This window comes from Tumebacillus avium, from assembly GCF_002162355.1.
Lineage (GTDB): Bacteria > Bacillota > Bacilli > Tumebacillales > Tumebacillaceae > Tumebacillus_A > Tumebacillus_A avium.
The window spans coordinates 2,248,115-2,305,785 of record NZ_CP021434.1; the positions used below are offsets into that span (position 1 = coordinate 2,248,115).

At 55.5% G+C, this 57,671-nt stretch carries 52 protein-coding genes, 1 tRNA gene and 1 other RNA gene (2 of these 54 running past the window's edge); 38 read left to right on the plus strand and 16 right to left on the minus strand.

Annotated features, from left to right (window positions below; all coding sequences use genetic code 11):
- On the minus strand, positions 1 to 7 hold the 5' end (the start) of the coding sequence (locus CBW65_RS10810; protein ID WP_087456817.1) for an ABC transporter permease subunit. The gene continues 1,022 nt to the left of window position 1, outside the view; 7 of the gene's 1,029 nt are visible here — the first part of the coding sequence; the start codon lies at positions 5 to 7; its stop codon lies off the left edge, out of view.
- A 182-nt stretch (positions 8 to 189) separates the two neighbouring features.
- On the opposite strand from CBW65_RS10810, the gene CBW65_RS10815 reads away from it, so the two are divergent.
- Complete coding sequence (locus CBW65_RS10815) at positions 190 to 2,151, plus strand: ABC transporter substrate-binding protein (RefSeq protein WP_087456818.1); 1,962 nt, start codon at positions 190 to 192, stop codon at positions 2,149 to 2,151.
- A 49-nt stretch (positions 2,152 to 2,200) separates the two neighbouring features.
- Here CBW65_RS10815 and CBW65_RS10820 read toward each other — a convergent pair whose 3' ends face one another.
- The 3 genes from CBW65_RS10820 to CBW65_RS10830 all read right to left on the minus strand — a co-directional run bounded on the left by CBW65_RS10820 (position 2,201) and on the right by CBW65_RS10830 (position 3,861).
- Positions 2,201 to 2,650: a hypothetical protein gene (locus CBW65_RS10820; protein WP_087456819.1), complete on the minus strand. Its 450-nt coding sequence runs from the start codon at positions 2,648 to 2,650 to the stop codon at positions 2,201 to 2,203.
- Between the two features lie 102 nt (positions 2,651 to 2,752).
- Positions 2,753 to 3,343 carry a DUF3501 family protein gene (locus CBW65_RS10825; RefSeq protein ID WP_087456820.1) on the minus strand — a complete coding sequence of 197 codons (591 nt, stop codon included), beginning with the start codon at positions 3,341 to 3,343 and terminating at the stop codon, positions 2,753 to 2,755.
- A gap of 86 nt (positions 3,344 to 3,429) precedes the next feature.
- Positions 3,430 to 3,861 (minus strand): rubrerythrin family protein, encoded by a 432-nt coding sequence (locus CBW65_RS10830; RefSeq protein ID WP_087456821.1) that lies wholly within the window; start codon positions 3,859 to 3,861, stop codon positions 3,430 to 3,432.
- A 119-nt stretch (positions 3,862 to 3,980) separates the two neighbouring features.
- Between CBW65_RS10830 and CBW65_RS10835 the strand changes: the two genes are divergently transcribed.
- The 10 genes from CBW65_RS10835 to CBW65_RS10880 all read left to right on the plus strand — a co-directional run bounded on the left by CBW65_RS10835 (position 3,981) and on the right by CBW65_RS10880 (position 16,063).
- Complete coding sequence (locus CBW65_RS10835; RefSeq protein WP_087456822.1) at positions 3,981 to 4,946, plus strand: ribose-phosphate diphosphokinase; 966 nt, start codon at positions 3,981 to 3,983, stop codon at positions 4,944 to 4,946.
- A 42-nt stretch (positions 4,947 to 4,988) separates the two neighbouring features.
- A complete protein-coding gene (locus CBW65_RS10840) occupies positions 4,989 to 6,719 on the plus strand; it encodes a tetratricopeptide repeat protein (RefSeq protein ID WP_198299806.1) in 1,731 nt (576 codons plus the stop codon).
- Positions 6,720 to 6,857: 138 nt separating this feature from the next.
- Positions 6,858 to 7,802, plus strand: a complete 945-nt coding sequence (trxB, locus tag CBW65_RS10845; protein WP_087456824.1) for a thioredoxin-disulfide reductase — start codon at positions 6,858 to 6,860, stop codon at positions 7,800 to 7,802.
- Positions 7,803 to 7,817: 15 nt separating this feature from the next.
- A complete protein-coding gene (gene selB / locus CBW65_RS10850) occupies positions 7,818 to 9,719 on the plus strand; it encodes a selenocysteine-specific translation elongation factor (protein WP_087456825.1) in 1,902 nt (633 codons plus the stop codon).
- Between the two features lie 223 nt (positions 9,720 to 9,942).
- Entirely contained in the window at positions 9,943 to 10,419 is a 477-nt protein-coding gene (locus CBW65_RS10855; protein WP_232463480.1) for an NUDIX hydrolase, read from the plus strand.
- Between the two features lie 164 nt (positions 10,420 to 10,583).
- Complete coding sequence (locus tag CBW65_RS10860) at positions 10,584 to 12,638, plus strand: methyl-accepting chemotaxis protein (RefSeq protein WP_087456826.1); 2,055 nt, start codon at positions 10,584 to 10,586, stop codon at positions 12,636 to 12,638.
- Positions 12,639 to 12,775: 137 nt separating this feature from the next.
- A complete protein-coding gene (gene rapZ, locus CBW65_RS10865) occupies positions 12,776 to 13,645 on the plus strand; it encodes an RNase adapter RapZ (protein ID WP_087456827.1) in 870 nt (289 codons plus the stop codon).
- A 6-nt stretch (positions 13,646 to 13,651) separates the two neighbouring features.
- Complete coding sequence (yvcK, locus tag CBW65_RS10870; RefSeq protein WP_198299807.1) at positions 13,652 to 14,818, plus strand: YvcK family protein; 1,167 nt, start codon at positions 13,652 to 13,654, stop codon at positions 14,816 to 14,818.
- A 21-nt stretch (positions 14,819 to 14,839) separates the two neighbouring features.
- Positions 14,840 to 15,784 (plus strand): DNA-binding protein WhiA, encoded by a 945-nt coding sequence (whiA, locus tag CBW65_RS10875; protein ID WP_087456828.1) that lies wholly within the window; start codon positions 14,840 to 14,842, stop codon positions 15,782 to 15,784.
- A gap of 21 nt (positions 15,785 to 15,805) precedes the next feature.
- Positions 15,806 to 16,063, plus strand: coding sequence for an HPr family phosphocarrier protein (locus tag CBW65_RS10880; protein WP_087456829.1), 258 nt, complete (start codon positions 15,806 to 15,808; stop codon positions 16,061 to 16,063).
- A gap of 45 nt (positions 16,064 to 16,108) precedes the next feature.
- Here the strand turns inward: CBW65_RS10880 and CBW65_RS10885 are convergent, their stop codons facing one another.
- The 4 genes from CBW65_RS10885 to CBW65_RS10900 all read right to left on the minus strand — a co-directional run bounded on the left by CBW65_RS10885 (position 16,109) and on the right by CBW65_RS10900 (position 19,586).
- Entirely contained in the window at positions 16,109 to 16,783 is a 675-nt protein-coding gene (locus CBW65_RS10885; protein ID WP_087456830.1) for a hypothetical protein, read from the minus strand.
- Positions 16,784 to 16,858: 75 nt separating this feature from the next.
- Positions 16,859 to 17,128, minus strand: coding sequence for a hypothetical protein (locus CBW65_RS10890; protein WP_087456831.1), 270 nt, complete (start codon positions 17,126 to 17,128; stop codon positions 16,859 to 16,861).
- 54 nt (positions 17,129 to 17,182) lie between these two features.
- Positions 17,183 to 17,458 (minus strand): hypothetical protein, encoded by a 276-nt coding sequence (locus CBW65_RS10895; protein WP_087456832.1) that lies wholly within the window; start codon positions 17,456 to 17,458, stop codon positions 17,183 to 17,185.
- A gap of 106 nt (positions 17,459 to 17,564) precedes the next feature.
- Positions 17,565 to 19,586, minus strand: coding sequence for an ankyrin repeat domain-containing protein (locus tag CBW65_RS10900; protein WP_087456833.1), 2,022 nt, complete (start codon positions 19,584 to 19,586; stop codon positions 17,565 to 17,567).
- A gap of 94 nt (positions 19,587 to 19,680) precedes the next feature.
- Here CBW65_RS10900 and CBW65_RS10905 point away from each other — a divergent pair, with 94 nt between their 5' ends.
- The 5 genes from CBW65_RS10905 to CBW65_RS24205 all read left to right on the plus strand — a co-directional run bounded on the left by CBW65_RS10905 (position 19,681) and on the right by CBW65_RS24205 (position 25,748).
- Positions 19,681 to 20,364 (plus strand): uracil-DNA glycosylase, encoded by a 684-nt coding sequence (locus tag CBW65_RS10905; protein WP_087456834.1) that lies wholly within the window; start codon positions 19,681 to 19,683, stop codon positions 20,362 to 20,364.
- Positions 20,365 to 20,454: 90 nt separating this feature from the next.
- Positions 20,455 to 22,383 (plus strand): LTA synthase family protein, encoded by a 1,929-nt coding sequence (locus CBW65_RS10910; RefSeq protein WP_087456835.1) that lies wholly within the window; start codon positions 20,455 to 20,457, stop codon positions 22,381 to 22,383.
- A 960-nt stretch (positions 22,384 to 23,343) separates the two neighbouring features.
- Positions 23,344 to 23,763: an AAA family ATPase gene (locus tag CBW65_RS10915; protein ID WP_087456836.1), complete on the plus strand. Its 420-nt coding sequence runs from the start codon at positions 23,344 to 23,346 to the stop codon at positions 23,761 to 23,763.
- Positions 23,764 to 23,831: 68 nt separating this feature from the next.
- The gene (locus tag CBW65_RS10920; RefSeq protein ID WP_087456837.1) at positions 23,832 to 25,304 is read left to right on the plus strand and encodes an ATP-dependent nuclease; all 1,473 of its coding nucleotides are present in this window, start codon (positions 23,832 to 23,834) and stop codon (positions 25,302 to 25,304) included.
- Positions 25,305 to 25,334: 30 nt separating this feature from the next.
- Complete coding sequence (locus CBW65_RS24205) at positions 25,335 to 25,748, plus strand: hypothetical protein (protein WP_157721889.1); 414 nt, start codon at positions 25,335 to 25,337, stop codon at positions 25,746 to 25,748.
- Between the two features lie 478 nt (positions 25,749 to 26,226).
- On the opposite strand, the gene CBW65_RS24825 is transcribed toward CBW65_RS24205, so the two are convergent.
- The gene (locus CBW65_RS24825; RefSeq protein WP_157721890.1) at positions 26,227 to 26,346 is read right to left on the minus strand and encodes a putative holin-like toxin; all 120 of its coding nucleotides are present in this window, start codon (positions 26,344 to 26,346) and stop codon (positions 26,227 to 26,229) included.
- 354 nt (positions 26,347 to 26,700) lie between these two features.
- On the opposite strand from CBW65_RS24825, the gene CBW65_RS10925 reads away from it, so the two are divergent.
- From CBW65_RS10925 to CBW65_RS10950, 6 genes are all read left to right on the plus strand, one after another.
- Positions 26,701 to 28,203 (plus strand): malate:quinone oxidoreductase, encoded by a 1,503-nt coding sequence (locus CBW65_RS10925; protein ID WP_087456838.1) that lies wholly within the window; start codon positions 26,701 to 26,703, stop codon positions 28,201 to 28,203.
- Positions 28,204 to 28,376: 173 nt separating this feature from the next.
- Positions 28,377 to 30,320 (plus strand): LTA synthase family protein, encoded by a 1,944-nt coding sequence (locus CBW65_RS10930; RefSeq protein ID WP_087456839.1) that lies wholly within the window; start codon positions 28,377 to 28,379, stop codon positions 30,318 to 30,320.
- Between the two features lie 40 nt (positions 30,321 to 30,360).
- Positions 30,361 to 32,784, plus strand: coding sequence for a bifunctional diguanylate cyclase/phosphodiesterase (locus CBW65_RS10935; RefSeq protein WP_087456840.1), 2,424 nt, complete (start codon positions 30,361 to 30,363; stop codon positions 32,782 to 32,784).
- Positions 32,785 to 32,860: 76 nt separating this feature from the next.
- Positions 32,861 to 34,363, plus strand: coding sequence for a spore germination protein (locus tag CBW65_RS10940; RefSeq protein ID WP_232463481.1), 1,503 nt, complete (start codon positions 32,861 to 32,863; stop codon positions 34,361 to 34,363).
- 3 nt (positions 34,364 to 34,366) lie between these two features.
- Complete coding sequence (locus CBW65_RS10945) at positions 34,367 to 35,488, plus strand: GerAB/ArcD/ProY family transporter (RefSeq protein WP_087456841.1); 1,122 nt, start codon at positions 34,367 to 34,369, stop codon at positions 35,486 to 35,488.
- The gene (locus CBW65_RS10950; RefSeq protein WP_087456842.1) at positions 35,451 to 36,593 is read left to right on the plus strand and encodes a Ger(x)C family spore germination protein; all 1,143 of its coding nucleotides are present in this window, start codon (positions 35,451 to 35,453) and stop codon (positions 36,591 to 36,593) included. Before CBW65_RS10945 ends, CBW65_RS10950 begins: the two co-directional genes overlap by 38 nt.
- Here the strand turns inward: CBW65_RS10950 and CBW65_RS10955 are convergent, their stop codons facing one another.
- Positions 36,594 to 37,451: a tetratricopeptide repeat protein gene (locus CBW65_RS10955; protein ID WP_087456843.1), complete on the minus strand. Its 858-nt coding sequence runs from the start codon at positions 37,449 to 37,451 to the stop codon at positions 36,594 to 36,596.
- A gap of 132 nt (positions 37,452 to 37,583) precedes the next feature.
- Positions 37,584 to 37,658 (minus strand) — tRNA-Arg (locus CBW65_RS10960).
- Positions 37,659 to 37,793: 135 nt separating this feature from the next.
- Between CBW65_RS10960 and thiD the strand changes: the two genes are divergently transcribed.
- On the plus strand, positions 37,794 to 38,600 hold the full coding sequence (thiD, locus tag CBW65_RS10965; RefSeq protein ID WP_087456844.1) for a bifunctional hydroxymethylpyrimidine kinase/phosphomethylpyrimidine kinase: 807 nt from the start codon (positions 37,794 to 37,796) through the stop codon (positions 38,598 to 38,600).
- Positions 38,601 to 38,644: 44 nt separating this feature from the next.
- On the opposite strand, the gene comER is transcribed toward thiD, so the two are convergent.
- Positions 38,645 to 39,460, minus strand: coding sequence for a late competence protein ComER (gene comER, locus CBW65_RS10970; protein WP_198299809.1), 816 nt, complete (start codon positions 39,458 to 39,460; stop codon positions 38,645 to 38,647).
- A gap of 139 nt (positions 39,461 to 39,599) precedes the next feature.
- Here comER and CBW65_RS24215 point away from each other — a divergent pair, with 139 nt between their 5' ends.
- From CBW65_RS24215 to ssrA, 13 genes are all read left to right on the plus strand, one after another.
- Positions 39,600 to 39,791, plus strand: a complete 192-nt coding sequence (locus CBW65_RS24215) for a YetF domain-containing protein (protein ID WP_157721891.1) — start codon at positions 39,600 to 39,602, stop codon at positions 39,789 to 39,791.
- A gap of 83 nt (positions 39,792 to 39,874) precedes the next feature.
- Complete coding sequence (gene rpoN, locus CBW65_RS10975) at positions 39,875 to 41,227, plus strand: RNA polymerase factor sigma-54 (RefSeq protein ID WP_232463482.1); 1,353 nt, start codon at positions 39,875 to 39,877, stop codon at positions 41,225 to 41,227.
- A 141-nt stretch (positions 41,228 to 41,368) separates the two neighbouring features.
- Positions 41,369 to 42,385 carry a sugar-binding transcriptional regulator gene (locus tag CBW65_RS10980; protein ID WP_332457835.1) on the plus strand — a complete coding sequence of 339 codons (1,017 nt, stop codon included), beginning with the start codon at positions 41,369 to 41,371 and terminating at the stop codon, positions 42,383 to 42,385.
- 32 nt (positions 42,386 to 42,417) lie between these two features.
- On the plus strand, positions 42,418 to 43,428 hold the full coding sequence (gene gap / locus CBW65_RS10985; RefSeq protein WP_087456846.1) for a type I glyceraldehyde-3-phosphate dehydrogenase: 1,011 nt from the start codon (positions 42,418 to 42,420) through the stop codon (positions 43,426 to 43,428).
- Positions 43,429 to 43,588: 160 nt separating this feature from the next.
- On the plus strand, positions 43,589 to 44,776 hold the full coding sequence (locus tag CBW65_RS10990; protein WP_087456847.1) for a phosphoglycerate kinase: 1,188 nt from the start codon (positions 43,589 to 43,591) through the stop codon (positions 44,774 to 44,776).
- Positions 44,777 to 44,789: 13 nt separating this feature from the next.
- Positions 44,790 to 45,554 carry a triose-phosphate isomerase gene (tpiA, locus tag CBW65_RS10995; protein ID WP_087456848.1) on the plus strand — a complete coding sequence of 255 codons (765 nt, stop codon included), beginning with the start codon at positions 44,790 to 44,792 and terminating at the stop codon, positions 45,552 to 45,554.
- On the plus strand, positions 45,551 to 47,089 hold the full coding sequence (gpmI, locus tag CBW65_RS11000; protein ID WP_087456849.1) for a 2,3-bisphosphoglycerate-independent phosphoglycerate mutase: 1,539 nt from the start codon (positions 45,551 to 45,553) through the stop codon (positions 47,087 to 47,089). Before tpiA ends, gpmI begins: the two co-directional genes overlap by 4 nt.
- 39 nt (positions 47,090 to 47,128) lie before the next feature.
- Positions 47,129 to 48,415, plus strand: coding sequence for a phosphopyruvate hydratase (gene eno / locus CBW65_RS11005; protein ID WP_087456850.1), 1,287 nt, complete (start codon positions 47,129 to 47,131; stop codon positions 48,413 to 48,415).
- A gap of 100 nt (positions 48,416 to 48,515) precedes the next feature.
- Positions 48,516 to 48,755, plus strand: a complete 240-nt coding sequence (secG, locus tag CBW65_RS11010) for a preprotein translocase subunit SecG (protein WP_087456851.1) — start codon at positions 48,516 to 48,518, stop codon at positions 48,753 to 48,755.
- A gap of 87 nt (positions 48,756 to 48,842) precedes the next feature.
- Positions 48,843 to 49,565, plus strand: a complete 723-nt coding sequence (locus tag CBW65_RS11015) for an alpha/beta hydrolase (protein ID WP_087456852.1) — start codon at positions 48,843 to 48,845, stop codon at positions 49,563 to 49,565.
- Positions 49,566 to 49,642: 77 nt separating this feature from the next.
- The gene (gene rnr / locus CBW65_RS11020) at positions 49,643 to 52,024 is read left to right on the plus strand and encodes a ribonuclease R (protein ID WP_087456853.1); all 2,382 of its coding nucleotides are present in this window, start codon (positions 49,643 to 49,645) and stop codon (positions 52,022 to 52,024) included.
- Positions 52,025 to 52,104: 80 nt separating this feature from the next.
- Complete coding sequence (gene smpB / locus CBW65_RS11025) at positions 52,105 to 52,575, plus strand: SsrA-binding protein SmpB (RefSeq protein ID WP_087456854.1); 471 nt, start codon at positions 52,105 to 52,107, stop codon at positions 52,573 to 52,575.
- 105 nt (positions 52,576 to 52,680) lie between these two features.
- Positions 52,681 to 53,049, plus strand: a transfer-messenger RNA (tmRNA) gene (gene ssrA, locus CBW65_RS11030).
- Between the two features lie 234 nt (positions 53,050 to 53,283).
- Here ssrA and CBW65_RS11035 read toward each other — a convergent pair.
- The 4 genes from CBW65_RS11035 to CBW65_RS11050 all read right to left on the minus strand — a co-directional run bounded on the left by CBW65_RS11035 (position 53,284) and on the right by CBW65_RS11050 (position 56,318).
- Complete coding sequence (locus tag CBW65_RS11035; RefSeq protein ID WP_157721892.1) at positions 53,284 to 54,069, minus strand: type II toxin-antitoxin system PemK/MazF family toxin; 786 nt, start codon at positions 54,067 to 54,069, stop codon at positions 53,284 to 53,286.
- A gap of 187 nt (positions 54,070 to 54,256) precedes the next feature.
- Entirely contained in the window at positions 54,257 to 55,168 is a 912-nt protein-coding gene (locus CBW65_RS11040) for a TIGR01777 family oxidoreductase (RefSeq protein WP_087456856.1), read from the minus strand.
- Between the two features lie 84 nt (positions 55,169 to 55,252).
- On the minus strand, positions 55,253 to 55,918 hold the full coding sequence (locus tag CBW65_RS11045) for a PspA/IM30 family protein (RefSeq protein WP_087456857.1): 666 nt from the start codon (positions 55,916 to 55,918) through the stop codon (positions 55,253 to 55,255).
- A gap of 1 nt (position 55,919) precedes the next feature.
- Positions 55,920 to 56,318, minus strand: coding sequence for a hypothetical protein (locus CBW65_RS11050; protein WP_087456858.1), 399 nt, complete (start codon positions 56,316 to 56,318; stop codon positions 55,920 to 55,922).
- Positions 56,319 to 56,438: 120 nt separating this feature from the next.
- Between CBW65_RS11050 and CBW65_RS11055 the strand changes: the two genes are divergently transcribed.
- Complete coding sequence (locus CBW65_RS11055; RefSeq protein ID WP_157721893.1) at positions 56,439 to 57,266, plus strand: hypothetical protein; 828 nt, start codon at positions 56,439 to 56,441, stop codon at positions 57,264 to 57,266.
- A 296-nt stretch (positions 57,267 to 57,562) separates the two neighbouring features.
- A protein-coding gene (locus CBW65_RS11060; protein ID WP_087456860.1) for a cold-shock protein crosses the window boundary here: on the plus strand, positions 57,563 to 57,671 show its 5' portion. 92 nt of this gene lie beyond the right edge of the window; the window shows 109 of its 201 coding nt (coding positions 1–109); its start codon is at positions 57,563 to 57,565; its stop codon lies beyond the right edge, outside the window.

The following is a 57,671-nucleotide window of genomic DNA, read 5'->3' on the forward strand; positions in this document are numbered from 1 at the left end:
CGAGCAAAACGGCAATTCCGATGATCAGACCTTTAAGTATACGAATGATGGCAACCTCCCCCTTTCTTAATTAGTCTGAAAAATTACTGAAATGTTGCAACTTTTTTGCAAAAAGAGGACATTGGAAAAATAAGGAGAAGTCAGTCTCTGGAAATTCATGTGAAATCATGAGAGGCAGGTTGAAGATAGATGAAATCTAGGTTTACGCGTTCGATCGTGACAATGATCGCCGTTTCGATGCTGGCGGTGGCCGGCGGCGGCGCTGCGCAGGCGTCAGGCATCGGAGTGGAGTTGGATCACAAAGCGTTGAAGTTTCAGGTGCAGCCGTATCAGAAAAATGGTCAGACCTTGGTGCAGCTGCGCACCGTGGTGGAGGCGCTGGGCGGTACGGTGACGTGGGAAGGTGAGAAGCAGCAGGTGCGGGTGGAGATCGGCGATGACAGCGGATTCGTCCGCATCGGCGGCCCGATGCTGGTCGTGAATGATCAGACCTTTCCGCTCAGTGTAAAGGCCGAGCTGAAAAACGGCGCGACGATGGTGCCGGTGCGCGTGCTGGAGAAGTTCGGCGTGGACGTGAACTGGAACGCAGGGAAAAATGGAGTGGAGCTTTTCTATCAAGGGAACAAGATGATGCTCAACCTGGCGCTGTCCACAGAGGTCAATTCGATGGACCCGGCCAAGGCGTATACGCCGGACGCGTTTACGCTGATCGCACAGACCAACGAAGGGCTGGTGCGCATCGACCAGGACGGGTATCCGGTCGCAGGCGTGGCGAAAGCGTGGGAAGTGTCGCCCGACGGCAAGACGTATACGTTCCGCCTGCGCCCCGAGGCGAAATGGTCGGACGGATCGCAGGTGAGAGCACAGGATTTTGAATTTGCCTGGAAACGGGTGCTTGATCCGGCGATGTCTGTCCAGTGGGCGTACATGCTGATGGATCTCGAAGGGGCGGAAGACTTTAACGGGGGCAAGCAAACGTCCGACATGGTGGGCGTAAAAGCGCTGGATGACCGCACGCTGGAAGTGAAGCTGAAGCGTCCCGTGCCGTATTTTATCGAAGGGGTCGCACACCCGATTTTCTATCCGGTGAAGATGTCGTTTGTGGATCGTGTCGGGCTGGAACAGCATGGGCAGGACCCGGACAAGGTGCTGTCGAACGGGCCGTTCAAGCTGACCGAGTGGGAGCATGAAGGCATGATGAAGCTGGTGAAAAATGAGCAGTACTGGGATGCGGATGCAGTGAAGCTCGATGCGGTCAACTACACGATCGTAAATGAGCTCGTCTCGCGCCACAATCTGTATGCGCAAGGCGTGCTCGACCGCATCCAGCTTGATCAGCAGGAATTCATCGACAAATACAAAAGTGCGCCGGAGTACAGCACTGTGGCGGAAGGAATCACCCATTATCTGACGTTCCAAACCGCCAAAGGCGTGACGCGTAACAAACTGGTGCGTCAGGCGTTGACGTATGCGATCAACACGAAGACGCTCGCGGAGATGCAAGGCGACAACGACGCGGCGACCGGTTATGTGCCGACCGGGATCACCGACCATCACGGCAAGGAATTCCGGGAACAAGGCGTTGACCTGATCGCGCAGGCGGACAATGTTATGAAAGCGAAATCGATGCTGGCGGAAGGTTTGAAGCAGCTTGGGCTGAGCGAAATGCCGTCTTTGACGCTGCTGGTCGATGATTCGCTGCAGAAGCGCAAGCAAGCGGAGCAGATCGCGGCGGACTGGAAGACCCAGCTCGGTGTGGAGATCAAGGTGGAGGCGGTGCCGTTTAAGACTCGTCTCCTGCGCACGCAAGAGGGGAACTACGACATCGCGTTGATGGCGTGGGGACTCGATTATAACGATGCGGGCACGTTCCTCGACATGTGGGGGACAGGCGAGTCTATCAACACGGCGAACTATAGCAATCCGAAGTACGACGAGCTGATTACAAGTTCGGATGCGACAGCGGAGATGGATGTGCGGACGAGTGCGTTGCGGGCGGCCGAGTCGCTTTTGATGGAAGACATGCCGGTTGCGCCGCTGTATTTCAACAACAAGTCGTATTTGACCAAGCCGTATGTAAAAGGGCTGGAGACGCATACGTTTTGGAGTCAGTATGATCTGAAGCATGCGTATGTGGAAGGCCGTAAGTAATTTTTAGGGAAAAACCCCTTCGCCGATACGGGAGCGAAGGGGTTTTGCATTATCTGCTGTCGCGCTGGGACTGCATGTTGTTCTGCTGCTGCTGGAACTCAACGGTGTCGTCGACGACAGGCAGTTGGTTGGGCAGCTTTTCGAACTTGGCGGACGGGAGCTCGGAGAACTCGGTGTCCATCGCAGTCATGCGGGCCTGCATCTGCGGGGCCGGCAGCAGACGGTGCGGATCGGTGATCGGGCATTGCTGCTGCTGTTTGCTTCCTGTTGCGTCTTCCTGTCCGCCGATCTCGCCAAACTCGGCCATCGCAAAGTTGTTCGGGTTGCCGGGCGACGAAGTTGGACGATAGCGGTCGGTGCCGCGCAGGTTGGCGAGCGTGTCGCCTTTGCCTGCTTTGGCAGCGTTGTACACGCCGTTGCGGTGCACAAACCAATACCACGCGTAAAAGACACCAAAGAGCACAAGGCTGATCAAAAGAAAGCTGGTAAACGTAAGCATAGCCTGACCACCTCCCTGTAGGTAGTGTGGGACAGACAGGGGGCATCCATGTGTAGTAAAAACGCCCACTGCCGAGAAAAAGGCAGCGGGCGTTTTTTCACACTACGCCAGATCTTTCGCCAGCGACTCCAAAGTGTCGTAGCCGAGCGGGATGGTGACGTTCATGTGAGGGTGGTCGAGGACGAGCTTCACGTCTTCGTGTTCGTAGGAGCCGTTGGTGATGTAGGCGATGGCGGTCTCCGTCATCGGGAACTTGAGGTAGTGCACCGATGTGGTGAACTCGCGGTCGTCGTGCTCTTCTTCGAACTTCGCTTGGATTTGCTCACCGTTCACGACCAGGAAGAGGTGATGTTCAATGCCCTTCAGCTTGGTCAAAAGCTCGGTCAGCGCCGTCTGCTCGTCAGTTTCGATGAACAGGGTCGCCGACAGTTCGCCCGCTCCCGGCACCATTCCCGAGTAGATCTCGATGTACTCGTCGATCTCTTTCGGGTCGGTCAGATCCTCATTGTGCAAGAGCTCCTGGATCTGGAACATCACCGTGTTTTTGTTCTCAAACAAGATCGAGATGTCATTGTTGAAACGCACACGGCGGGCCTTCTTGTACTGGATCATCTTTTTGACATATTCGTCGCGGCCTTGACGGTACGTCGGGAGCGCCACGATGTCGCTTTTGCGAATCAATGCTGCTGTCATAAAAAATCCACCTCCGGTTCTCTGGTCATGATGATGAAGCGCCCGCCCCGCACGTATGATGTACAGGGCGGATTTTTATTTATACCTTACGCTTCGAGGGAGTCGAGCAGTTTTTGGAAGCGCTGTGCATGGACGCGCTCCGCTTTTGCCATGACTTCCATCCACTCGCCGATTTCGTCGAAGCCTTCGTCACGAGCGGTTTTCGCAAAGCCCGGGTACATTTCGGTGTACTCGTATGTTTCGCCGGCGATTGCCGATGCCAGCATCTCTTTCGCGTTGTTGACCGGGAGACCGGTTACCGGGTCGCCTTCGCCGTTGTTGCGCAGCGCGTCGAAGTGGCCAAATGCGTGCTTGGTTTCGCCGTTTGCGATGGCGCGGAACAGTTCTGCTACCTCTACTGCGCCTTCTGCGTCTGCCTTCTCTGCGAAGAACAGGTAGCGGCGGTTCGCTTGCGATTCACCTGCAAATGCGGTTTTCAGGTTGTCTGCCGTTTTCGAGCCTTTGATTTCGTATGCCATTATGTTTTCCTCCTCGTTTGTTTCGTTTCGTGAACATGTAATAATTCTATACTTAGAATAAGTCTAAAGTGAATCTTCCGCTGTAAGCTGGATCACATTTTGTCTGAGGAGTGTGTGCCGTGAAGCGACCTGGTGATGATGTGAAGATTTTCTCCGGCTCTTCCAATCCGGAGCTGGCCAAGGCGGTGTGCCGGATGCTCGGCGTGCAGCTTGGCGAAGCAAAACTGTCGCGCTTTCAAAGCGGCGAGACCTACGTGTCGATCGGGGAAAGCGTGCGCGGCGCGGATGTGTATGTGTTTCAATCGTTCTGCCATCCCGTCAACGACCACTTTGTTGAACTGCTGGTCATGATCGACGCGCTGAAAAGGTCATCGGCCGGCATGATTAATGTGATTTTGCCGTACTACGGTTATGCGCGTCAGGAAAAGCAAGATCAGCCTCGCGAGCCGATCACTGCCAAATTGCTCGCCGACGTGCTGACCACCGTCGGGGCGGAACGGGTGATCACGATGGACCTGCATGCTCCGGCGATCCAAGGATTTTTCGATATCCCGGTCGATCACATGACGGCGCTCGACCTCATCGCCGACTACCTGCGCACAAAAGACTTGAGCAACGCGATCATCGTGTCGCCTGACGCCGGGCGGGCCAAGACGGCAGAGCGGCTGGCCACCTATCTCGATCTGCCCGTTGCGCTGATGAACAAGCGCCGCCCCAAGCATAATGAAGCGGAGATCACCCACGTCATCGGCGACGTGAAAGGCAAAGTGCCGATTATTATTGAAGATATGATCGACACAGGCGGCACGCTGGTCAAAGTCATTGAGGGGCTGGTGGAGAATGGAGCGCAGGCGGAGGGCATCCTATGTGCGACACATGCGATCTTCTCACACCCGGCGCATGAGCGGCTCAACCATCCGCTGATCAAAGAAGTGGTGGTCACCGACACGATGCCGATCTTGCGGCGGGAAGAGCTGCCGAAGCTGAAAGTGATCTCGGCCGCCCCGCTGTTTGCCGAGGCGATCGACCGCATCCACACCAACCGTTCGATCTCCTCTCTGTCGCTGGAATCGGGGCGGATGTGATATACTAGGGAAAAATTAGACAGGACTCGGGAGGTGACGCCTGTGGATAAACCGAAAAGCCAGGAAGAGAAACTAAGCACCCATCAAAACAATGTCATTCCGTTCCAAGTGGACGCCGCCTTCTTCTTTGAGCGGGCGGTGCACTATCTGGATCGTCACGACCTGAAAAACGCATTGAAAAATTTTCGGAAAGCAGCGGAGTTAGAGCCGGACAATCCGGTCAACCACTGCAATCTGGCAGGCGTCCTCTCCGAGTTGGGCGAGTTTGAGGAATCGAACAAGATCCTGCAGAAGATCCTGAAAGAGATCGACCCGGATCTGGTGGAATGCCACTTCTATATGGCGAACAACTGCGCCAACCTCGGCGACTATGAACATGCCGAAGAGCATATCACGCGCTATCTGGAGCTCGACCCGCGCGGCGAATTTGCCGAAGACGCCGAAGAGATGCTGCAGATCCTGATGCAGGAGTTTGGCGGCGGCAAAGTGTTCCAGGAGCGCAAGCAGCAACAGGAGGATGACAACTCCGGCGGGCATGACACGGCGCGCAAATTGCTCGAAGAAGGCAAGTTTATGGAAGCGTCCGCCTATCTGGAAAAAGCGGTTGAGCAGCAGCCGGACTCGACGGCTCCGCGCAACAATCTCTCCTTGGCCTACTATTACCAAGGCGACATCGACAAGGCGATCGAGATCGCGACCGAAGTTTTGGAACGCGACCCGTCCAACGTGCATGCGTTGTGCAACTTGGCGGTGTTTCATCAGCATTTAGGCAACGGGCCGCAGCTGCAGGAGATCCTCGAAGGGCTGCGCAAGCTGTACCCGCTGTATTTTGACCATACATATAAGTTGGCGACCACGATGGGCATTTTGGGCGAGCATACGACCGCGTACCGCTTGTTTAAGCAATTGCTGCGCTGGGGCGACCGCACCGATACGGCGCTTCTGCACTGTGTGGCGGCGTCGGCAGCGAACCTTGGTTTTCTGGAAAAAGCAAAAAAGGTCTGGTCGGAGATTCAGATGCTCGATCCCGATTCGGAGACGCCGGTATATTATTTGAACAAAGTTAACGCAGCAATCGAAGCGGGCGGGAAGATGGACGCGGTGTCCTACCAGTATCACATCCCGTTTCAGGAGCAGTTCCGGATCATGAAAGAGCAGATCCAGACCGGGCAGCTCGGCACGTGGCGCAACGACCCGCTGATCCGCTCGTCCTTGTTCTGGGCGCTGAAGCACGGCGATCTGGAGACGAAGATGCAGGTGATTCAGACGTTTGCTCTGCTCGCCGACAAAGAGGTGGAGCATGTGCTGCGCGAGTTCATCAAGAACCCGGAGGAGATCGACCAGCTCAAGCGGCTGGCGATCTACGTCCTGCGCCACATCGGGGCGGAAGGGCCGTTTCAGGCGCATCTGGACAAGGAAGAGGTGCTGTTGCGCGTGCAGTCTTTGCCGCAGGATGATCTGCTGACCTTGCAGCCGGAATGGCAGGAAGTGCTCGACAAGACCTACTCGGAGCTCGATCCGGCCTATGGCGAAGAGGCGCGGCACATCGCCCGCGATTTGTGGACGGGTTATCTCAACCGCGTCTTCCACGCGCCGCCGCGCATCGTGAAAATTGCCAACTGGGCGGCGGCACTGGAGTATGCGGTGCTGCGTAAACTGGGTGCGAAAGCCACCCAGGCCGATGTGGCGGCACGGTACGGCGTCGCGCCGGGGGCGGTGTCGAAGATCTACCGCCTGCTGATGCAGCCGGCGAAGAGCGGGGAAGATTTGTAGGGAGACTTACAGTACACACCACGCTTGCTTAGATATACTAAAGGACGAGGATGAGTTTTAGGAATCCTCGTCCTTTTTCAATCTCATACTAACTTGGGACGCGCTGTGCGTCTGTTCAATAGAAGGGGGCTTTTCTCAATGAGCGAAACCAACAATCTTTATGATGTGATTATAATCGGCGGCGGTCCGGCCGGCATGGCAGCCGGTCTGTACGCAGGCCGCGCCAACCTGAAAGTTGCGTTGATCGAACGCGGCATGCCGGGCGGTCAAGCAGCGACCACCCATTTGATCGAAAACTATCCGGGCGTGGAATCGGTGGACGGCCCGTCCCTGTCGATGACGATGCACAAGCAGGCGGAAGACTTCGGCACGGAGATGATCACCGGCGACGTGGAGAAGATCGAAGACGCGGAGAAAAAGATCAAGAAAGTGATCACTTCCCGCGGCACCTACCTGACCAAAACGATCATCCTGGCGACTGGCGCAGAACCGCGCAAATTGGGCGCACCGGGCGAAGATGAGCTGCGCGGGCGCGGTGTCTCCTACTGCGCAACTTGCGACGGCGCGTTCTTCCGCGAGAAGGAACTGGTCGTGGTTGGCGGCGGCGACTCGGCGGTGGAAGAAGGCATCTACCTGACCCGCCACGCTTCGAAAGTGACGATCATTCACCGCCGTGACTCCTTGCGCGCGCAGAAGATTCTGCAGGACCGCGCCTTTAAGAACGAAAAGATCAATTTCATCTGGGACACGACGGTCGAAACGATCGAAGGCGAAGGCAAAGTGCAGAAGCTCCAGATTAAAAATACGAAAACGGGCGAGACTGGCGAGTATCCGTGCGACGGCGTGTTCATCTACGTCGGCATGGTGCCGAATACGGGCTTCTTCTCCGACCTGCCGATCCTGAACGAATCGGGTTATGTCGTCACCAACGACAAGATGCAGACGAAACTGCCGGGCGTGTTTGCAGCCGGCGACGGCCGCGAGACGGTGCTGCGCCAAGTGGTGACCGCAACTTCGGACGGCGCGGTGGCGGCGTTTTATGCGGGCCATTATGTGGAACTCTGGGAAGAGGATCAAGAATAGAGGATTGAGAGCGGCATGAACGATCAGTTTTTGATACTGGGCACGGCCGGGCATATCGACCACGGCAAGACGACGCTGGTCAGAGCCCTGACCGGCATTGAAACGGATGTTCACAAAGAGGAAAAAGAGCGGGGCATCACGATCGACATCGGATTTGCCCCCTTTACTCTCCCCGACGGCAGACGCGTCGGGGTGATTGACGTTCCGGGCCATGAGCGCTTTGTGCGCAACATGCTGGCCGGGGCGGGCGGGATCGACCTGATCATGCTGGTGATCGACGCCAATGAAGGGATCATGCCGCAGACGCTGGAGCATCTGCACATTTTGGAGATGCTGCACGTGCAAAAGGGCATCATCGTCTTGACCAAGATCGATACGGTCGATCCGGAATGGCTGGAGATGGTGCAGGAAGAAGTGCGCGAGGGGCTGGCCGGGACGTTTTTGGCGGAGGCGCCAATCGTGCCGGTGTCGGCGGCGAAAGGCATCGGGATCGAAGAGCTGCGCGCGGAGATCGGGCGCATGTCGGCCGAAGTGTCGCCGCGCGAAGTGACCGCGCCGCTGCGCCTGCCGGTGGACCGGGTGTTTTCGGTCGCCGGATTTGGCACGGTGGTGACGGGGACGGTGTACGCCGGACAGGTCCAAGTCGGCGATACGGTGGAAGTGCTGCCTCAGGGGCTGGCAGCCCGCGTGCGGCACATTCAGGTGCACGGCGAGTCGGCCGATCGCGCATTGGCCGGGCAGCGGGCAGCTTTGAACCTGCATGGCGTAGAGCGCTCCGACCTGGATCGCGGCATGGTGATCGCGCAGACCGGGCTGTACCGGGCGACCGATAGGCTGGACGTGCGGATGCATGTGCTTGATGATGCGCCGCGCACGCTGACCAACCGGATGCGCGTTCGCTTCTACATCGGGGCGAGCGAAGCGATGGGGCGGGTGACGATCCTCGACCGCGATGAGCTGCTGCCGGGCGAGGACGGGCTGGTGCAGCTGCATCTGGAAAGCATGATCGTCTGTGCGCCGGGCGACCGGTTTATCATCCGCACCTTCTCGCCGATGCTGACCATCGGCGGCGGCACGATCATCGACCCGCATCCGGTCCGCGAGCATCGCCGCCGCCGCGACTATGTGCTGGAAGAGCTTCAACAGCGGGAAAAAGGCGGTCCGGAGCAACTGGTGCTGCAAGCGCTGCAGGACGACCCGGGCGCCGGGCTGCGCGTGCTGGCCGATGTGGTCAATGCGACCGAAGATGTGGTTGAAGGCTGGCTGGCTCCGATGCTCGAAGGAGGGCAGGTCACACAGGTGCCGGGCGGCTATGTCGGGACAGACTGGCTGGATAAGCTGTTCGATGAGATCGAAGAGAAGATCAGAGGGCATTTTGCCAAAGAGAAATACCACATCACCGTGCCGAAAGCGCAGGTCTTGTCGCAACTCGGCAAGAAGATCAAGCCGAAGCTGTTCGACGCGCTGCTTGGGGCGGAGGCGGCGAAAGAGCGATTTGTGCTGCAACGGGACAAGCTGTCGATTCGCGGGTATGAGGTGCCGTTTACGTTGCGCGACAAAGAGCTGATCGGCAAGATCGAGGCGCTTTTTGCGGAAAGCGGGTTCCATCCGCCGTCGCTTGATGACGTGATGAAAGAGACCAAGGCGTTTGAGAAGACGCTGCAGGGGCTCTATCATTATCTGCGCGAGACCGGTGTGCTGGTCGACATCGGGGATGGCGTGCATTTCCAAGCCGCGACGCTTTTGCATGCCCAAGCGGCGATCCGCGAGAAATTCGCCGAGTCCGGAGCTTTTGGCGTCGCCGACTTCCGCGACTGGGTCGGCACCTCGCGCAAGTTCGCGGTGGCGATCTTGGAGTATTTTGATGCATTGAAATTCACCAAGCGCGTCGAGGACAAGCGCGTGGTGGTGGAGTAGAGCAAGGCAGTCTCGCATAAAAAGTCACAATCTATTCACTCTCATGTAATAGTCTCGCAATATAAAGGGGTTATGATAAGGGTAAGCAAATGACCCCCTTTTAAAATATTTCTTTCCCCGGTGAGACGTGTTCCGCGCAAGCGGACGGCTCACCTTTTTTTTGTGTCTTTATTCGACAGGATTGGTGTTCGTTTTGCGTTGTGATCGGCGGGGGCGGAGTGGTATGCTGGAAGTGGTGATGCAAACGATGCGACTGGTAGCGAATTGCGTGATCCGCCAGGGCGATCTCGTGCTGATGCTGCAAAAGCCGCAGCGCGGCTGGTGGTCTGCGCCGGGCGGAAAAGTGGAGGTTGGCGAATCGCTGGCCGAAGCGGTGGTGCGTGAAGTGGCGGAAGAGACCGGGCTGTCGATCACCGATCATCGCCTGCGCGGGATCTTTACGATCCTCAGGCAGGACGGGGACGTGGTGCTCGATCACTTCATGCTGTTCACCTTTTATACGGAGAGCTTCACTGGCACCTCCAAGACGTTAACCGAGGAAGGACGCCTCGAATGGGTCCCGATCTCGGAGCTGGCAACCCGCCCGATGGCGGAAGGCGACCGGTACTTTCTTCCTGACATTATCGGAACGAAAGAACTGATCACAGGGAAGTTCTGCTATACCGCCGACCACAGACTGATTCACTGGCAACGAGAATAGACGGAAAGCAGTACCGGGCGCGGAGTTTATGATCTGCGCCTTCTTTTGTTTAGTTTCATTTGATTAAATTCCTTAGAAGGTTAAGGTGCCGAAGCGGCAGGAATGTAGCGGTCCCGTAGAGAAGAAGTCAAAATTATAGAAGGTGGAAGAAGGGGGTAGGGTGAGTGACGCCAACACGACAACAAAAGAAAAGAGCCTTTCAGTCATCGACGTTTCGGCTGCTGGACCGTGTCTATGAAGGCATCGACAGCAAGATCAAGATGAAGCTTAGTCAAAAATTAGGCCTTATCATCATTGTAACGTTTGTTGGTATTCTGGCAGTCGGCGCAACGTCGATCTGGCAGTTGAGAACGCTCCAAGACAACATGGATGAAGCGTTGACCGTCAACCTCCGCGCGATGCAAGTCGCCGAAGAGATGAAGGTTACCGCTGCTCAATACGACCGCGAGATGGTGAACTATATCCGCAGCGGCAACAACAAAGACGGCCAAGCGGTGTCCAAGAAAAAGCTCGACGATCTCAACAAGATCATCGAAGCGAACATCAGCGAGTATACGAGCTTGGCGGACAACACCGAAGAGGATCAGAAGAACCTGGCCGACCTGAACAAGAACTGGCAGTACTTCAAAGATTCGCAGACGAAACTGCTCGCAGAAGCAGCGAAAAGCGAAGTCATCGCGTTCCAGCTCTGGGAAGGCAACCTCTCCTCCGGCTACAAGAACTTGTCCAAGACTCTGACGTTGATCAACGATAAAAACCAAAAAGTGATCGCAGAATCCAAAGGGCTGCTCGATTCCATCTACCGCACGTCCTGGATTCTGACCACGATCGTCATCGCCGTCATCGCCCTGTTTGCAGGCGCGCTGGGCCTGGCGACCAACCGCTATCTGCAGCGCCGCATCAACCACATGGTGGAAGTGAACGAAGTGTTGGCACAAGGCGACCTGCGCGTCAACGTCAGCGTGGACTCCAGCGACGAACTGGGCCAGCTGGCCAGCTCGACGAAGGCGGTAATCGCCAACCTCCGCCAGATCATCGGCGAGGTGAACACGGCGTCGCTGTCGGTGGCAGCCGCTTCGGAACGCATGGCTTTGTCCTCGGAAGAAAGCAACAAGGCGGCCGAATCGGTCGCGCTGACGATTCAGGAAGTTGCAGAAGGCACGGCACGTCAGGTAGAGCGCACGCAGGAAAGCGCCGACTTGATGTCGCAGCTGGCCGAATCGGTGGGCGAGATCAAGATCACGATGAACCGCATCGTGGTCGCCGCGCAGCAGACGGCCGACACGGCGTTAAACGGCCGCTCGGTGCTCGACACCACGTCCGGGCAGATCGAAGGCATTCGCTCGGCGAACGTCGAGACGGTGCATGCGTTTGAACATCTGTACTCCGAACTGGGCCGGATCATTCAGTTCGTCAACGTGATCACCGAGATCGCGTCGCAAACCAACCTGCTCTCCCTGAACGCTGCGATCGAAGCAGCGCGGGCGGGCGAACATGGCCGCGGCTTTGCAGTCGTCGCCGATGAAGTTAAGAAACTGGCCGATCAGTCCTCGCAGGCTGCCGGCGAAGTGCGCTCGATCGTCTCGTCCGCTCATGAGAGCATGGAGCAGATGCGCGTGGCGCTGGGCGGTTCCAACCAGCGTGTTGACGCAGGCGTGAAAGCGATGCAGGAGACCAATATGTCGTTTGACCACATCGTCACATCGGTTGAAGAGATGCTCGACCGCATCCGCGTGGTGGCCGATACGACGGAGACGATCTCCAACTCGGCCAACCAGGTGTTTGGGAACATCGAAGACGTTGCGTCGATCACCGAGGAATCGGCTGCCGGCGTCGAGGAAGTCTCTGCGGCGACCGAAGAGCAGTTGGCGTCGATGCAAGAGGTGGCAGCGTCTGCCGTCACGCTCTCGCAGCTGGCCGATGCGCTGAAGATGAGCGTCTCGCGCTTCACCGTCGAAGAGGAGATCCACGCAGGAACGGGTCTCGTCGTCTCGATCGCCGAAGCGCGCGCGCAAGCAGCAGCCTCCCAAGAGGTATTCGGACAAGCAGAGGAATTTGTTGGGGCTGACGCCGACGTTGTTGGGGCTGACGACAGCGAAGGATCTGAAGAGCAGTTGAATACGTTTGAAGCGAATGCCGAGTCGGCAGAAACTGCTGAGACTTCTTCGGAAGATGCAGAAGATGTCGCAGTTGAAACTGACGAAGAAGCAAAAAAATAACAGCCGCATACGATGAAACGAGCCGGGGCATGACACGCCCGGCTCGTTTTTTTGTGGGCGAGATTTCTTTCTTTCCGGGGCGTCATCTGCTACACTAAGAAGATACAAATTGGCATGAACTTGCAGGGGGTGAAGTAATGCAAGCGGGTATTAATTTATTGCTGATCACCGGGCTGTCCGGCGCCGGGAAATCGGTGACGATGCAGGCGCTCGAGGACATCGGATTTTTCTGCGTCGACAACCTGCCGCCTGCGTTGATTCCGAAATTCGGGGACCTGATCATTCAGTCGTCCGGCAAAGTGACGAAGGTTGCACTCGTCTGCGATCTGCGCGGCGGCGCCTTTTTCAGCGACTTGATGGAAGCGCTGGGCCTCCTGGAACAGAAAACGCCGCACATCAACTACCAGATCGTCTTTCTCGAAGCGGACGACGCCACGATCGTGCGCCGCTTCAAAGAGACGCGCCGCCGCCATCCGCTCGCCAAAGACGGACGCATCGTGGAAGGCATCTCCGAAGAGCGCAAAATGCTCGATGAGATCCGCGGCAACGCTGACCTGATCATCAACACCTCGCACTTGAAAGCGAGCGAACTGCGCCAGAAGATCCTCGGCCAGTTCTCGCATATCGATGACCAGCATCTGAAGGTGGACATCATGTCGTTCGGCTTCAAATACGGGGTGCCGATCGAAGCGGACATGGTGTTTGACGTGCGCTTTCTGCCTAACCCGCACTATGTGGATTCCCTGCGCCCGCTGACCGGCAAGCATGCGGACGTCTATGACTACGTGATGAAATGGCCGATTACCCAATCTTTTCTCACCAAGCTCGAAGATATGATCGATTTTCTTATCCCGCAATTCCGCAAAGAAGGCAAGACGCAAGTGGTGATCGGCATCGGCTGCACGGGAGGCAAACACCGCTCAGTCGCACTCGCCGAAACGCTCTATGAGCATCTCAAAGACCGCGAGTGGGCGAGCGTCGTACACCGCGATTCGGAAAAGGAATAATCCGCGATGGTGCGCTATTGGTTGCTCCTCGCCTGGACCGTCTGTTCGTTCGGCTTGGGACTGATCGCCGCCGGCATTGGCATTCACAGCCTGCCGGGGCAGTCTTCGCTGATCGGACTGGTCTGTCTGTTGATGGGGTCAGGGCTGCTCGCGTTTGGGTGGTGGCGCGATGAACAGATCACCCGCACGCAGATGCTGCTTGAAAAGCGCAAGCCGCGCGTCGTCGTCGTGGGCGGCGGCACCGGACTGTCGGTGCTGTTGCGCGGCTTAAAAGAATTTGACATCGACATCACGGCGATCGTCACCGTCGCCGATGACGGCGGTTCCTCCGGCCGGCTGCGCTCCGATTTTGACATGCCGCCGCCGGGCGACATCCGCTCCTGTCTCGTCGCTTTGTCCGACACCGAGCCCTTGCTCGAAAAGCTCTGGTCGCACCGCTTCAAAAGCGGGGAAGGCCTCGCCGGGCACTCGTTTGGCAACTTGCTGATCGCAGCGCTGACCGACGTCACCGGCGATTTTGAAACGGCGATCAAAGAAGCGTCCCGCGTTCTCGCCGTCGGCGGCCGCGTGCTGCCTGCCGTGCGGGAAGCGGTCATCTTGCGCGCCTACATGGAAGACGGCTCGTATGTCGAAGGCGAATCGCAGATTCCGCTCTCCGGCAAGAAGATCGAGCGCGTCGAAGTGGAGCCCAACGACCTCGAACCACTGCCGGAAGCGTTGGAAGCGATCGAGCAAGCCGACGTGATCGTCATTGGCCCGGGCTCGCTCTACACGTCGATCCTGCCGAACCTGCTCGTCACCAAGCTGACCCAGGCGATCGATGCCGCAGAAGGCAAAAAAGTCTACATCTGCAACGTGATGACCCAATCGGGCGAAACGGACCACTACACTGCGTCCGATCATGTCAAAGCGATCTATGACCACATCGGACGCCCCTTGTTCGATTACATCCTCGTCAACTCCGCCCCGATTCCGCCGGCTGTGATCGAACAGTACCGGGAGAAGCGGGCGGCACCGGTTGTCGCCGATCTGTGGAATCTGCAAAATCTTGGACTCAACGTCATCGCGCGCAATTTCCTGCACTACTCCATCTATGCCCGCCACGATGCACGGATGATCTCCGAGCAGATCCTGGCCCTGATCGGACGCGACCCGAACAAACTGCGCCGTTAATGGAAAGGAGGGTGGACACGTATGTCTTTTGCTGCCCGCACGAAAAAAGAACTGACCCAGCTCGATCTCAAACCCTGCTGCAAACGGGCAGAGCTGGCCGCCCTGATCCGCATGAACGGCACGGTGCTCATCTCCGGCAAGCGCTTTTCGCTCGACGTGACGACCGAAAACGCGGCGATCGCGCGCCGGATGTACACCTTGCTCAAAGAACTGTTCGGCGTGCATGCTGAGATCCTGGTGCGCAAGAAGATGCGCCTGAAGAAAAACAACGTCTACATGATGCGCGTGCCGTTTCAGGTGCGCGAGATTTTGCAGGAGCTATGCATCGCGGCTGAAAATCTGACCTTTGTGGCCGGGATCAACCCGGCCCTGGTCAAAAAGAGCTGCTGCAAGCGCTCCTACCTGCGCGGCGTGTTTCTCGCCGGGGGCAGCGTCAACGACCCGGAAGGCTCGTCCTACCACTTGGAGATCGCGTCGAACGACTATGACCACTCGGCCGCCTTGCTCGAACTGGTCAATGCGTACGACCTCAACGCCAAACTGATCGACCGCAAAAAATCATACGTCGTCTATCTGAAGGAAGTCGAGAAGATCATCGAGTTCCTGAACATCATCGGGGCACACCAGGCCCTGTTGAAATTCGAAGACATCCGCATCGTCAAAGGGATGCGCAACCAGGTCAACCGCCTCGTCAACTGCGAGACGGCCAACCTGAACAAGACGATCGAAGCGTCCGTCCGGCAGATTGAGAACATCAAGCTGCTCGAACGGGTCGTCGGACTGGTCAACCTGCCGCCGCGCCTGCGCGAAGTGGCAGAGCTGCGCTTGCAGTTTCCCGACATCAACTTGAAGGAGCTCGGCGAGATGCTGCCCGGCAAAGTGTCGAAGTCGGGCGTCAATCACCGCCTGCGCAAACTCGATGAGTTGGCGGAAAAGGCGAAAACAGGGTATACTAACAAAAACTGACGCAGCGAGGAGGGCCTGACGGTGGCAGAGAAAACGGTGACCGTAGGATTGCCCGCGGGATTGCACGCCCGCCCGGCCGCATTGTTCGTGCAGGAAGCGAACCGCTTTACCAGCGAGATCTACGTGGAGAAAGCAGGGAAGTCGGTCAATGCCAAGAGCATCATGGGCATCATGTCGCTGGCGATCTCCAGCGGCACCGATGTGATCATTCGCGCCGAAGGGCCCGACGCGGAGCAAGCGGTAGAAAAGCTGGCAGCCATTGTGGCCGCACAAGGATAGCAACACGAAAAACCACGTTTCGCAATCGCGAGACGTGGTTTTTGTTTACGCGTCGGGAATCGGCGCGTTGAGAAACATCGTGGTCGGGCGCACCGCCAGGCGGCGCTCCAGGATGTGCTCGACGCTCTGCAGCGCATCCGGTTCCACCTCTTCCGGCACGCGCACGTAATGCAGGCGGCGCACCGGGCTGTAGGACGGATTGGACGGCAGCGAGTCGAAGATCATTTTCTGCCCCGGCACCGGAACGATCTTGCCGGTCGTTTTGTCGATGCCGCGAATGCACTGGTAGGCGTTCCCCGTGCGCACCGGCATCGGACCGATGTCGAGATAGCCGGCGAGCATGCCTTCGTGCCAGGCCGGCACGACCGGATAGACGGGGCTTTTTGCTTCTAAAGGCACGACCGGGGCGTTGACGACCATGCCGGGCGTGCGGACGCGCAACGCCCGTTTCAGCACGTCTTGGACGCTTTTGACCGAATCGACCTGCAGATCGGGCGGCACCTCCACAAAATGCACCAGGCGCAGCGCACTGTGGCCGCTCATGCCGGGAATGGAATCGAGCACCTGTTTGTGTCGGGCGAGGAGCAGAGGTCCGCCTTTGGGATCATAGCCGCGGATCAGCACATACATGCCGGCCAGCGACAACGGGGTAAGACCGGCGGATACAAAACGGACCGGACGGTTTTCCGCCCAGCCCTCTTGCAGAAAGTTCGTGCTCACGATCTGTCACCTCCCTCACGGCGTTGGGCTGCTATTAGCCTATGCGCCAAGCAGGGGAGAGGTGCGAAACGGATGTTACATGCCGCCGTTCATCAGAATCGTGGCGACGATGGCGCCGATCACCAGCGCCAGTACGAGGAAGATCGCCGACAGTACGATGATGATGATGCCTTGGGTCTTCGCGCCGCGTTTGATCGCCAGCGCGCCAAAGATGATGGCGAGCGGTCCAAACAGATACGGCAAGACAAACAGGGTCAGCGCCGTAAACACCCAGCCGAGGACGAGAAAGACGGATGCGTCCTTTTTAGCCGGCTGTTGCGGAGTTTGTTGCAGTTCATTTTCCATGAGCGAGCACCTCCTCTAAGAGACGTATGCCCGCTCCGGAAAAAGCAGAACTGACTATGGCGCCGTCGGCATGTTCATCAGGAACGAGACGGCAAAGACGGTGATCAGGATATAAAGCAGGATGAACAGGGAAGAGAGCACAATGATCCAGATGCCGTTTGCTTTCGAGCCGCGCTTGATGGCGATGGCCCCCATGACGATTGCGGCCGGGCCAAAGATGAAGGGCATGATGAACAGTGTCAATGCGGTGAACACCCAGCCAAGGATGACAAAAATTTTCGGGTCCTTGCGCTGTTGATCTTGCAGCTCGGGCAGTCGTTGTTCTTCCATCTAAAGCACCTCCCTCGCATATTCGTAGCTGTAGTCTGCGCCAAGCGGGAGGTTTTTACGCTGGAAGGAATTAAAAGACCGCAGGGAGAACCCTGCGGTCTGGTCTCTAGTTTAACAGTTCCAGAATTTCTGCGTTGGTCTTGGCTTTTGCCACACTGCGGATCTCCGGAGTCACTTCGGCCTGGGCGCTGAGCAGCAGTTTGACCGACGCCACATCGCTGCGCTCGACGGCGTAGTAGAGCGGGGTGTGGCCGTCAGCATCCGCATGGTTGACGTCCGCGCCGTATTTGAGCAGGTGGCCGGCGTTGACGGTGTCGCCGTGGAGGATCGTATAGCTGAGCGGCGTCTTGCCTTCTTCGTTCGCCAGGTTCGGGTTGGCCTTGTTGGCGAGGAAGACGCGAACGATGTCCGATTGGCCCCACATGGCGGCGAGGGTCAGGCCGTAGTTCTTGGTGTCGTGCAGCGGCTCGTCAGGATCGATGCCGCTTTTGAAGAGGGCATCGAGTGTGTCGGGCGCCGCGTCGAGGGCAAGATTGTAGGTTGTAAAGTCAGTTTTGGCCCCTGCTTGGAGCAGGCTTTCGACCAGTTCGGTATTTTTCATCTCGATCGCGAGGTTCAAGGCGCGGTTCTTGCTCTGCGTCTCTTTGAAGGATGGTGCAGCGAGGATCGCCTGCATCGTTTCGGTGTAGCTGCCCGCATAGTTGATCGCCGAACCTTGGATGTTCACGACGTTCGGATCAACGCCTTGTGCGAGCAGCGCGCGCACATTGCCGGTCTGGCCAAAGAAGGCGTTGCGCATCAGTTCGGTGTCTTCGTCTGTAAAGTTGTGTGCGTGCTGATAGAAATGGACAGCATCATTGCTCAGCTTGGGGCTGTAGGCGGTGTCGGCGCCCGCATCGGCGAGCAGCTTCATCGTAGCAGTGTTGCCGTGCGTTTTGGCGATCAGGTAGGCGGTCGCACCGAGGTTGTTTTTGACATCGAGCGGTGCGCCGAGTTCGACGAACGCCTTGACCGCTGCCGTATGGCCGCGCTCCGCCGCCACCATCAGCGGGGTCCAGCCGCTGTGCGGCGCGATGTTCGGGTCGGTTGTGGTGGAGGTGAGCAGTTCGCGGATCACGCCGTCATAGTTGGAGATCGCCGCAAAATGCAGCGCGGACGCCATGTCGCCGTCGAGGTGCACATTCGGCTCGGCTCCGGCGGCGAGCAGGGAAGCGACCAGCTCAGCGTTGTTTTGCCTGGAAGCTTGGATCAACAGGTCATTTTGCGGCGCGTATTCCGGGGTATCGCGGAAGTGTTCGATGATGTTCGGAATGTTTGGGTTGACGCCGTGCTGGAGCAGGGTCTTGGCCGCTTCGTGGCGGCCGCGGACGACGGCGGTGTAGAGCGCCGACTCCTGGACAACTTTTTGCTCGAAGGTTGGCTTTTTGATGCTGTCGACCAGCAGCGTGATCGCCGCGATGTCGCTTTGGGTCACCGCTTCATGCAGCGGGGTGTGGCTGTCCGGCGAACCGTACGGATCGATGCCCGACTGGGCGAGCAGCAGGCGGGCGATTTCCAGTTCGCCTGCTTCGATCGCGACGAACAGGGCCGATTTTTGTTTCTGGACGGCGTTCGGGCTGATGCCGCTCTTGAGCAGACCGGCCACTTGCGGGACGTTGCCTTCACGGATCGCATCAAAGAGCGGACGGGAACGGGTGTCGACGATGACGACGTTTTTCGCGCCGTCCCATTGCACTTCGCCGCCGACAGCCTCACCGACAAAACGCACCGGCACCATCGTGCGGTCGCTGACGAGGCGTGCTGTGCCGTTCATGTCGACGATGTGATCGCCGACCCGCACGGAGGTCGTGCCGATCTCGAAGGTGATCGTCGTGCCGTTTACGGTGGCGATCGCCTTTTGGCTGGCATTGTCCCATTTGACATCGCCGCCGAGCGCTTCGATGACATGGCGCACCGGGACGTAGACCGTTCCGTTTTCATTAAAAGCCGCCCGGTCGGTGTTCAGCACCGCGCCATTGACGTGGATCGCCACCGGAGTTGATGCCGCCTGAACGGGCACGGGGGCGCCGGCTAAAGGCAGCAGCAGGCTGAGGGCGAGCGCTCCTTTGAGAACTTGATTTTTGTTCATCTTGTGAATCCTCCTCCTAGTAAATTACGGTAATATTTTAATTCGTGGGCGGTGGCGCATTTTCCTGTATAATGGTCGGGAAGGGGAGAGGGAAATGACGAACTTACATGAGCTGACTGAACGCATCATCTCCTGCGAAGCCTGCCCTCGCCTGCGGGAGTGGTGTGAGGAAGTCGCAGAGGTCAAGAAAGCGAAGTACAAGGATGAGACGTACTGGGGCCGCCCGGTGCCCGGTTTTGGCGATCCAAACGCCCGGCTGATCATTCTCGGCCTCGCTCCCGGAGCCCACGGCGCGAACCGCACAGGGCGCGTGTTTACGGGCGACGAATCGGGGAAATGGCTCTATGGAGCTCTGCACGAGTTTGGATTTGCCACGGAGGCAGCCGCAACGCATCGCGATGATTCGCTGCAACTGGTCGATGCCTACATTAACAACATCGTCCGCTGCGCACCGCCGCAAAATAAGCCGACCACCGGCGAGATCAAAGCCTGCCGCCCGTTCTTTACGGAGGAGCTGCGCCTGCTCGCGGACAAGCGGGTGGTGCTGGCGCTGGGCAAGATCGCGTTTGACAATTATAAGAAGTTTTTGCAGGAAGAAGGGCACGATGTCAAAGGGCTGACCTTTGCGCACGGCGCATGTTATACGTTTGACGACAGTTTGCCGGCATTGGTTGCATCCTACCATCCGAGCCAGCAAAATACTTATACGGGCAAGTTGACGCAGGCGATGTGGTATGAGATATTTCAAAGAGTTCGTGAATTGCTTGATGAAAGATGAAACAGGCATGTAGCAGATTTCCAGTGACTACCGTTCCTTGCCGGAACGGTTTTTTGAAATGATACAGAGAGAGGGGGCTGATCGCGGACTATGGATCAGAGAGAGAAGAGCTTTTTGGGACGTTTGAAAGGTTTTGCTTACAATCACCGTGATCTGCTCTATTTTAATGGCTTTTTGCTGTTGAAAATGATGGTTCTGGACTACTGGATCGGCCTTGGTATCGGGTCGCCGCTGCAGTGGGTCGCGGCGCTGGCCGGCCTGTTCCTGCTGACCAGCCTTTTTGTGCTGTTGCCGAAATATGTGCGTTTTGGCGCCTTGATCGTGGTCGATCTGGCGGTAAGCTTCATTATATTGTCCGACCTGTTCTTCTACCGCAACTACAGCCGGGTCATCCCGCTGCCGATGCTGGAGACGGCCGGGCAGCTCGGCACGGTGACCAATGAGATCAAGAATTTGTTCTCGGCGTGGGATCTGTTATTGGTTGTGGATCTGGTGCTGTTGATTCCGCTCTTGATCATCTTTGGCAGCAAGCTGCTGATCGTGCAGGGGCCGAAGTTTACGAAGCGCCTCGGCAGTGTCGCGCTGCTGATGGTGGTGAGCGCGGTGCTGCTGTCGGTGCAGTCGGTTGGGCTGGTCAAAGTGTACGGCAAACCGGCGTACACGGAGATGTACACAAATAACGTGATGGTGCGCCACATGGGCATTTTGAGCTATCACGCGGTCGATGCCTACCAGTATTTTGGCGGGGGTACTGACCAGCAGTTGAAGGAAGTGGATCTGCAGGAACTGCGCGCCTGGATGGACAAGCGCCGCCAGGAGCCGACGCCGAAGCTGCAAGGCGTGGCGAAGGGCAAGAACCTGATCATTGTGCAGATGGAAGCGTTGCAATATTTCCTGATCAACAGCAAGGTGAACGGCCAGGAAGTGACGCCAAACATGAACAAGCTGATCAAGGAAGCGATGTATTTTGACAACTACCTCGTCGAAGTCGGGACGGGCAATACGTCTGACGCCGAGTTCATGACGCTGAACTCGCTGTATCCGGCAGAAGCGGGCGCGATTTATAAGCAGGAGTCGGACAACGACTATCGCTCGCTGCCGACGGTGCTCAAGGAGAGCGGCTACAGCGCGGCTTATGTGTTCCATACGTACAAGCCGGAGTTTTATAACCGTGAAGTGATGTATATGGCGGAAGGCTATGACAAGTTTTATTCGGAGAGCTACTACAAGCGCGATGACATCATCGGCTGGGGGCCGTCCGACCGCACGATGTACAACCAGTCGCTCGATGTGCTGACGAAGCAGCAGAGTCCGTTTATGTCGTTTTACATTTCGCTGTCGGGGCATACCGATTACAAGATTCCGGCGAAGGAAAAAGAGCTGGAGATTCCGGAAGGGCAGTACAGCGAACTGTTCACCAACTACTTGCACGCGCAGCATTATGCGGATAAGGCGCTTGGCGAGTATATGGACAAGCTGAAGGAGCTCGGCATCATGGACAACTCGCTGTTCGTGGTGTACGGCGACCATTTTGCCAACGGGCTGAGCAAGCATGAGATCGGGAAGTATGAGGGCATTGGCAAAGAGGTGGATAACTACATCTACCACGAGCAGAAGAAGGTGCCGCTGTTCATCCGCCTCCCCGGAGGTGTGGAAGCCGGAACGTACCACATTCCGGCCGGACAGATGGACCTGTTCCCGACGCTGATCAACATGCTGGGGATTGATAAAGAGAAGGTGTTCTACTTTGGGCAGGATCTGGTGAACATGAAGCCGGAGGAAAGCTTCTCGGCGTTCCGGCAGTACACCAATCCGAACACGTTTGCCACCGATAAGCTGTTCTATCTGGCCAGCCAGGACGGGATTTTCGAACACGGTTTCTGCCACGACCGCACGAACGAAGGGGCGCTCTTGCCGATCGAGACGTGCCGTCCGGGATTTGAACGGGCGAAGTGGGAACTGAAGATGAACGACCTGCTGGTAAGAGGAGACGCGATTCCGCAGGTGATGCAGAAGTAGTTGTTAAAAGCAGAAGGCTGCCGGGAAACCCGGCAGCTTTTTTTATAGGTGCTTTGCCAAGCTGGGTGGTGAGGTCCGGGCGGGACATGCTGCGGGTTCACGTGAAACTTGAACCCTTTGATTAAGTAAGAGCGTGAAAACCTTTTAGAGGTAGGGGTAAAGCTTTCAGAGTTCACCTCTCCGCATATCCCGCCCTCCCCAATGGGGGCCCTGAGCTCGGCAATTGAGTTTGACGTGCTTGATGTGTTAGAATAACGATGTTAAGAGTGCGTAAGATAAAAAATGACCATAGGTGCTGTAACACCTACGGTCGGTTTGACACAACTGATACCCTGCAAGGGTGTCGGCTCATAGGTGTTTGCGAAATAGATCGCCGCAGGAGCTACCAACTCGAAGGGCGATCTATTTCTTTTTGTTTTGATTGTCCAACATATGTTTCATGATCGTCACGACCAAGGTCAAAGCTGCTACGAGGAACAACCCGAACTGGAGCATGAGCTTCTGGAGAGAAACGCTCGTTATCTCGGTGCGGAATGGATTAACTGTCGGAGAAACCCGGCAGCTTTTTTGTGCTGCAGACGGTCGATTATGGGCGGGGCTGCTAGTTCATGTGAACTCATTGAATATTATTCTTCCCGTAGGAACAACGGATTGGACTTAAGTATAATAGCGTTTCGGATGCTGTCAGGTGTGCTGTATTAACTCTTCCTTGGGTGTGAGGTCAAGGTTGAACGCACTGGCACCACGGCCATCCCTGTAGGGATTGGGGAAACGTCTGTTCAATTGATTCAAAGAGAAAGCGTAAGTTTCATTTACGTCTCGTTCTCGATAAATGAATTCTATGTAATCGATTTTTCGTAATTTATATAAAAATATTTTTGCTTTTTCTTGAGTATGATATAGTTTATTTGCTATAATTTTGAATGATTACACGCCACTATCTCAAAAAGGGTGAATTATATGATCGCAGGTCTTTTCATCAGGCACTATAAAATTTACCAAGGGTTATACTTTATTCCGGTATCCAGTGATTACCGGAATAGATATTCTGTTTATGTTGGCAACAATGGTGTCGGGAAAAGTTCTATTTTTGAAGCACTAAATACATTTTTCAATAACGCGTATTGGAACAAAAACAAAGATGGAAAAAATGATGAGACATTCATAGCACCACTTTTCTTGATTGAGAAAAATCACATTAAATCGGAAATGAAATTGAACAAAGAGACAATTGATTATCTTGAGTTTCTGAGTACGTACTTTTGGGAATCCAGTTCGGATATACATATAAATCTAAAAACAGACGAATTCAAAAAATTCTTCACATTTAGGGATGAGCTTAAAGATTACTATAAACCAGATGATTATTACCTTTTTTAATAGGTATACCTTATCAAAATAAGAATGAGGTAACTTTTATAACTTTTAGAGATAACTTGCTCAGAAGGATGCCGTCTGAGTTACAAAAATTTGATCAAAAGATATTATTAGATGTTGTAAAGAACTATTACTCGTACTTATACATTCCGGTTGAGACCAGCCCTAGTGAAATACTTCGAATTGAAAATAGGGAAATGCAAGAGTTGATGAACAAAGACATTCTTGATGAAATTGATCAAATACTTAATCAAAAGAAATTCAGTGAAGGAAGACGAAACATAAGTGTGATCGATTACATAAACTCTTCGCTCAATAAATATATTGATTCAATCAATGAGATCATTGGGAGTATAGATGATAAATATGCATTTAAAGTAGAGGGGACTTTCAAGAAAAATTTAACTTCTGTCGATGTACGCAAAAAAATATTAGAAGCCTATTTTTCTATCCGAACCTTAAAAAAAGAAAGAAAGGAAATTCACGAACTCAGTTCCGGAGAACAAAGAATTGCACTTATCGATATTGCTACAGCCTTTCTTTTAGAAAGTAAGGGTCACAGGAAAAACATTGTACTTGCGATAGACGAACCAGAGAACTCACTTCATATTTCAAGGGCCTTTAGTCAGTTCGAAAGATTACAAAAGCTATCGGATAATAACCAAATCCTTGTTACAACACATTGGTATGGGTCTCTTCCAATAACTGATTCAGGGGATCTTCATCATTTAGAAACGGTAGACGAGAAAAATATCAAAATACAATCATATAAGCTCAACAATTATTTTGAGAAAAGAGGGAAGTTACCAGACGATGTAATGATTAAGAGTTATTTTGAACTTTCATCGTCTGTATTAAGCTCTATGAGGGCAGACGCGGCCAATTGGATTATTTGTGAAGGTAGTGACGACAAGAAGTACTTAGAATATTATTTAAAGGACGTAGAAAATCTCAAAATATTCACCGTTGGTGGATGTGGAAACGTTGTGAAACTCTACAAATACATGTACGTTCCTTTTTCAGAGAAGGAGGAAAATAGGGCTATTAACGGAAAAGTCCTTTGTTTAATAGATACAGATGATACCATGAACATCATTGACATTCCTAGCGAGACTAAGAGCAAAAAGCTGAAAATAGCTCGGATGCAAATTAATACAAAAGATGAAGTCGAATTAGTCGGGTTGACAAATGGCGGACAGCATAAGCCTACTGAAATGGAGGATTGCCTGGAACCTAAGAAATTTTATCAGGCATTAGAGGAAACTATTAATACCCACGGAACAATGGAACAAAGAGACGCAATAGGTGTGTTTTCTTTTAATGACGAGGTAGATGTCTCTGTTGTAAAAGGAGAAGTATCTATATTAAAGCCCAACAGTATTGAAGCACTAGAACAAAAAAAGCACATATATAGTTTCGTTGACGATTACAGAAATAAATATCTTTTAGCCGATAACTATATAAGCACCCCATATGAGGATGGAATGGCGCCTCCAGATCTATTTAAAGTTATTTCTGATTTCTTTGGTAAAAGCGACGAATGATAGTCAATAGCAGGGAGGAAACGCTGTCACTTGTTATTGACTAATTACTGTAATAAACAGACCTCCACGACAAATGGAGGTCTGTTTTATAGGACAGCTAGATTATATCGTGAGATACATTTGGTTAGACAATTTGAAATAGTTTTCTTCAGGGAAATTAATTCGACTCTAGCCGGGAATCTGCGTTTTTTGCGTATTATTCAAGGCTTTACGTACGAATGGCATCGCCGAAATTGCCAACATGGGAAATCTACGGTAAAAGTGATTGAAAATATAAAAAATCGGCCGATCAATCCGGATTTCATCACAGGTATTTTTAAAGCGTTAAATGTTGTTCCTGAAGTACTAACCAAGGACAACAAAGTGATAGAAGATCATTTATATACATTGGAAAACCTGTTTTGGGGCTCTGAGATATGCCGTGGAGCAAAGGCTGAGAGTTAGCAGAACAATTAGTTTTTGTAAAAATCGTGGACCAAGAGAACAATGCAGAGCATTGTCGCTCAAAGTCCAATTATCCTAATTCAAAAGCCAATATGAAACCGTTTAGACTTTTTCTCTCGTGCGTTAGATGTATCGAGAGCTGCCGAAGACATAGTAGGAAGTGCTAGAACGAAATATCATCACGCGACATGTTTTCTGTAGCTTGGAAACAGGAGCAGAGTGATTGACACACTCAGTGACGTTACCTGAGAACTCGAAATACCATGCATGCGCAGGCAGACCTGTATGGGACACGATATTTGAAGCAAATGCAATACATGTGCTAGAATAAGGCTACAAGCAATGCATAGGATAAAAAAAGACCATAGGTGCTCGAACACCTACGGTCGTTTGACACAACTGATACCCTGCAAGGGTGTCGGCTCATAGCTGTTTTGCGAAATAGATCGCCGCAGGAGCTACCAACTCATAGGGCGATCTATTTCTTTTTGTTTTGGTTGTCTAACATATGTTTCATGATCGTCACGACCAAGGTCAAAGCTGCTACGAGGAACAACCCGAACTGGAGCATGAGCGAAACAAGTTCATGTGTCGACATTCTCTCACCCCCTTTCGTGAGGGGATGAGCCGATCACCCTTGAGGAGCCTATTCAATTGTGCTGTTAGTATTCTATCATAGGAGAATCTGAAGGGGAACACTCGTTTGCGCTCGCTGCCACTAAGGGCAAAAGGAAAAGTGATATTTGCCAAATCCTCCTGTAATTGCCGCATTTGACAATCTAGGCGATTCCTCTCGCTATTTACTAGCTACAAAATCGATTCTGGGGCAGGGTTAAGACTAGAAGTTATCACATATCAATGTGTATAATAGACTATGAAAATGAAACGGAATGATGTAGCCGGAAAAAGGTGTACTCCTTTTGCAAATATCTAGAGATAAGGAAGATCAAAAATGAGCGACCTACAGAACAAAACAGACGTGATTTTAATCGGTGCTGGAGTCATGAGCTCGACTTTGGGGTCTTTGCTGAAAGAGTTAGCGCCGGAATGGGAAATCAAAGTATTTGAGAAACTCGCCAAAGCAGGGGAAGAAAGCTCGAACGAATGGAACAACGCCGGAACAGGCCACGCTGCACTGTGTGAACTCAACTATACATCTGAAAAATCCGATCAATCTATAGATATTAGCAAGGCTATCAAGATCAATGAACAATTTCAGCTATCCAGACAGTTCTGGTCTTACCTGGTCGACAGCAACCTGATTCGCAACCCGCAGGACTTTATCATGCCGATCCCGCACATGAGTTTTGTGCAGGGTGAAGCGGACGTGAACTTCCTGAAGAAACGCTTTGAGGCGCTGTCCGACAATCCGCTGTTTGCAGGCATGGAATTCTCTGATGATCCTGAAAAACTGCAAGAATGGATTCCGCTGATCATGGAAGGCCGCACATCGAACGAACCGATCGCCGCGACGAAAATTGACTCCGGCACGGACGTCAACTTTGGCGCTCTGACCCGGATGCTGTTTGACCACTTGAAGACGAAAAACGTCGAGGTCAACTACAAGCACAGCGTTGAGGACATCAAACGCACCAGCGACGGCTTGTGGCAAGTGAAAGTGCACGACATGGAGCGCGGCAAGACCGAAACCCACACGGCGAAGTTTGTCTTTATCGGCTGCGGCGGCGGAAGTCTCCCGCTGCTGCAAAAGACTGGCATCCCGGAGTCGAAGCACATCGGCGGTTTCCCGGTCAGCGGGCTGTTTATGGTCTGCAAAAACGACGAAGTTGTCGAGAAGCATCACGCCAAGGTCTACGGCAAAGCGAAGGTCGGCGCTCCGCCGATGTCGGTTCCGCATCTGGACACCCGCTACATCGACAACAAGAAGACGCTGCTGTTTGGACCGTTTGCCGGTTTCTCGCCGAAGTTCTTGAAGAGCGGCTCGAACTTTGACCTGATCGGTTCTGTGAAACCGAACAATGTGATCACGATGCTGGCGGCAGGCATGAAAGAGATGGCGCTGACCAAATACCTGATTCAGCAGGTATTGCTCTCCAATGAAAAGCGCCTGGAAGAACTGCAAGAGTTCATTCCGAACGCGAAGATCGAAGACTGGGACATCGTCGTCGCGGGCCAGCGCGTTCAGGTCATCAAAGATACAGCTGCCGGTAAAGGCACGCTGCAATTTGGCACAGAGGTCGTCAGTGCTGCCGACGGCTCGATCGCTGCGCTGCTCGGCGCTTCGCCGGGTGCTTCGACCGCCGTTCACGTCATGCTGGAAGTGTTGGAAAAATGCTTCCCGGAACACATGATGGAATGGGAAATGAAGATCAAGGAAATGATCCCGTCCTACGGCGTGTCGCTGGTGGACAACCCGGAGCTGTTCCACGAGATTCATGAAGCGACCGCGAAGTCGCTTGGTCTGACCGAAGAAAAAGAACTGGCTTTCATCTAAATACAATCTAAATACACTCTAAATACAAGCATATCGGATCAATGGGGACCCTGACGGGTCCCTTTCCTTTTTCCAGGCCGGGCAGCCTGGCGTTTTTTTGCATTTGTCCGTATGTATTAAGCCTTGTCCTCATAACGTAAAGGAAGTAATTTCTGCACGGAAGGGGATCTGGTGTGAGCGTGAACAGGCAGTCGATGTGGCAAAAGATCTGGGCCTTTTCGAAGGCGAATCGGGACTTGTTTTTCTTTAATGCGTTTCTGGTGGTCAAGCTGGCCGCCTTGCAGACGGTGCTGGGCTTAGGCGGCGAGACGCTGGGCGTGGTCTTGTCGACGTTTTGCGTGCTGCTGCTCCTGTCCGGGTGGCTGGTGATGCTGCCGTTTGTGGTGCGGTTTATCGGGCTGCTCTTGTTTGATCTCTTGATCACGTTTGTGATGTTTGCCGATCTGGTCTATTTCCGCAACTTTTTAAATGTGATTCCGTTGCCGATGCTCAGCCAGACCAATCAGGTCGACAACGTGGCGGACAACCTCTTGACCTTGATCTCGCTGCAGGATCTGCTTTTGCTCAGCGACCTGCTGTTTTTGGTGCCGTACGCACTGGTCGCCATCCGCAATGCCCGTTATGATCATCAGAAAAATTGGAAATCGGCGCACTCATTTAAAAAGCGCGCTATTCATGCTACAGTTGTAATGACTGTCAGTGTCTCGGTCTTAACGGCCAACGTTTGGTCGACCGTGCAGGCGGAGGGCAAAGATGTCTTCCAGAACCTGTACAGCAATGATACGGTGCTGCGCCAGATGGGCGTGCTGGGCTATCATATGGCCGACCTGTATAAGAACTACGGCAACGACGAGCTCGACACATCGGGGGACAAGGTGGCCGAACTGCGGCGCTATATCGAGTTGCACCGCATGCAGCCGCAAAAGATGCACGGCATCGCCAAAGGCAAAAATGTGCTGATGGTGCAGCTGGAATCCCTGCAAGGCTACCTGATCAACAGCAAGATCGGCGGCAAGGAAGTCACGCCGAATCTGAACAAGCTGGTCAAAGACAGCTTGTATTTTGACAACTATTTTACGCAGATTGGCGTCGGCATCACGTCAGACGCAGAATTTATGACGCTCAATTCACTCCATGCGCTGCCCGCCGGTTCGGCCTATGTGCTGAAGCCGCAGAATACATACCAGTCGCTGCCGAAACTGCTCAAGGATGCCGGATATTCGACGTATGTGTTCCATGGGTACAAGCCGGAGTTTTACAACCGCAAAGGGATGTATCCGGGCGAAGGGTTTGATCATTTTATCTCGCAAAATGAAATGAAGAAGGACCAGTTGATCGGCTGGGGCGTGTCTGACGAGTCGATGTACCGCCAGGCGGTGCAGAAGATGAAAGCGCAAAAAGGGCCCTGGCTCGCCAACCTGATCTCGCTGACCGGCCATTCGACGTATGAGATTCCCGATTCACTTAAGGAACTGAACATCCCGGCCGGTAAATTCACCAAAATGTTTACCGATTATCTGCACGCGCAGCACTATGCTGACCAAGCGCTGGGGAAGCTGCTGGCGGCGCTGAAAAAGGAAAAGATGCTCGACGACACGCTGCTTGTCGTCTATGGCGACCACTTTGCGTTTGGCAACATCAAAGCGCAGGAGGTCTGGAAGTTCTTGGAGCGGAGCGATCCGCTAGACTACCACAAGACGCTGGAACTGCGCAAAGTGCCGCTGTTGATTCGTCTGCCCGGCAAGGAGCAGACCGGCGTGAAGCATATCACCGGCGGCCAGATCGACTTTTATCCGACGGTGGCCAATCTGCTGGGGCTCGACCGGCGCAAGATGTTTTATTTCGGGCAGGATCTGCTCAACGCCACAAACGGATATGCTGCGTTCCGTCATTATACCGATCAGGGGACGTTTGTGACGGACGATGTGTTTTTTATTGGGGGCAAGCACGGCACGTATGAACAAGGCAAGTGTTATGACCGCAAGACCGGACGGCAAACGGAGCTCTCTGCCTGCCGCATCGAGGATTACCAGCGGGGCAAATGGGAGTTTGGGATGTCCGATTTTATTATCGAAACGAATGCGCTGCCGTCGCTGCTTGGGATCCCTTCCCGGTAGCCGGGCAGCGGTCTCGGGGGAGACGAGGGAGAATTGATCCATGCATGAACTATTGGGGAAGTACCACACGGCCACCGTCGTGCTGTCGATCTTGATCGCGGTGCTCGCTTCGTATACGGCGATCAATTTGGGCAGCCGGGTGACGGAGGCGAAAGGCACGGCGCGCAAGTTCTGGTGTATCGGGGGAGCGATGGCGCTGGGGTTTGGCATCTGGTCGATGCATTTTGTCGCGATGCTGGCGTTTGAAATGGAAGTGACGGTCACCTACCAGTTGTGGCTGGTGCTGTTGTCGGTGCTGCCGGCGATCGTCGCGTCGGGGCTGGCCTTGTATCTGGTCAGCCGCCCGCGCCTGCTGCTGAAGAAGCTGATCTTGGGCTCGCTCTTGATGGGAGCGGGCATTTCGGCGATGCACTACACGGGCATGTATGCGATGCAGATGCAGGCGCATCTGACCTATGACCCGCTGCTGGTGGCCGCGTCGGTGCTGATCGCCGTCGCGGCGTCGTTCGCCGCGCTTTCGCTGATCTATCTGCTGCGCGGGGAAGGGACAAGCCTCAAGAGCGGCTGGCTCAAGCTGTTCAGCGCTTTGCTGATGGGCGGCGCGATCTCCGGGATGCACTACACCGGCATGGCGGCGGCGATGTTTACGCACGCAGACGGGCAAGCGATGAAGACGGTGACGGCGATGGACAACCTGCTGCTCGCCTACTTGATCGGCGGGGTGACACTGCTGCTGCTGGGCGTGGTCATCGCCACATCGGTGCTGGAACGGCGGCTGGTTAAGCACCGGAACCGCCTCGATGACAGCGAACGCCGCTACAAGTCGCTGTTCGACCACAACCCGGATGCGATTTTCACAGTCGATTTGACCGGCGCGTTTATCGAAGTCAATCCGAAGGCGGAGCAGTTGCTCGGGTATTCGTCAGACCAGCTTTTGCAGATGAACGTGATGTCTTTTGTCGTGCCGGAAGATGTGCAGAAGACGGAAGAGCACTACCAGCGCGTGCTGCAGGGCGAACCGCAGCATGCGGAAGTCTCGATCATGCACAAGGCCGGACACCGCGTCGAGATGCTGGTTATCCTGGTGCCGATCATGACCGATGAGACGGTCGGCGGCGTCTATGTGATCGCGCAGGACATCACGGAGAAAAAGGAAGCGGAGCGCGCGATCTCCTACATGGCCTACCACGATGACCTGACCGGGCTGCCGAACCGCCGCACGGCGTTCGATCTGCTGAACAAAGCGATTCAAGAAGCGGTCGATGGGGACTATCACGTGGCGATCATGCTGCTCGACATCGACCGCTTCAAAACGTATAACGACTCGCTCGGCCATATTTTTGGCGACAAGATGATCAAGGCGCTCGGCGACCGGCTGACCGAAACGTTTGGCGGTGATGTGGTGGTGGCGCGTCTTGGCGGCGATGAATTTACGCTGCTCTTCCCGAGGCTCGAAACGATCGCCGACGTGGAAGCGCAGGCGCAGGAAGTGTGCGGCCTGATCGAGCAGCCGATGCTGTTGCTAGGGCATGAGGTGCGCCTGACCGCTTCGGTCGGCGTGGCGCTCTACCCGTGTGAAGCAAACGATGCGGTGTCGATGCTGCGCAATGCCGACACGGCGATGTACCGCGCCAAGGAACATGGCAACAGCTACCGGCTGTATGACCCGTCGATGGATACCAAGGCCTATGAGCGGATGGTGCTGGAGACCGATCTGCGCAAAGCGCTGGAGCGCGAGGAATTCGTGCTCTGGTACCAGCCGCAGATCAACCTGGCGACGATGCAGATCGAAGGTGTGGAAGCGCTGGTGCGCTGGCAACATCCGGAGCTGGGCCTCGTGCCGCCGTTCAAGTTCATTCCGCTCGCCGAAGAGACCGGGCTGATCGTACCGCTGGGCGAATGGGTCCTGCGCACCGCCTGCCAGACCAACAAGCGCTGGCAGGAGCTCGGCATGCCGAAACTGCGCATGGGCGTCAACCTGTCGATGCGCCAGTTCCGCCGTGAAGACCTGTTCGACACGGTGGCAAACGTCTTGCAGGAGACCGGGCTCGACCCGGCCGACTTGGAGCTGGAGATCACGGAGAGCATGACGATGGATCTCGAACAGTCGCTGCAGACCCTGCAAAAGCTGAAGAGCCTCGGCGTGCAGATCGGCATCGACGATTTTGGCACGGGGTACAGCTCCTTGAGCTACTTGAAGAAATTCCCGATCGACCGTTTGAAAATCGACCGTTCCTTCGTCAGCGACATCGAGACGGACGAAAACGACTCGGCGATCGTGACCACGATCCTGCTCATGGCGCACAACCTCCGTCTGAAAGTCACGGCGGAAGGCGTCGAAACGGAAGCGCAAAAAGAATACTTGAAAGTCCACGGTTGCGACGATGCCCAAGGCTATCTGTTCTCGCGCCCCGTCCCGCAAGACGAAATCCAACAGATGTTTATGAAAACCCCTCAGAATTGAGGGGTTTTTTTCTGCCTGTCTAGGAAACAATACCCACATTCAATAGGAATTCGGAATGGATTGGAGGGGATGTCGGATGGCGTTTTGGGACATGTGGCGAGGAATGGCCAGAAAAACTGCACATGGCACTGACCCCAAGGATACGACGTTCCCGGAGGACAAAGGGGCGGTGACCAAAGAAAGCATTCAAGGGGAGCTGCAAGGCGTCGAGGATGCGAAGTTTACGGTGGTGAAGATCGGCGAGGAGACAGGCACGCTGATCTACCTGACCACGATGGTTGATGTTAAAGTGCTGCAAAACCTCGTGCTCGACCCGCTGTCCCGCATGCGCGGCGGATCGGTGCAGGATGTGTTAAAGACGGCGGAGCTGGTGCCGTCCGACGATCTGCCCAAGCTGGTGCACGACATCGTCAGCGGCTGGACGGCGCTGCTCTTGCCCAAGCGCAGGTTGATCCTGAAAATTAACACATTCAGCGCCCCGCAGCGCAGCATCGACACCACCGAAAACGAAACGACGGTGCTCGGCCCGCAGGATGCGTTCACCGAGACGCTGCAGACCAATCTGTCGCTGATCAAGCGCCGGATTCGCTCGCCGCAGCTCAAGCACAAGACGCTCATGCTCGGCACCGATACGCGCAACGAAGTGGCGGTGATCTACATGCAGAACCTCGCCAATCAGGAAAATGTGGAGCGGGTGATCCATCGCCTGCAAAATGTGGAGTACACCGGCTTTTTCGGATTGGCCGTCTTGAAACAGATGATCGAGGACAAGCCCTACTCGCCGTTTCCGCAATTTATGATCACGTCGCGCCCCGATCATGCCATTCAAAACCTGCTCGACGGACGTGTCGCCGTGATCATGAACGGCTCGCCGGAAGCGGTGCTCAGCCCGGCCTCCTTTTTTGAAATGTTCATGTCGCCGGAGGACATGTACAACCGCTGGACGACCGCATCGCTGTTGCGCACGATCCGCTTTGGCGGCTTTTTTATCACCGTGCTGCTCACCTCTTCGTATGTGTCGGTGCTGACCTACCACCCGGAGATGCTGCCGCCCGCCTTGTTGACCTTGTTGTCAGAATCACGCTCGAAAGTGCCGTTTCCGCCGGTGATCGAAGTGCTGCTGATCGAATTGACCATTGAGGTGCTGCGTGAGGCCGGTGCGCGAATGCCGTCCAAGATCGGCCAAACGCTTGGTATCGTCGGCGGTATTGTCATCGGCACAGCGGCGGTGGAGGCCGGGCTGGCGTCGAACATTTTGATCGTGCTGGTCGCGATCTCGGCTTTGCTGTCCTTTTTGCCGACCAATTATCTGATGAGCAACGCGTCGCGTTTTGTCCGCTATGTCTTTATCATTGCGGCCGGGTTTCTCGGCATGTTTGGGCAGGCGCTGGCCTTGGCCTGGCTGATGGCGCATCTGTCGGCTGTCACCTCGCTTGGCACGCCGTACCTGAGCCCGGTGCCGCGCACGTGGAGCGACATCAGCAACAGCATCCTGCGCGTGCCGCTGAACTACATGATGAAGCGCAGCGGTGTGTCCAGAGCCAAGCGGAGCCTGACGCGGCCGACAGGTGAGGAGTAGCGCATGGATCAGGGAAGCAAGCGCAAACTCAACAATTTTCATGTCGTGTTCCTCGTCCAGAACGTCCTGATCGGGGTCAACCTGCTGTCCCTGCCGCACGATCTGATCGGGCTCGGCCCCGACATGTGGTGGTATCCGGCACTGCTTGGGCTGGTCTGCTGGCTGGCCGTGCTGCCGATGATCTGGGTCTGTTCGCGCTATCCGGATGACTCGCTGTTTCGGATCAATGAAAAGCTGCTCGGCAAGTGGCTGGGCAGCAGCATCAATCTCGTGTTTATCCTCTATGCGCTGGGGACGGTGGCGGCGGTGGCGGAAGGGTATCTGCGCCTGATGCAGACGATCACCATGCCGGATCGGACGATTACCGGGCCGTTGGTTTTTCTGTTGATCGTGCTGGTGTACATCACCGAGAGCGGCATCAAAGGCATCGCTCGATTTTGCATCGTGTCGTTTGTGTTTACCGGGTGGCTGGTCTATTACTTGCAGTGGTCGCTGGTCCAAGGCGATCTGCGTCATCTGCTGCCGCTCTTTCAGGTCGACGCGGGGCAGATGCTGACCTCGGCGCACCGCGGGATGCCGGCGTTTCTGGGCTTTGAGCTGCTCCCGTTTTGTTATCCGTACATTCGGGAGCCGAAGAAGTTGTTTCGCAATGCGGGGATCGGGATTGCGATCGCGGTGTTTTTTTACTTCAGTGTCACGCTGGCGTCCGTCGCGTATTTTTCCATGTGGCAATTGGATCATCTGCTCTATCCGGTGCTGAACCTGTTCAAGGCGGTCGAGCTGTCCTTTTTGGAGCGGGTGGAGAACCTGGGCATCTCGCTGTGGGTGTTTTTGATCCTGTCCACGGCGGCCGGCTACTTGTGGATGGCCGCTAAAGGGGTGGACACGATGCTGAAAAAGTTTCGCAAGGCGCATCTCTACATCGGGGCGCTGCTCGTCTTGGCGATGATCGAATCTCCGTTTAAACCGGAGCAGCGCAAGGATCTGTACGATGATTGGATTCCGCTGGTCGGGTATGGCGTGATCTTGTATCCGCTCTTGATTCTGCCCTTGGTGCTCTTGCGTACTCGAAAGGAGAAGGACGGAAATGAGCCGAAGGAAGCTCCTGAACAAAACGCGTCGTAACGTTGCCTGTTGGCTGCTCTTGTTCTGTCTGCCTCTGCTGCTCAGCGGCTGCGCTGCTGAGATCGAGCGGCCGACGCTGGAGGATCTGGGGATGGTCGGGGTGATCGGGATCGATCAGTTGGACGGGAAGAAAATGCGGGTTACCGTGTCGATGCCGCAGCCGGAGCAGAACGCGAAAGACAAGACACAGACCTATTCGACCAATGCCCAGATGCTGCATCAGGCGACGATGGACCTGTCGACAGCTTCGGAGCGGACGCTGTCGCTCGGGCAGTTGCGGGTGGTGCTGTTCGGGGAGGAGTATGCCCGCGAGACGGGGCTGATGGCGTCGCTGGTGCACTTGTACCGCGACGCGACGGTGGGGGATAAAGTGTTTGTCGCCGTCGTCCATGGCAAAGCGGAAGATGTGATCAAAGCGAAATACACGGCGAAATCGAACATCTCGATTTTTCTGAACGACCTGCTGCGGCCGCGGCTGGCGACCGCGTTTTCGCCGTTTACGGGCATCCATGATTTTATCTATGCGGCGACCGACAAGGTGGCCGACCCGATGGTGCCGTATCTGGAACCGCAGGAGCATACGGTCAAAGTCACCAAGGTCGCCTTGTTTCACGGCGACAAGATGTACACCACAATGACACAGCATGAAGGCAAGATCGCCCGGCTCCTGATGGACAGGCGGGTCGTGCCCGACCTGCGCCTGCACATCGTCGAGGATGTAAACAAACCGCTGGTCAACCTGATCATCTCCTACATCCAAGGCAAATGCGATGTGAAGAGCAACGGGCAGTTGAAAAATCCGGTGATCTCGATCAAAGTGACCCTGCGCGGGCAGATCGTCGAATATGGCGGCAATCTCGACCTGAGCGAAGCGGATGCCGTGAAAAAAGTAGAAGCGGCGATTTCGGACGAGGTCAAGAAGCAGATGACCACGTTAATCGGCCGCTTCCAAGAGGAAGGCATCGACCCGGTCGGCCTCGGCGAGTCGATCCGCTCGAAATATCGCGGCCCGTGGAGCGAGCAAGAGTGGAAGAAGCAGTTTCAGCAGGCGAAGATCAGCGTGAATGTGCGCACCGAAGTGGTCTCGACCGGGACGCTGCGTTGATTAATCGGCAAACGTGATGCCGGACTGATAGGGACTTCCTTTGATCGCATAGCGGGTCGGGAACGGAAACACGGAAGAGAACTCCTGTGTCCCATAGTAGTAGGAGACGGCGGCGAAACCCCGGCCCAATTTTTCCAGGGCATAGCCGTGCAGGAATTGCAGATATTCGCTGTCCTCATCAGGCAGCAGGCGGACAGCAAACGCCGCTTCGTAACGCCCTTTGTCGAGCAGATACTCCGCCAAGCCGACATGCGCGTCGAGGTTGCCTTCCGGGCGCGACTGCATCGCTTTGCGGTAGAAGACTTCCGCTTTCGGGCTGTTCAGCGCCTTGGAGAGCTCGGCGTAGTTCATGTTGACCTGCCAGTTCGACGCGTCTGTTGCGAGCAGCTGGTCGAACCATTCCTTCGCCTGCTGAGTCAGTCCGGATGCCTGACCATACTGCCTTACGCCGTCGATGTACATCGTCTTGCCAAAACCTGCGGCGATCTTGGAAGCGGCGAGATACGCGTGGAAAATGTCCGCATTCAGCTGCTGCGCGTCACCGTGCCCGCCTTCTTGCAACTGCCATTGCAGCGAGTTGGCCAGCCCTTGATAAGCGTGGCGGCTGTCCGGGTACTTTTTGACGAGCGCACGGTAAAATTCCACCTTGTCGCTGCCGGCCGGGGTGTTGCCGTACGCCTGGACCAGTTCCAGCGGTTCGTTTGGGTCGGGCAGATCGGCGAGGCGATGATTCTGCATATAGTCCCAGACACCAGGCTGCAACTGCGGCGTCTCCGGGCTGCTCGCGTGTGCGCTGGATGCCAGCAGAGCGGCAGTCAGTGTGGCTGCGATCAACCCTGCGATGATCGGCTTCTTCATAAGGGGGAGTCCTCCTTGGGGATGTTTTCCTGTTATCAATAAAGACGGTGTTTTGGGCAGGAAGTTTCAGGAAAAAGGGAGGGAAACAAAAAAAGACTTCCTACTCGGTAGGAAGTCTGTTGTAAGCATATGTGGCGTGCCCTGCAGGAGTCGAACCTGCCTCTGCGGCTCCGGAGGCCACCGTGATATCCGATACACTAAGGGCACATGTTGTAAGTTGTGACGCAGATCGCGTCGAGAAGAACAATTGCTATGATACAGCATCCCTATGCAAATTGCAACTGGGAACTTTGCCCCGCCCTTGGTAAAATAGAGGCAGCACTGAATGGAGGGGATCAGAGAATGACTGTATCTCGTGCTCTTACGATTGCAGGCAGCGATTCCGGCGGCGGCGCCGGGATTCAAGCCGACTTGAAGACGTTTACCGTGCTGGGCGTGTACGGCATGAGCGCCCTGACGGCGATCACCGCACAAAACACACTCGGCGTGCATGGCATCTACAACTTGCCGCTTGAGGCGATTGAGCAGCAGATCGACGCCGTCGCAACTGACATCGGCGTCGATGCCGTCAAGACCGGCATGCTGTCCCAGGCGCCGATCATCGAGCGTGTTGCCGAGCGCATCAAAGCCAACAACATCCCGAACCTCGTCGTCGACCCGGTGATGGTCGCCAAAGGCGGCGCGCGCCTGCTCGAACAGGATTCGCAGCAAGCGTTGATCCGCCACCTGCTGCCGCTTGCCACCGTGATCACGCCCAATCTTCCGGAAGCGGAAGTGCTGACCGGCCGCACGATCACCACGGTCGAGGAGATGAAGGAAGCAGCCCGGCACATCCACAGCTTTGGCACGCGTTATGTCGTCGTCAAAGGCGGGCACCTCGACGGCGATGCGCTGGACATTTTGTTTGACGGCGAGACGTTTGCCGAATTTGTCGCCCCGCGCCATGAGACGAAACACACGCATGGCACCGGCTGCACGTTTTCCGCTGCGATCACGTCCGAACTGGCCAAAGGCGCGTCGGTGCACGATGCCGTCACCACGGCGAAGCATTTTATCACCTGCGCGATCCAAGACACGCTTGGGCTCGGTCAAGGGCATGGCCCGACCAACCACTGGGCATATGGGAAACGCCAGCACCAGCTCATCTAAAATAACGTGAAGCGGGGTCATGCCGACCCCGCTTTTTTCTATGCCTATTTGCTATCGGGCGCAGGCGCCCCGTGGTGCTTCGACTTGGAGCGGGTGGTGACCAGCAGTTGGTCGAACACGCCGTGCAGGGACGGGTGCAGCACTTTGATCCCTTCGGCCGTGATGCCGCCCGGCACCGCGACGCGATTGATGATGTCTTCGAACTCAAATCCTTCTTCGGTCAGCAGCTTGCCGACACCTTGCGTCATCTCTTTGACCAGCGAATCGGCGAGGTCGCGCGGAATGCCGCCTTGGCGCACCGCCGCCATCGCAAACTCGCGCAGCATCACGGCGAGGAAGGCCGGTCCGCAGGAGCTGAGGTCGGAGCAGACGCGCAGGTCATTTTCCTCGACGACGATCGGCTTGGAGATCTTGCCGAGCCAGCTTTCGATAAAACGCTGCTCATCGGCGCACATCCGGCTGCCGTGCATGACCAGCGTCACGCCGGACATCCCGACCTGGGTGATCGACGGGATGACTTTCGACACGCGGCAAGGCAGCGCCGCTTCCATCTCTTCGAGCATCACCGCGCTGTTGATCGAAATAAAATAATGATTTTCCCGAATATAAGGCAAGACTTGTTGTATAACACCTTTGGCATCGCCCGGCTTCACGCACAAAAAGACGATGTCAGAGCGGGAAACTGTCTCTTCAGGGGATGCAGCCGTTTCCACATGGGGAAAGCGCGACGTGATTTGGGCCAGTTTTTCCGGACTTCGGTTGCAGGCGACTACCTGGAGCTCCGAAGCGGGCGTTGACTGGAGAAACGCGCGGACTAACATACCTCCCATACTACCTGTCCCGATAAATCCAATCCGCAAGGCAGTCTCCTCCTTCTGAATGTCTATACTTCGAGCATATTCGACTTCTGTACATAATGATACCGATGAATTTTTTTCGCCGTTTGGCGGCACCCTGTATAAAAATAGCGATCGTCGCATCTTGGAAAGGAGCACCAGCATGGAAGAACTCACAGCACAGCCGCTGCATCTCATCCGACATGGAAAATTGGTCTATGACAACCTGATGAAGCTGGGCAAATCGGAGCCCTGGGTGCGGGAGATGCTCTCCCAATTGCAAATTTATGATATCAGGGATGTCCGTTATGCATTGCTCGACCAATTTGGTTCGGTACATGTGCTTTATGCCTAAAGTGCCGAAACCTTGCAATCGCTTTTCCTTCGCTGTTTTGCTACACTGAAAAGCAAAGAACCACGCGAAGGAGTGAGGAGAACATGCAGATGGGACTTGGTTACGGCCTGTGGCAGGAACAGACGCAAAAGCTGGTCATGACCCCCGAACTGCGCCAAGCGATCACCGTGCTGCAGTTCTCATCGCTTGAACTGCTCGATTATTTGGAAAGCGAGACCCAACACAACCCGGTGCTGGAAGTCGAGCGCACGATCGACTGGACGGAACTGGCCAAAGAGCTGAACAAGACGGGCGGGACAGGCAGCATGTCCAGCTCTTTTGGCGGGCAGGGATTGGACGAAGCGCAAGACGGCATCCGCCAAGGCGTCACCTTGCATGAACACTTGGAAAAACAGCTCCGGCTGCTCCCGCTGAATGCGGAGGCGCTGCGCATCGGGCAGTATCTGATCGGCAACCTCGACAGCAACGGCTACCTCACGTTGTCGGCCGAAGACTGCGCCGAGGCGCTTGGCGTCGCCAAGGAACGCGTCACACAAGCCTTGCAGCACGTGCAGTCCTTAGAGCCGACCGGCGTTGGTGCGCGCGAACTCGGCGAGTGCCTGCGCCTGCAATTGGCAGAAAAAGCGGATGTGCCGCCGGCGATCTACCCGCTGATCGACCACTACCTGGAAGAGGTCGCCCAGGGCCGAATCACCCGCGTCGCCGGGGAGCTCAAAGTCGCGCCCGCCGACGTGCAGCGCATGGTCGACCTGCTGAAGACGCTCGACCCCAAGCCGGGCCGGATGTATTCGACCGAGTCGCCATCCTACATCATCCCCGATGTGACGGTGGAGCGCGTCGGGCGCGACTATGTGGTGATCGTCAATGAAAAATCGACCCCGCGCCTGCGCATCAACGACTTTTACCGCAACATGCTCGCTTCGGGCGACGAACTGCATAAGGAAACGAAAGACTACATCTCCGGCAAATTGAGCGGCGCGTTGTGGCTGCTCAAGTCGATCGAGCAGCGCCGCCAGACCATTTTCAACGTCACGTCGGCGATCGTCGAGCTGCAGCGCGGCTTTTTCGAGGAAGGCGTGCGTGGGATGAAGCCGCTCACTTTGCGCCAAGTCGCAGAAAAAGTCGGCTTGCACGAGTCGACCATCTCCCGCGCCACGACGGGCAAGTTCGCGCAGACGCCACGAGGCGTGTTTGAGCTGAAATACTTCTTTGGCTCCGGTGTGCAGAACGCTTCCGGTGACAGCACATCGGCCGAAAGCATCAAGTCGCAGATCAAGCAGCTGGTCGCCGCCGAGAACCCAAACAAGCCGCTCAGTGATCAAAAGCTGGCTCAACTGCTGCAGGAACAAGGCATCGAGATTGCCCGCCGCACCGTCGCCAAATACCGCGAAGAAGAAAACATCCCGTCCTCTTCACAGCGAAAACGGTACGAGTAGCAGTTGCGAAAACCACAAGATTTGGATATAGTAAAAGCAAGCAGACCCTGCGTCTGCATTTTTTTCGAAGCCTGTGGGACATTATTTGCATACACGGGACATTTTTAGTCCCTTAAAGGAAAAGGCAGGAAGGTGAACGCCGTGCAGTACCCCCTGTTAGACTTGCAGCAGCAGTTGGTGCCCGACCTCATCGACACGATGAAGAAGCGGTACCGCATCCTGCATCATCTCTATCTTACCCAGCCGGTCGGCCGGCGAGCCTTAGCCCAGCAATTGCAAACGACCGAGCGCATTCTCCGCGCCGAAGTCGATTTTTTAAAAGATCAGGGGCTGCTCATCGTTGAGACGGTCGGCATGCACCTGACGGAGCGCGGCGTCAATCTGCTCCAGCAGCTCGCCGATGTGATCCGCGAAGTGGAAGGCCTGGCCGAAAAGGAACGCCGCCTCGCCGACCGCCTCGGGCTGCAGGAAGTGCGGATCGTCAAAGGCGACGCCGACGCCGACCCATTGGTCAAAAAGGCGCTTGGCCACGCCGCCGCCGAATGGCTGAAGAAGACGCTGCGTCCCGGCGACATCCTCGCCGTCACCGGCGGCACGACGATCGCCACCGTCGCCGACCAGATCCCGCGTACGCCGCTGGGCGTGGAAGTGCTCCCGGCACGGGGCGGGGTCGGAGAGAACATGGAGTTTCAGGCCAACACCATCGCCTCGCGCATCGCCGCACAGCTCGGCGGCACCTACCGCCTGCTGCATGCGCCGGACGTGCTCAGCGACGATGCGTTGCAGAGCCTGATCGAAGACCCGCAGGTGCAGGACACCCTGCAGCGCCTGCGTTCCGCTCGGATTGTCCTGCACGGCATCGGGCAAGCTATCCCCATGGCGAAACGCAGGCGACTTCCGGAGAGCCGCATCGAGCAGATCGAAGCGCACGGGGCGATCGCAGAAGCGTTCGGGTATTATTTTGACGCCCACGGCAACATCGTGCACGCGATGAACACGGTGGGTCTGCGCCTCTCCGACCTCAAGCACATCGAGCGGATCTCCGCCGTCGCGGGTGGCAGCAGCAAGGCGGACGCGATCTCCGCCGTCGCATTTGGCAGCCCGCTGCAGGTGCTGATCACCGACGAAGCGGCAGCCGATGCGATTTTACAGAAATAAGCACAGGAATCCCAAAGGAGGAGACTTTTCATATGGCTATCAAAGTAGGGATTAACGGATTTGGGCGCATCGGGCGCAACGTGTTTCGGGCGGCATTTGCCCGCGAGGATATCGAGATCGTGGCGGTCAACGACCTGACCGACGCGAACACGCTGGCACTGCTGTTGCAATACGACTCGGTGCACGGTGAGTTCGAAGCGGAAGTGCGCGCGGAAAATAACACCTTGATCGTCGGCGGCCAAGAGGTGCACGTGCTGGCCGAAAAAGATCCGGCAAAACTCCCGTGGGCCCACCTCGGCGTCGACATCGTCATCGAGTCGACCGGGCGCTTCACCGATGCGAAAGCTGCGGCGGCGCACATCGAAGGCGGCGGCGCGAAAAAAGTGATCATCTCCGCTCCGGCGAAAAATGAAGACATCACCGTGGTGATGGGCGTAAACGAAGACAAATACGACCCGGCGAACCACCATGTCATCTCCAACGCATCCTGCACGACGAACTGCCTCGCGCCGTTTGCGAAGATCTTGAACGACAAGCTCGGCATCAAGCACGGCCTGATGACCACCGTGCACTCGTACACCAACGACCAGAACATCCTTGACCTGCCGCACAAAGACATGCGCCGCGCTCGCGCTGCCGCTCTGTCGATCATCCCGACCACGACCGGCGCTGCCAAAGCGGTCTCGCTGGTGCTGCCGGAGCTGAAAGGCAAGCTGAACGGCTTTGCGATGCGCGTGCCGACGCCAAACGTCTCGGTCGTCGACCTGAACGTCGAAGTCGAGAAGGCAACCACCGTCGAAGAGGTCAACAGCATGCTGCAGGAAGCGGCGAACGGCAACCTGAAAGGCATCCTCGGCTACTCCGAACTGCCGCTCGTTTCCATCGACTACAACGGCAACCCGCATTCTTCGACGATCGATGCGCTGTCGACGATGGTCATCGACGGCACGATGGTTAAAGTCGTCTCCTGGTATGACAACGAGTGGGGCTATTCCTGCCGCGTTGTCGACCTCTGTGCGTACATGGCGCAAAAAGGGATCTAATCCGTATAACATATTTCAGGCAAAATCCTGAAAAAAGTATGACAGATTCGCTAAATGTTGTTCCATCAAGGGGTAACATTTGGTAAAATCAATAGGGCAAAGCACTATGAGGAGGCTATTTTCAACACCTCCTCATTTCCTATGATCGGAGGACCCCCCTATGAATAAAAAAACGGTTCGCGACATCGACGTCAAAGGCAAGCGCGTGTTGGTGCGCTGCGACTTTAACGTCCCGCTCGACGGCGCGAAAATCACCGATGATACAAGAATTGTTGCGGCAATGCCGACGATCCGCTATCTGATCGAATCTGGCGCGCGCGTCATCCTCGCGTCCCACCTCGGCCGCCCGAAAGGCGAAGTGAACGCGAAATACTCTCTGGAGCCGGTCGCAGAGCGCCTCTCCGAACTGCTCGGCAAAAATGTGGAAAAGACGCAAGACTCGATCGGCGCGGCCGTTCAAGAGCGCGTTTCTCTGCTCCAAGACGGTGATGTGCTCCTGCTCGAAAACGTCCGCTTCCACGCAGGCGAAGAGAAAAACGACCCGGAGCTGGCCAAGGAATTTGCGGCGCTGGCCGATGTTTTTGTTAACGACGCATTTGGCACGGCACACCGCGCCCACGCTTCCACAGCAGGCATCGCACAGTATCTCCCGGCGGTGGCAGGCTTCCTGATGGAGAAAGAGATCAACTTCATGGGCGGCGCGCTGGAAGATCCGAACCGTCCGTTCACGGCGATCATCGGCGGCGCGAAAGTGTCGGACAAGATCACCGTCATCGAAAACCTGCTCGGCAAGGTCGACCAGATGATCATCGGCGGCGGCATGGCGAACACCTTCCTCAAAGCGATGGGCTACAAGCTCGGCAACTCGCTCGTCGAAGAGGACAAGCTGCAGCTCGCATCCGCCCTGCTCGGCAAAGCAGAAAGCATGGGCGTGATGTTGTTCCTGCCGGAAGACCTCGTCGTGGCGAGCGAATTCAAGGCGGACGCGGAACACAAAGTGGTCGATGCGGAACTCGAAGGCGTGCCGGACGGCTGGATGGCGCTCGACATCGGCCCGAAATCGATGCGCACATTCGAACTGGTCGTGAATCGCTCGAACACGATCATCTGGAACGGCCCGATGGGCGTGTTTGAGATGGACGCGTTCGCCAAAGGCACGATGTCGGTGGCGCAGTCGGTCGCAAAATGCACCGGCACCACCATCGTCGGCGGCGGTGACTCGGTCGCAGCGGTCGAGAAGTCGGGCGTGTCCGACAAGATGTCGCACATCTCCACCGGCGGCGGCGCATCACTGGAATTCCTCGAAGGCAAAGCACTGCCGGGCGTCGTGGCCCTGAACGATAAATAAGGAGGTAACTCTCTTGCGCAAACCGATTCTCGCTGGCAACTGGAAAATGTTCAAAACGGTTTCGCAGGCGCTTTCCTTCGTCGAGCATCTGCAAGACCTCGCCGAAGACGCGCCGCAGCAAGTTGACACCGTCATCTGCGCGCCGTTTACTTCGATCTACGCCTTGAATCAGCTGCTCGAAGACAGCTCGATCAAACTGGCCGCGCAAAACCTGCACCAGGCGGAAGAAGGGGCTTACACCGGCGAAGTCTCCGCCTTGATGATCAAAGACGTCGGCTGCACCTACGTGATCATCGGGCACTCCGAACGCCGCCAGTACTTCGGCGAAACGGACGATTCGGTCAATCAAAAAGTGCATGCGGCGTTTAAGCACGGCCTCCTGCCGATCATCTGTGTCGGCGAAGACCTCGACCAGCGCAACCAAGGCATCACCAAGCAACTGGTCGAAGAGCAAGTCCGCGCCGCGCTGTCGGCTGTCAAAGCGGACGATGTGCCGCGCCTTGTCATCGCTTATGAACCGATCTGGGCGATCGGCACGGGCAAGACGGCGACCGCGCAGGACGCCAATGAAGTCTGCGCCCACATTCGCCAAGTGGTTGGCGACATGTACGGCAAAGAAAAAGGCGATCTCGTGCGCATCCAATACGGCGGTTCGGTCAAGCCGGAGAACATCGAAGAGCTGATGCTCCAGCCGGACATCGACGGCGCACTGGTCGGCGGGGCGAGCCTCGATCCGGGCTCGTTTGCCAAACTGCTCAAAGGAGCGCTTTCCAAATGACACGTCCGGCACCTGTAGCTTTGATCATTCTCGACGGCTTCGGCTGGCGCAAAGAAACAAAGGGCAACGCGGTGCATTTGGCGAACAAGCCGAATTTTGACCGCTACTGGAACCAGTACCCGCACACCACCCTGACCGCTTCCGGCGAAGCGGTTGGCCTGCCGGAAGGGCAGATGGGCAACTCGGAAGTCGGGCACCTGAACATTGGCGCGGGCCGCGTCGTGTATCAGGACCTGACCCGAGTGTCCAAGTCGATCCGCGAAGGCGAGTTCAAGCACAACCAGGCTTTCCTGAACGCGATCGAGCACTGCAAAACGACCGGCACCAAGCTGCACCTGTACGGCCTCGTCTCGGACGGCGGCGTGCACAGCCACATCTCGCATTTGATGGAACTGCTCGACCTTTGCAAAGAGCAGGGCATGGGACAGGATCAGGTGCTGGTGCACGCCTTCCTCGACGGCCGCGACGTCATTCCGGGCACAGCGAGACAGTACATCGCCGACCTGCAGAAGAAAATGCAGCAGAACGGCGTCGGCCGCATCGCCACCGTGCAAGGTCGCTACTACGCGATGGACCGCGACAAACGCTGGGAGCGCACCGAAAAAGCATACCGGGCGATGGTGTACGGCGAAGGCCCGTCCTCGACCGACCCGCTGGCAGCGCTGGAAGAGTCCTACCGCGCTTCGGTGACCGATGAGTTCGTCCTGCCGACGGTGATCAAGAACGAAGACGGCTCGCCGGTTGGACTGATCACCGACCGCGATGCGATCATCATGTTCAACTTCCGTCCCGACCGGGCGATTCAGATCTCGCAGGTGTTTACGAACAAAGATTTCCGCGGCTTTGACCGGGGGGAGAAATGTCCGCAAGACCTGTACTATGTCACCTTGACCAAGTTTTCAGAAACGGTGGGCGGGTTTGTCGCTTACAAGCCGTCCTCGCTCGACAACACGCTGGGTGAAGTGCTGACCCAGAACAAGCTCAAGCAGCTGCGCATCGCCGAGACGGAAAAGTTCCCGCATGTGACGAGCTTCTTCTCCGGCGGGCGCGAAGATGAATTTGAAGGCGAAGAACGCGTGCTGATCCAGTCGCCGAAAGTGGCAACCTATGACCTGCAGCCGGAGATGAGCGCACAAGGTGTCGCCGATGCTTGTGTGGCGAAGATCGACGAAGGGTTCGACTTCATCTGCCTCAACTTTGCCAACGCCGACATGGTTGGCCACACCGGTTCCCTCGAAGCGGCTGTTAAAGCGGTGGAGACGGTCGACACCTGCCTCGGCCAAGTCGTGGAGAAGGTGCTGTCCAAAGGCGGCGTCTGCCTGATCACCGCCGACCACGGCAACGCCGACATGATGATCCTGCCGACCGGAGAAGCGTGCACGACGCACACGACCGAGCCGGTGCCGTTTATCGTGACGCAGGAAGGGATCACACTGCGCGAAGGCGGCATTCTCGCCGACATCGCGCCGACCGTAGTAAAGCTGCTCCAACTGGCACAACCTGAAGAAATGACCGGCAAGAGCATCATTCTCTAAAGGAATCCAAACCTACATTACATAAAAGGAGTGTTTTTTGTGAGCATTATCTATGACGTACGTGCACGTGAAGTCCTCGATTCCCGCGGCAACCCGACCGTTGAGGTGGAAGTGGAAACGGAAACCGGCACCATCGGCCGCGCGATCGTTCCGTCCGGCGCATCGACCGGCGCACATGAAGCGGTTGAACTGCGCGACGGCGACACAGGCCGTTACCTCGGCAAAGGCGTATTGCACGCAGTTGAGAACGTCAACGAAGAGCTCGGTCCGGAAATCGTCGGCCAAGATGTGTTTGACCAAGTTGGTATCGACAACCTGATGATCTCGCTGGACGCAACTCCGAACAAATCCAAATACGGCGCCAACGCTATTCTCGGCGTGTCGATGGCCGTCGCGCACGCAGCGGCAAAAGAGCTGGGTCTGCCGCTCTACACCTACCTCGGCGGCTTTAACGCGAAGAAACTGCCGGTGCCGATGATGAACATCCTGAACGGCGGCCAGCATGCGGACAACACGGTCGACTTCCAGGAGTTTATGGTCATGCCGGTTGGCGCGGAAACGTTCCGTGAAGCGCTGCGCATGGGCGCAGAAGTGTTCCACGCCCTGAAAGGCGTGCTGAAGTCCCAGGGCCTGAACACGGCTGTTGGCGATGAAGGCGGTTTTGCTCCGAACCTCAAGTCGAACGAAGAAGCTCTGGCCCTGATCATGACCGCGATCGAAAATGCAGGCTACAAGCCGGGCACCGACATCATGCTGGCGATGGACGTGGCGGCGACCGAGTTCTTCAAAGACGGCAAATACCACCTCGAAGGCGAAGGCGTGACCAAGACGTCCGAAGAGATGGTCGCGATGTACGAAGAGCTGGTGGCAAAATACCCGATCATCTCCATCGAAGACGGCCTGTCCGAAGACGACTGGGACGGCTGGAAACTGCTCACCGACCGCATCGGCAGCCGCGTGCAGCTCGTTGGCGATGACCTGTTTGTCACCAACACCGAGCGTCTGGCAGAAGGCATTGAAAAAGGCATCGGCAACTCGATCCTCGTCAAAGTCAACCAGATCGGCACCTTGACCGAAACGTTTGACGCCATCGAAATGGCGAAGCGCGCCGGTTACACCGCCGTCATCTCGCACCGCTCCGGCGAGACGGAAGACGTGACGATCGCCGACATCGCGGTGGCGACCAACGCGGGCCAGATCAAGACCGGCGCACCGTCGCGCACCGACCGCGTGGCGAAATACAACCAGCTGCTGCGCATCGAAGACATGCTCGATTACACCGCGCAATACGGCGGCGCGTCCGCTTTTTACAACATCAAGCGCTAAATGGCGCAAAACTGCCGTTCCTTGTCATAGAGTTATGTTCATGCTAATATAGAGGATGTAACTGTGTGTGGATTGGATTCACACCCTGGAGGTGAGTTGGATGTTATTGACGATTGCGAAAATTCTGCTCGTTATTTTCTCGATCGGTTTGATTTTGATCGTTCTGCTTCAATCGGGTAAGAGCGCAGGTCTGTCCGGCGCAATCACCGGCGGTGCGGAGCAACTCGTAGGCCGCAAAGCTCGTGGTTTTGATGCAGTTCTGGCGAAAATTACGGCTGGATTGGCAATTGGCTTCATTGGCCTCACCTTGGGGGTCGCTTGGCTGGTTGCAAACGCGTAACATCGACTAACAAATGGAGTACCGTGCTCTGTCCTTTGGAGGAGGCGGTACTTTTTTCATAAACAGGGGCGGGGAGGCGACGATGGGATGGGAGTTTGTCTTCTGTTACACGGGTTTACGGGCACTCCGTTTGAAGTGGAACCGCTGGCCAAGGAATTGGCCGCACGCGGACATATCATATCCATGCCAACGCTGGCCGGGCATGGCTCGACGCGTCACGAGATGGAGCGCGTGACGTGGCGGGACTGGATACATAGCGCAGAAAAAGAACTGGTCAGCCTGTTGAACGAACACCCCGGTGAACAAATCCACCTGGTCGGCTTTTCGATGGGCGGGCTGATCCTGGCTTATCTGTCCCTCGAACACAAAGAGCGCATCGCGTCTTTGACGATGCTCTCCTCGCCGATTTACACGATCAATCCCAAGCAGTTGTTTCGCACGATCGCCGAGACGATTCAAAAGTCGATGTGGGCGCGGGACAGAAGCGATGATGTGGCCCGCTACATCTCGAAGGTCAAAGGGACGCCTTTGCGTTCGCTCGTCCATTTCCGCCGCCTGATCCAGGAGGTCAAGCCGAAGCTGGAGCAGCTTGACGTGCCGCTGCTGGTGATCCAGGGCGAGCTGGACGACTTGGTGGAGCCGAAGAGCGCCGCCCATATTTTTGACTCGGCCGACTGCAGCCACAAAGACCTGCATTTCTTTTCCCGCTCCGGGCACATGATCTGTCATGACTGCGAAGCGGACGAAGTGTGCCGTCGGGTGGCCGATTTTATTGCGCGCATCGAACGCGGGGGAGAGGGCGCCGTATAAAAAGGCCCTCTTTTTGTTTAGCCCTGCGCCAGTCTGCGCATACTTTAGTAACAAGAAGAAGGGGGGCACCGATACCTGTGCTAACCGAAGAGCGATTGTTAGAATTGATGCGCGGGTTGGAATACAAGCCGATGACCATTGCTGAGCTCGAAGACCATTTTGGCATCGAGAACTCGGATGGCTTGGAAGACCTGATTCAGATGCTTCGACTGATGGAGGATACCGGACAGATCGTCCGCACCCGCAGCGATGCGTTTGGCGTACCTGAGAAAATGAACCTGGTCGTCGGGAAGCTGCAAGGCAAATCGAAAGGATTTGGCTTTGTCATTCCCGAGGACTCGACGAAATGGGAACAAGACCTGTTTGTGGCGGCTGGTGACATGAACGGCGCGATGCATGGCGACCGCGTCATCGCCCGCGTCAACAAAAAGGCGGCTGGCAAGCGCCAGGAAGGCGAGATCATCCGCATCCTCGAACGGGCGACCAAGACGGTGGTCGGCACGATTGTGACGATGACCGGTCGCTATGCGTTCGTGACGCCGGATGACAAGCGCCTCGGCCAAGACATCTTTTTGGGCGAAGAGGACTTTAACGGGGCGAAGGAAGGGCAGAAGGTGGTCATCGAGATCACAGCCTACCCGGAAGGCTGGCGCAACCCGCAAGGCCGCGTGCTGGAAGTCTTGGGCAACCCGGACGACCCGGGCGTGGATATCCTGTCGGTGATTCGCAAATTCGGCCTGCCCGAAGAGTTCCCGGAAGAAGTGCTGGAAGCGGCGAATGACGTGCCGGATCTGATCACCGAGCGCGACATGAAAGGCCGCCGCGACCTGCGTGACTGGGTCTGCGTCACCATCGACGGCGAAGACGCCAAAGACCTCGACGATGCGGTGAATGTGGAGCGTCTTGATAACGGCAACTACCTGCTCGGCGTACATATCGCCGACGTGTCTTACTATGTCCGCGAAGGGGAACCGCTCGATCGGGAAGCGTATGCCCGCGGCACGTCAGTCTATCTGGTTGACCGCGTCATCCCGATGCTGCCACACCGCTTGTCCAACGGGATCTGTTCGTTGAACCCGAATGTGGACCGTTTGACGATGACCTGTGAGATGGAGTTCTCCCCAAGCATGGAGCTGGTGCGCCATGACATCTACCCGTCGATCATCAACACGACGGAGCGCATGACCTACACCAACGTGCGCAAGATCCTGACCGAGCCGGGTGAGAATCCGGAGCTGATGGAGCGTTACGCACCGCTTGTGCCGATGTTCCAACTGGCCGAAGAGCTGGCGATGAAGCTGCGCGGCCGCCGGATGAACCGCGGCGCGATCGACTTTGATTTCCAAGAGACGAAGATCATCGTTGGTGAAGACGGCAAAGTTGCCGACATCAAAAAGCGCGAGCGCACGATCGCCGAGATGATCATCGAGGAGTTCATGCTGGCTGCCAATGAAACGGTGTCCGAGCATTTCTACTGGATGAACATCCCGTTCCTGTACCGGATTCACGAAGAGCCGGATGGAGATCGTCTGCAGAACTTCAATGAATTTATCCACAACTTCGGCTACCACATCAAAGGGGCGGGCGGGAACAACAAGATCCACCCGAACGCTTTGCAGGAGTTGCTGGCGAAGGTGAAAGGCTCGCAGGAAGAGCGGATCATCAACACCGTGATGCTGCGCTCCTTGAAGCAGGCGAAATACTCGCCGGAGCCGCTTGGGCACTTCGGTCTGGCGGCGAAGTATTACAGCCACTTCACCTCGCCGATCCGCCGTTATCCGGACTTGCAGATCCATCGCATCATCCGCGATGTGGTCAACAACGGCGGCAAGCTGAGCAATGAGCGCATCGAGCGTCTGAAAGAGATGATGGATGCAGTCGGCAAGCATACCTCCGAGCGCGAGCGTGTGGCGGTGGAAGCGGAGCGCGAGACGGACGATGTGAAAAAGGTCGAATACATGCTGGACAAAGTCGGCGAAGTGTTCGAAGGCATCGTCAGCGGCGTGACCTCGTTTGGCATGTTCGTGGAGCTGGAGAACTCGATTGAGGGGATGATTCATATCTCCTATATGATCGACGACTACTACAACTTCAACGAGAAGCAATACTGCCTGATCGGGGAGCGCACCGGCAAGGTCTACCGCATCGGCGACCCGGTGAAGATCAAAGTCATGGGCGCCAACAAGACGGAGCGCACGATCGACTTCCAGCTCTTGCACCATGTGAAGAACAACGAGCAGCGTGCCGAGCTGGCGGAGCGCAAGAAGACCAGGAAGATCAAAGGCAAGACCGCAGGCGCGGCTGGCGCGGCAGCATCTGGCGCTGCTGGAGCAGGAGCCGGGAAAAAGCCGGGCGCTGCAGCGAAAAAGAAAACCGGCCGCACGCCGGGCGAGTTGGCCGAACTGAAGCAAGCGGTGAGCAAAGCGCGCCGCAAGAACAAAAAGAGAAAAGCCCGCTGATCACTCAGCGGGTTTTTCCCTCTTGACTGCCGGTTTTGCAATGTGATAAGATTCTTTGAACAACAAGGAGGTGGCATATCATGTCGGCATCGACAGAACCGAAAGTACTCGCCCAGAACAAAAAAGCAACACATGACTACTTCATCGAAGAGACGATCGAAGCAGGTCTCGTTCTGACCGGCACGGAGATCAAGTCGATCCGCCAGGGACGCGCTAACCTCAGAGACAGCTTTGCCCGCATTTCCAGCGGGGAGATTCACTTGTTGAACATGCACATCTCGCCGTTCGAGCAGGGCAACCGCCACAACGTGGACCCGACCCGCACGCGCAAGCTCTTGATGCACAAGCAGCAGATCAACAAGCTGTTCGGCCAGACCCGCGAGAAGGGGTATGCGTTGGTACCGCTGAAGCTGTACATCAAGAACGGCTACTGCAAAGTGCTGATCGGCTTGGCGAAGGGTAAGAAGAACTACGACAAGCGCCAGGACATCGCCAACAAAGATGCCAAGCGTGAGATGGAGCGTGCGCTCAGAGACCGCCAGAAGTACTAAGAAGTACCTCCGCAAGAGCGGGGGAGAGTGTGGTATACTAGATGTGTACCGACCGATGCAAGTGATTGACGTACTGCTTGCAAGACCCGATCCACCTTCTATCATGGGGGCGTTTTTGGATTCGACGGGGATTGTTCGAGCGTGATGTGGCGAGTCGTGGGGCTGCGAGGCCACGTAAAAAACGCGGAAAGCGATAAACGCTAAGAAACCTAGCTTTAACCAAAACCTCGCGTTCGCAGCTTAGCCTGTGAATCCGTCCTTTGTGCTTACTCCTGCGTAGCCCTTAGGACGTCACTAAAGCGGGATAGCTTGAGGCATTGCTCGTGGGCCTCCAGCGAATCGTAAACGAGCTAGCCTGATGGCAGCGTGTCGCTCCGCGTCCTGACGGCGAACTCCCAAAAGAGACGACTACACTCGTAGAAGCTCATGCAGCGAGGTCTTCGGACAGGGGTTCGACTCCCCTCGCCTCCACCAAAAAAAGAAGCGCATGTTTCCGACAAGGAGACATGCGCTTTTTGTATTTGCTATAAAAAAGGAAGGCGCCGTATTGGAGCGCCTTCCTACGCCTTCTGCGTAGGAGAACAAGTTACCCCTACAAGGCATGGTATTTCATGTCCGAATGTCCCACAACGACTGCACGTGTTTCACAGACTAGAGACAAAATAGCTGGTTTCAGTATACGACCATTTTTATCCAGAGTCAAGCTGATCACTCGTTTCCAGCGGCGACCTGTTTGACCGAAAGCTCCGTCTCCAACTCTAAAATTCTTGCTTTTGCTAGTCGAAGTTCTTCTTGAAGAAGCTGTATGTGCGCCTCAAGTTTCTTTCTCTGAAGTCGCATTTCTGATTTCGCTTTATTCTTCATGTTTTTAAGTGATCGGTTATGCTCGTCGACAAGCTCTGTGGTAAAGCGGGAAGCAAGTTTTTCTTCGAGTTCTTTCCACAAGGGTTTTCCCTTGATTGAAAAGCGAAGGTCGCGGATAATTCGATTTTTATGCACGCTTCGTATCTGATGCACCAACAAGGTAGAATCATTCTGTAGTCCGATACAGAGCGGACCGCCCTTATCTACATGGATGACAGCCTTTCCCATTTCGCCGTAATAGTTTTGACCACGGTTGGTGGTGATCGGTACAATCACGATGAATTTCTCGAACTCACCGATGACGATTCCCATATGGTCATAGGAGAGTTCATCACCTGTGTTTAGGGTGCCAAGTTTCACAAATACCACATCGCCTTTTTTATAGCTTAATTTGGCGGCGGGGGTTTTTCTTTGCGCTCTTTTCATACCATGAATACCATACTCATGCCACGAATGGAGATCAAGAATGAACTCTACGCTTTGGTGCAGCGTTTGTGTGGACATCAATTTATAATTGTCCTGAAGCAGATGGAGAAGTTCGGTTTCCGCATTGCGGTTCGTGTTCATTACTGAAATTTTTGCGTTAGGGATATTTAATAATGAGATTACAACATTCTTGTCTACTGTCATGAAAACACTCATCCTTTCCTTCCGGTAGTACTTGATTATATATTACAAGTATCCATCTGTGTATATTTTTTATTTTACTCAAATATACTTATATGGGCGTTTTTCGACTCCCGTTGCTCCTGCAAAAAAAAACAAGACCTGATATTCTTCCGTGATTGAGGGAGAGTAACAGGTCTTTTCTTTTTCTTTAGTTGATGAGGTCCCGCAACGTGTGTTCTAGGTTCGTATGGTGGAACACAAAATTGTGTTTGGTCAGCCTGTGGGGAATACAGTTGCGTCCTGTCAGGGCGAGGCTTGGTTCGGTTTTCATGAAGAGGTAGGCTCCGAGCGCCACAAACGGAGCAGGCGCGGGCGGGGCCCAGCCTTTACCGAGGACTTGGCGCAAGGCGGCCATGAACTCCCGATTGGTGACCGGGTGCGGGCCGGTGGCGTTGTAGATGCCGGACATTGTGTTGTCTTCGATGGCGGCGAGGAACATGCGGTTGAGGTCGTCGACATGCAGCCAGGAGATGTATTGTTTGCCCGACCCGACTGTGCCGCCGAGGTTGTTTTTGACCAGTTTGACGAGCGGTTCCAGAGCGCCGCCGTTTTTGCCTAAAGCAAAGCCGATGCGGAGGAGAACTTTACGCGTCTGCGGCAGTTTTTGTGCGAAAAAGGCTTCTTCCCAGCGCTGGCAGACTTCCACGGAGAAGCCGGTGCCGTGTGGCGCGTTTTCATCGCACACGTCGCGGGTGTCGCCGTAGATCGCCAGCGACCCGGCTTGCACCACGACTTGGGGCGGGCGTTCACAGCTCTGGATCGCCTGATCGACCACGCGCACCGAATCAAGCCGCGAGCGCAAAATCTCGGCGCGGTTCTCTTGGGTGTAGATGCAGTTCACGCTTTTGCCGGTGAAATTGACCACCGCCCAGCTGTCTTCCATTTCGCGCGTCCAGTCGCCGAGCGTCGAACCGTCCCAATGTACATAGCGAACGTTTCCCGACTGGCGCGCCTTGCCCCGGGTCAGGATGACGACCGTAAAGCCTTGTTCGGATAAAAACGCAGCCAGACTCTCGCCCAAAAAGCCGGAACCTCCGGCGAGCAGGATTTTCTTCGTCATGGAAATCACCTCCTTTTTATTGTAACAAAAAAAACCACCGTTCTGGCAAACGGTGGCTGAATGTGGGGGATCGCGTGAAGAAGTTTAGTTTTGCTCTTGCTCGGCTTTCAATTTGGCAAACTCGGCTTCGACGTCGAGGGAGAACTCAGCATCCGGAGACGGTGCAGACGGCGACGAGAGGGTGCGCAGGCGGTGGGTGGCTTGCGCGGATGCTTCCTGCTCGACGATGCGGTTCTCCATGCGGGCGAAACCGCGCAGGGCGCTGCCGGCGTCGATTGTGGACAGTATACGGTTGACGTGCTCGATGAAAGCGGCTGCGTTGGCGCGGGACATCAGCACGATTTTCTTCTGCTGCAGTTCCGCGTATTTGGTTTTCAGTTCTTTCAACTGCTCGAACAATTGCACAGTGTGTGCCTGGATGATCTCCAACTGCTCGCGGTACACGGCTAAACGGGGTTCGTAGTCGAGCTTGTCCTTCAGGGCATGCTTGGCGATGTGGTCCTGGCCGGTCTCGATGGCGAGTTTGGCTTGACGCTCGCGCTTGGAGATGAACGCTTCCGTTTCCGAGACGAGACGCTCTTGGCGCTTCTCGATCGTCAGGTGGCTGCGCACTGCGTCTTCCGCTTTGGCAAGGTCTGCTTCGAGGTCGCGCAGGTATTGCTTGATCAAGCTCTCCGGGGACTCCATCGAGTCCAATTTATCATTGACGCCTGCCATCCAAATGTCGCGAATGCGTTTCGTGATTCCCATGTCAGTTGCCCTCCTTGTTTTCCTGCTGCTTGCGAGTTTCGTTTTCCCACTGGTCGAGGTAATCGGTTGCTTCGCCCGGGAGATGGATGCTCAGATCTGGCGCGGCGCTGACGTGCTGCGGACGCTTTTTCTTCTTCAGCAGCTTCCAGATCAGGAACCCGCCGATCAGTGCAATCGCGAGGAACCAGAACCAGCCTGCTCCGTCATGCCCGCCGCGATGTCCGCCCGGCACGATTATCATCGGATGCTGCATCATGCCGCCACGGTCATGCTTGGCAAATGCCAACGGACCGTTATCGAACTTGTCCACTCTGTGGTCGAGCAACTGCATCCCGCCAATGGTGAGGATCACAGCCGCCAAGATGAAAACGGCCCATTTGAACCAGCCGCGTTTTTTCATCTCACCCAGCTCCTTTCGTGTGAGAGGTTGTTCTCTACAACCCGATTATCACGAGGTATACTGAAACGGATATGAATGGCGGCTGAGTGTTTGCTGAAAAGCGGGATGTCGGTTGTCTAATTGAAATATTTTGAGGTGAACTCTGTGTCCATCCATATATCGATGAAAGAGATTTTTTTCGGGGGGATCGTGGCTTCCTTGCTATTCACCGGATGTGGAGTAAATGAGCCTGAAGTTACACCGACTTTCCCCGCCGTGGAGTCAAGCCCCGCAAAAGGCCCTGATGAACAGAAAGTAAATGAAGAGGTAAAACAATACCCATCTGCAGCGATCCTGGCCATCGACCTCAATCGACCTGTGGCAACTGAAGCAGAGATGGAAGGATTGGCAAAGGATGTAGAGTTGTATTTTCAGAATCAAGGTCCAGGAAAACAGTTGTCAGCGCCGATCCGGGCAGGCTCTTTGATCACTATGTTTTATCAAATGGGAACTTCCACACCAACAGTTGCAGCGGCAGGAGTTGGCTTGGGGGTCAATGACATGCCTGCCCATGTTCTTGCTTGGCAAACAGCTGGGCAATGGAAAGCGCAGCCTTACCCCCAAGCCGGCGCAGCGGACGCCGCAGAAAGAGAAGCAATTTTTAATGCGAGTCCTTACAGATTCGCAATGTTCAAATCTCTGTATTCAAAGGGCGACCTTCTCGCCGTGGTCCTTGAGTATGGCAACTCGAAAGCAGGTCAGGAAGTTCAACTGCTCCGCCTTGAAAATGGTGTCTGGCGCCTGCTTTGGCTCCCAACCTATAACAAATGGGAGACATTATACAACGCTCAAGTTGAGATGCAAGGCATTGACCGCTTTCTTGTCCATCGGGAGGACAACCGAGACCCGAACCGTCGCTGGGATGAAGTTTGGGAGTTAAATGACGATCACTATGAGCAAATCCAATAGAAGCTGTTGAGACAAGTGGGCATGCATCGGAGCAAGACCCCTTTGTTTTTCGACAAAGGGGTCTTGCTTTTTGTCGAAAAAACAGATATTTTATTTTTATGGGCTTTTTGCTTGGAATGGTTTGCTTTTCCCAAAACCCTGTGGTAAGATAAGATCAAATACAAGACGGATTACCTAATTCACGTGTTGCAAAGGGTTATCAGTTGTACGTATGATACTTTTTTCAATGTGTGAATTTTATTTTTTCACGAGAATAAAAGAAACATGTTAATCTAACTTTCTGGAGGTTTTTCTCAATGCAAACAGGTACTGTAAAATGGTTCAACGCTGACAAAGGTTTCGGTTTCATCGAAGTTGAAGGCGGTTCCGACGTGTTCGTACACTTCTCCGCTATCCAAGGCGACG

What these genes read in the sequence shown, in the direction of transcription:
- CBW65_RS10815 (WP_087456818.1), top strand. Translation starts at nt 190, where the DNA reads ATGAAATCTAGGTTTACGCGTTCGATCGTGACAATGATCGCCGTTTCG.
- CBW65_RS10820 (WP_087456819.1), bottom strand. Translation starts at nt 2,650, where the DNA reads ATGCTTACGTTTACCAGCTTTCTTTTGATCAGCCTTGTGCTCTTTGGT.
- CBW65_RS10825 (WP_087456820.1), bottom strand. Translation starts at nt 3,343, where the DNA reads ATGACAGCAGCATTGATTCGCAAAAGCGACATCGTGGCGCTCCCGACG.
- CBW65_RS10830 (WP_087456821.1), bottom strand. Translation starts at nt 3,861, where the DNA reads ATGGCATACGAAATCAAAGGCTCGAAAACGGCAGACAACCTGAAAACC.
- trxB (WP_087456824.1), top strand. Translation starts at nt 6,858, where the DNA reads ATGAGCGAAACCAACAATCTTTATGATGTGATTATAATCGGCGGCGGT.
- selB (WP_087456825.1), top strand. Translation starts at nt 7,818, where the DNA reads ATGAACGATCAGTTTTTGATACTGGGCACGGCCGGGCATATCGACCAC.
- CBW65_RS10855 (WP_232463480.1), top strand. Translation starts at nt 9,943, where the DNA reads ATGCTGGAAGTGGTGATGCAAACGATGCGACTGGTAGCGAATTGCGTG.
- rapZ (WP_087456827.1), top strand. Translation starts at nt 12,776, where the DNA reads ATGCAAGCGGGTATTAATTTATTGCTGATCACCGGGCTGTCCGGCGCC.
- yvcK (WP_198299807.1), top strand. Translation starts at nt 13,652, where the DNA reads ATGGTGCGCTATTGGTTGCTCCTCGCCTGGACCGTCTGTTCGTTCGGC.
- whiA (WP_087456828.1), top strand. Translation starts at nt 14,840, where the DNA reads ATGTCTTTTGCTGCCCGCACGAAAAAAGAACTGACCCAGCTCGATCTC.
- CBW65_RS10890 (WP_087456831.1), bottom strand. Translation starts at nt 17,128, where the DNA reads ATGGAAAATGAACTGCAACAAACTCCGCAACAGCCGGCTAAAAAGGAC.
- CBW65_RS10895 (WP_087456832.1), bottom strand. Translation starts at nt 17,458, where the DNA reads ATGGAAGAACAACGACTGCCCGAGCTGCAAGATCAACAGCGCAAGGAC.
- CBW65_RS10900 (WP_087456833.1), bottom strand. Translation starts at nt 19,586, where the DNA reads ATGAACAAAAATCAAGTTCTCAAAGGAGCGCTCGCCCTCAGCCTGCTG.
- CBW65_RS10905 (WP_087456834.1), top strand. Translation starts at nt 19,681, where the DNA reads ATGACGAACTTACATGAGCTGACTGAACGCATCATCTCCTGCGAAGCC.
- CBW65_RS10910 (WP_087456835.1), top strand. Translation starts at nt 20,455, where the DNA reads ATGGATCAGAGAGAGAAGAGCTTTTTGGGACGTTTGAAAGGTTTTGCT.
- CBW65_RS10915 (WP_087456836.1), top strand. Translation starts at nt 23,344, where the DNA reads ATGATCGCAGGTCTTTTCATCAGGCACTATAAAATTTACCAAGGGTTA.
- CBW65_RS10920 (WP_087456837.1), top strand. Translation starts at nt 23,832, where the DNA reads ATGCCGTCTGAGTTACAAAAATTTGATCAAAAGATATTATTAGATGTT.
- CBW65_RS24825 (WP_157721890.1), bottom strand. Translation starts at nt 26,346, where the DNA reads ATGTCGACACATGAACTTGTTTCGCTCATGCTCCAGTTCGGGTTGTTC.
- CBW65_RS10925 (WP_087456838.1), top strand. Translation starts at nt 26,701, where the DNA reads ATGAGCGACCTACAGAACAAAACAGACGTGATTTTAATCGGTGCTGGA.
- CBW65_RS10935 (WP_087456840.1), top strand. Translation starts at nt 30,361, where the DNA reads ATGCATGAACTATTGGGGAAGTACCACACGGCCACCGTCGTGCTGTCG.
- CBW65_RS10940 (WP_232463481.1), top strand. Translation starts at nt 32,861, where the DNA reads ATGGCGTTTTGGGACATGTGGCGAGGAATGGCCAGAAAAACTGCACAT.
- CBW65_RS10945 (WP_087456841.1), top strand. Translation starts at nt 34,367, where the DNA reads ATGGATCAGGGAAGCAAGCGCAAACTCAACAATTTTCATGTCGTGTTC.
- CBW65_RS10950 (WP_087456842.1), top strand. Translation starts at nt 35,451, where the DNA reads ATGAGCCGAAGGAAGCTCCTGAACAAAACGCGTCGTAACGTTGCCTGT.
- CBW65_RS10955 (WP_087456843.1), bottom strand. Translation starts at nt 37,451, where the DNA reads ATGAAGAAGCCGATCATCGCAGGGTTGATCGCAGCCACACTGACTGCC.
- thiD (WP_087456844.1), top strand. Translation starts at nt 37,794, where the DNA reads ATGACTGTATCTCGTGCTCTTACGATTGCAGGCAGCGATTCCGGCGGC.
- CBW65_RS24215 (WP_157721891.1), top strand. Translation starts at nt 39,600, where the DNA reads ATGGAAGAACTCACAGCACAGCCGCTGCATCTCATCCGACATGGAAAA.
- rpoN (WP_232463482.1), top strand. Translation starts at nt 39,875, where the DNA reads ATGCAGATGGGACTTGGTTACGGCCTGTGGCAGGAACAGACGCAAAAG.
- gap (WP_087456846.1), top strand. Translation starts at nt 42,418, where the DNA reads ATGGCTATCAAAGTAGGGATTAACGGATTTGGGCGCATCGGGCGCAAC.
- CBW65_RS10990 (WP_087456847.1), top strand. Translation starts at nt 43,589, where the DNA reads ATGAATAAAAAAACGGTTCGCGACATCGACGTCAAAGGCAAGCGCGTG.
- gpmI (WP_087456849.1), top strand. Translation starts at nt 45,551, where the DNA reads ATGACACGTCCGGCACCTGTAGCTTTGATCATTCTCGACGGCTTCGGC.
- secG (WP_087456851.1), top strand. Translation starts at nt 48,516, where the DNA reads ATGTTATTGACGATTGCGAAAATTCTGCTCGTTATTTTCTCGATCGGT.
- CBW65_RS11015 (WP_087456852.1), top strand. Translation starts at nt 48,843, where the DNA reads ATGGGAGTTTGTCTTCTGTTACACGGGTTTACGGGCACTCCGTTTGAA.
- smpB (WP_087456854.1), top strand. Translation starts at nt 52,105, where the DNA reads ATGTCGGCATCGACAGAACCGAAAGTACTCGCCCAGAACAAAAAAGCA.
- CBW65_RS11035 (WP_157721892.1), bottom strand. Translation starts at nt 54,069, where the DNA reads ATGACAGTAGACAAGAATGTTGTAATCTCATTATTAAATATCCCTAAC.
- CBW65_RS11040 (WP_087456856.1), bottom strand. Translation starts at nt 55,168, where the DNA reads ATGACGAAGAAAATCCTGCTCGCCGGAGGTTCCGGCTTTTTGGGCGAG.
- CBW65_RS11045 (WP_087456857.1), bottom strand. Translation starts at nt 55,918, where the DNA reads ATGGGAATCACGAAACGCATTCGCGACATTTGGATGGCAGGCGTCAAT.
- CBW65_RS11050 (WP_087456858.1), bottom strand. Translation starts at nt 56,318, where the DNA reads ATGAAAAAACGCGGCTGGTTCAAATGGGCCGTTTTCATCTTGGCGGCT.